We start from the raw sequence: 57,671 nt of genomic DNA, 5'->3' as shown, positions 1-57,671 counted from the left end.
CTGCATGACCTCTCGGTGCCAATTTATGTAAACGGTAAACATTGGGGCGGGTTTAGAATTGGGTTTAAAAGTACAACTCATTAATTAATATAAAAAGGGAGACACATGGTCTCCCTTTCTATATGTGATGTGTTTATTTTTTAGAAAACAGCATACGTTTAAAGGTGTTATCAGCCAAAATGTAATGATGAAATAATGCAGCCGCCGCATGTAAGCCTATTACGTAATAACCAACTTCGCCCGCTGTTTCGTGTATTTCTTTAATGGTTTTACCCAGCTCTTTGTTTTCACTTGCCAATGGAGGCAACTCTAAACCAAAAAATGGCACAGGTTTACCTGCCATACTTAATATTAACCAGCCAGCAATTGGCATAGCAAACATAAACACATACAGCGCAAGGTGTACAAATTTAGCTAACTTATCTTGCCACTTTGCAGGCTCAGGGTGTATAGCTGGTACCGAGCCGCCCACTACACGCGCAACTACCCTCACGCTGACTAAAGCTAAAACCGATAAACCCAACATAAAATGCCACATTTTAAAGGCATCACGCGTTTCAGTGCCTTTGTCAAATAATTCGCGAAGTTCAATACTGCCGTACACAGTCACAATTAAAATAAACATCAACCAATGTAAAGCAACAGAGAGTGTATTGTAATGAGTATCTGTATTTTTAAAATTCATAATACCTCCTTATAAACGGATTAAAGTTAAAAGCTCACTTATGCGTATAAGTACATGATTAAAGGTTAACCTTTAATCATTCTCTCTTTAATGATCTGAAACATAGAATGAGTTATTAACTCAGATGAATAGTTTAAAGGTTTTAATTACAATAACTGTGCAAACTTAAAATAAACTTAAATAGTAGGCAAAAAACGGCAACCTTTAGTTACCGTTTTAAACAATTAACGTGTTTTAAAAATAACAAACGGCAGCAAATGAAAGAGTACTGAGAACGACGAGTGATTTAGACTAGCCAAAGCTTGAAGAATTGGCTCTTATGATGTCTGAAGTCAAGATTTGACCCCTTTGGCTCCTTTGTATGCTAACCAATGCTTAGACAGCTCGCTCTTTTGATGTATGAAGTCAAGATTTTACCCCTTTGGTTCCTAATGGGCGCATAAATGCTTGGCTAAAATTTGCGACGAAGGAGCGCAAGCCAAGCGTTTTGCGTCCTTTTGAGTAACTTGTTAGAGCTACATTAGCCCAATTTAAAATCAAGTTGAATACTATGACAACTGCTAGCTGTAGGCTTGTAACGCCAACCTGAAAATGATTCGATAGCAGCAGAATTAAAAACTTCTGACGGGTAAGCTTCTATGACATTGATATTTATTGGCTGGCCATCAGATGAGATGTCAAACTCTAGTTTCGTATAGCCCTGTATTCTGTTGCGAGCTGCTTTTACTGGGTATTTAGGAGCCTTTGTTGAAAGCAGCATATTGTGGACGGAGTCTGCTAAATTTTGCTCTTTCGTGTACTTATGCTTCCCACAGCGAGATTCGTATTTAATTACACCATTATTTTCTGAAATTATTTTACTTTGAGTGCTTGCGCAACCACCTAAAATCGCTGTGGCGGTGATGGCCGTAACAAAAATTTTATATCCCTTCAATTTATACTCCATAGTCTGAATTTTCAGTAGCTCTAACGTCGCGCTCTGCGGCAAATTTGGAGCGTAGCGGAAAATTTGTCCGACAGCAGCGCCTTGTTATGCCATATAGCTAAGTAGAAAACTCTCTACATCTCTAATCATGTTTTCAACATCTGAATCTTGAAATTCTTCCGGCTTACCATGAGCTGCACTATTTCGAATATCGGCAATAGCAGTGATTCTCTTTTGTTGAAGCTTATTATAGACGCCTGATTTCGCTAACTGCGCATTCATTGTGTCAAGCTTTCCGTGAGAAATTGAATGACTTTCGCAAAGGTCTCGCAATGCAGTCTCAAGTACAACTCCTGAGATAACGGCTGCAGCAAGTTTATAACCATTATTAAGTAATTCTGTTGCCTGCTCTAATTCACTATCAAATACTTCAGCCTGAACCAAATATTTTAGTGAAGCCAGATATCCTCCATCAAAATCTTCCTTCGCAGCTAGAAAGATAGCACCAAGTCTTTTTTTAATGGAGTAGTCTGATTCCATTGCTCTTCGCTTTTCACCTGCTTCGAAAGCCACAAAGTGCTGCGATTCTTCTCCGCAGGCAGTAACCAATAGATTCTTAACTTTAACTTTCCAGCCAGTAAATAATTCGGTATCAATAGCCTCTGTCGTTCCATAGGCTCCATTGACGCTCCTCTTCGTAGCCTCAATATCATTGAGTTGACTCTCCAATTCGACAAACCTTTGAGTCAATTTCTTATTCATAATTAGTCCTTAATTGATTCCGAGCCTTCGACGGGCATAACGCCCTTGTTAATGGGCAAATGGCGTAGCCATTTGTCCTAGAGCCCCGCAGGGGCGATTGAACTATTTGTTAGGTGCCGTTGCGCAATGCTTTCTCGGCTTCCTTTATCTCGTTCGTAATATCGATGCTATTTGGTAGTTTGGAAGAGACTTTAAAGCTAACTTTATTGGTAGTTCGCAATATCTCTGGCCAAACTTCGCTATAAATCGCCATACAGGCATATCTCACACTGAAATCGACATCAAGAATCACATGGACCAATTTATCGAATTGGCCTTCTTTGCCAGTGAAACCGACCGCTCGCTCCTCTTTGTGGGTGCTGCCGTCTTTTTTGAGTTCCCATTTTCGAGTCTTGACCTCAATCCTTCCATGGTCCTGATGCATGATGTCGAATCCACGATTCACAGCATTCATACGATCTCCGCCCAAAGCCTTATGCGATAACAACTCACCATAGTCTCCAACGAGGTCTTTGATGCCATTCAATGCCAAAAATCTATTTATCTCCGCTTGGCAATCTATAGCCTGACTTAAACTTGAAATCTGCACTTGGTTCACTTTAGGCAACTAACGCTTGCCGTAAACGGCACAAAATAGCAGGCTAAAATTAGCGACGAAGGAGCACAGCCTGCTATTTTGTGTCCTTTGTTTAACGGCCTTGTTAGCTTTCGCTTACACCAACTTGTTGTGCCACTTGACCTGTTAGGGAAAAATGAACCTCAATATCAGTTGGTTCAATATTTTCAATTTTATACTCACCACCAAACAGCCAAGGTTTTGTTAAGCTATAAATTTGGTTGTGTGATAATGATTTACCTGATTTTATTAAATCACCTACCATTTGAACTGCAAAATATTCTATAACGAACTCTTTATCGGCTAACAACTCATTGAAGCCTTCAGGTGTCTCCGCTACTTGTGAGAACTCACCGCCTCCTGAGTCTAGCCACCAAACTTGGCCATTATTTATATTTTGAACAAATGCATCACCGGAAGCTGAAAGCAATATAGGTAAATATTCTCCATCCAATAACCACTCCCATTCAGATAACAGAGAGTCTCGTTCAAGGTGCGAGAAATTTACCGTTAAGTCATTTAATGTCATCTGAACTTCCTAGAAAGCTAACAGCTTATTGAACACCACTTTGGGGGGTTATAAAACTCCAAAACGGCGTATATTACATTGCACAATAATTCCACTAAACAACTTCAATGTAAACAAGTTATTACGCAAGTTCTAAATTATCGTTGTTAAAATACACCAAAACGACTTTTAATAATGTTATTAGATAAAACATCATCAACTGTCTATATACACAGTATCTTTTTAAGTTGAATATCGTTTATGAAATCTCTGTTTCTAATCATGATTAAATTATCAAGCTGCGATTTAAAACAAAAAAAGCACAACCCAAAAGGCTGTGCTTTTTAATCAACTAACACTCATACGTTTATAAATATTAGTTTACAAACGAATACCGCCGTCTATCTCTACTACACGGCCAGTAAAAAAGTCGTTTTCGATAATGTACTGTGCAGTATGGGCTATTTCAGCCGTTTCACCTAAGCGCCCTACGGGCGTTACAGCTAGCATGCGTTGTTTTGCTTCTGGCTTCATAACATCTGTCATGGCGGTGCTAATAACGCCTGGTGCAATGGCGCCAACGCGTATACCAAAACGGCCAAGTTCTTTAGCCCATGTAGTGGTTAATGCTACAACACCCGCTTTTGATGCGGCGTAATTTGTTTGGCCAATATTGCCCGCACGCGCTACGCTCGACATGTTTACAATTACGCCACCTTTGCCAGATTCAATCATGTGGCTAGCCGCTTCGCGCCCTGCTAAAAATACGCCTGTAAGGTTAACGTCAATCACTGATTGAAATTGATCAAGCGACATTTTTTTAACCACTTTGCCATCTTTGGCTTTTATAAACATGCCATCGCGTAAAATGCCGGCATTGTTAATTAATACCCCAATGTGACCAAAGTCACTGTTAATGGTATTAAATACGTCTTCAACTTCGCTCTCAACGGTTACATTAGCGCTGTAGCCTTTAATAGTGCCTGTTACGCCTACTAATGCAGATAGTTGATCGGTTGCTTCATTTAATTGGGCTTGCGCCATATCAATTAAGGCAATATTAGCGCCCATTAAGGCAAACTTTTGCGCCATTGCAAAACCTAAGCCTTGTGCGCCACCGGTAATAACTACGGTATTATTTTTTATTTCCACAATACTTTCCTACTTCGAAAACAATTTAAAAATGGCACTAAAATCATCACTGCCTGCACCTTGGTGCTGCATCATAGTGTATAAATTTTTAGCCATTGAGCCCATTGGCGTCAGTGAATTACTCTGCTGCGCTGCTTCCATAGCAAGGCCTAAGTCTTTAGCCATTAAATCGACCATAAAGCCAGGTTTATAGTCGTTACTAGCTGGTGCGGTTTCCATAACACCTGGGCAGGGGTTATAAAGTTCTAACGTCCAGTTACGACCCGAACTTGCGCTCATTATGTCACTGAGTACTTTTGCATCGAGACCGTTATTAATGCCCATTTGAATAGCTTCACTGGTACCCGCCATTAAAATACTCAACAGCATATTGTTACATATTTTGGCAACTTGCCCTGCACCAATATCACCGGCATGGAATATGTTTTTACCCATATCGACTAATACCGTATTGGCTTTATCGAATGCAGCTTGCTCACCACCCACAATAAAGGTCAGCGTACCCGCTGTTGCCCCTGCTACACCACCCGATACCGGTGCATCAACAAACGCAATACCTTGCTCACTTAGGGCATGGCCAACGTCACGTGCTGATTGTGCATCTATGGTTGAACAATCAATCACTAACGTGCTTTTACTTAGTACTTTAATTAAACCCGATTGCTCGTCTGTGCCTAAATAAAGTGATTTAACATGTTTGCTTGCCGGTAGCATGCTAATTAGCACATCAGCCTCGTGAGCACAGTCACTGGCGCTTTGCGCCGCACTAGCCCCATGATTCACAAGCTCTTTAACGGCCTCTGCACTTAAGTCAAACACGCGTACACTGTGGCCTGCTTTAACTAAGTTTGCTGCCATTGGGCCGCCCATGTTTCCTAAACCAATAAATCCTATATTAAGTTTACTCATCGCTTTACCCTTGTAAATTTAGTTGTGAAAAGTACGGCTCTAGCGGATGTTGCTCGCCAAAGCGGTTTGCAAAAAAGCTCTCTACTACTTCTTTTGGTACATCAGCTAACGATTTAAACTGCCACTGTGGCGCACCATCTTTATCGATTAGTAAGGCACGTACACCTTCTTGAAACTCGCCCACTTCACCGGCACGAACCGACATGCCCAATTCCATTTTAAAACACTCAGCTAAGTTTTTACCTTTGCTATGTTTGAGCTGCTCACTTACTAAGGCACAACTTAAAGGGCAACCATGCGCCAACGATTTTTGTGCGCGTTGTAGCCATTTGTCATCTGTGTTTAGATTTAAAATGTAATCTACCTGCTGCTGTAACGTGTCAAACTCGCCAAGCTTTTGAATCAAGCTTAAGTTTGCTTTTAAATTGCCTTTTGGCATACGGCTAGAGTTGTTATCTAACTCAATAAGCAAGGTACTTAGCTTGTCGTGATTTAAACTTGCTGTTTTACCCCATTTAGTATTGAGTAATGCTTCAACAAGCTCTGGGTACTTGTCGGCATTAACAAAGTGATCGGCAAGCGATACAAGCTTAGCGTCTTCACAATTAATCGAGGCCGAGGTCAGCCCTAAAAACAAACCAACATGGGCGGGCATTTTATGTAAAAAATAACTGCCGCCTACATCTGGGTATAAACCAATAGTTTGCTCAGGCATAGCAATGCGTGATGTTTCGGTAACCACACGGTGGCTAGCACCGGCCATTAAACCCAAACCGCCGCCCATTACAATCCCGTTACCCCACACTAAAATGGGTTTGTTGTAACAGTGAATTAGGTAATCTAGCTGATACTCTTGAGTAAAAAATTCTTCAACCAGTGAGCTCGGTTTTCCCTCACTCATTGCTTTGTGTAAGCTCACTACATCGCCACCGGCACAAAATGCTTTTTCACCAGTGCCTTTAAGAACCACTAATGCAATGTTATCGTCTTTGTCCCATTGCTGTAGTTGCGGCTCGAGTAAGCTGATCATTTCAAAATTAAGGGCATTTAACGATTTAGGCGCATTTAAGGTTGCAAAACCAATGAGTCGGCCATTGTCTGTGGTTGCTGTTTCAAATACCACGGCAGCATCAGCTGAATTTAAACGAGTAAGCTCTGTCATTAGCCATTCACCCAAATAGCTTTACGTTTTTCTAAAAAGGCGTTCACGCCCTCTTGCTGATCTTCGGTATCAAATAAACCAACAAACAGTTCACGCTCCAGTGGCAATGTATTCGCCATTGGTTGATGACGCCCTTTTTGAATCAAGGTTTTACATGCAGCAACCGACGATGGACTTTGCTCTGCTACTTGGTTTGCCAGTTTTAATGCTGCGGCAAAGCTTTCACCTTGTGCAACCACTTCTTCCACTAAGCCAATTTGTAGGGCTTTATCGGCTTTTAAGCGCTCACCGCATAAAATCATGCGTTTTGCCCAGCCCTCGCCAACAAGCCATGCTAAGTTTTGCGTTCCACCAGCACACGGTAATAAACCCACTTTTGCTTCAGGTAACGCCATTTGTGCTTGCTCTTCTGCAATACGAATATCACAAGCAAGCGCTACTTCAAGGCCGCCACCCATTGCATAGCCATTAATGGCTGCAACCGACACACCTCTAAAATTAGTTAGCGCTTCAAACGCTTCACCAAATACACGTGACATATCTGCAGCTACACCTTTATCGCCACTGGCAAATACATTGAGGTCGGCACCGGCGCTAAAAAACTTCTCGCCTTCACCAGTCAGTACTAACGCATAAATATTTTTATTGGTATTTAATTGGTTAACCGTGTCTTTAAGCGCCACTAAGGTGTCTTTCGTCCAGGTATTCGCTGGCGGATTCGACATGGTTAAAATAGCAACATGACCTTCAATAGTTAATTCAATGCTAGGATTTGACATACTAACCTCCTTATAAAACTTCGCTGGCTGATTCGGCTAAAATACGACGCGCAATAATCACACGCATAATTTCGTTAGTGCCCTCAAGAATTTGATGAACACGTACATCTCTAACATGGCGCTCAAGCGGGTATTCTTTTATGTAACCGTAGCCACCGTGAATTTGCAGCGCGTCATTACAAACAGTAAAACCTACATCGGTTGCAAAGCGTTTAGCCATAGCACAATAAGTGGTTTTTTCACTGTCGTTAGTATCAAGTTTAAACGCCGCTAAGCGCACCATTTGGCGTGCTGCTACAAGCTCGGTATTCATATCAGCAATTTTAAATTGTAGCGCTTGAAACGCAGCCAATGGCTTACCAAATTGGGTACGCTCTTTTAAATACTCACGTGCGGTATTAAGTGCCGCTTGTGCTGTACCAATAGAGCAAGTGGCAATATTAATACGGCCGCCGTCTAAACCTTGCATTGCAAATTTAAAGCCTTCACCTTCTTGGCCTAATAAGTTTGCGGCTGGAATACGCACATCTTCAAAGCTAATTAAACGTGTGGGCTGTGCATTCCACCCCATTTTTTCTTCTGCTTTACCGTATTCAACGCCTTGTGCATCTGCAGGTACAACAAAAGCCGAAATACCGCCAGGGCCGTCGGCTCCCGTACGCGCCATGACCACTAATATTTCGGTTTCACCAGCGCCTGAAATAAACATTTTTGAGCCGTTAATAACATACTCATCACCGTCACGCACTGCTTTAGTTTTTAATGAAGCAGCATCAGAACCCGAGCCTGGCTCAGTTAAACAGTACGATGCAAGTAATTCACCCATTACCAATTGCTCAACGTATTTGTCTTTTACTGCATCGGTACCAAAGCTGGCTATCATCCAGGTTGCCATATTATGAATAGTTAACATGGCCGTTGTTGCGGTACAGCCCATCGCCAGCTGTTCAAAAATAATGCTTGAATCTAAGCGAGATAAACCTAAGCCACCGGCTTCTTCTGGGGTGTATAAACCACAAAAACCTAGCTCACCAGCGGCTTTAATTGTGTCTTTAGGAAAAATATGTTCGCGATCCCACTTGGCAGCGTGTGGTGCTAGTTCAGACTCTGCAAATTGGCGAGCGGTTTGCGCAAAGGCTTGTTGATCTTCAGATAAGTTAAAGTCCATGGTAGACCTCTTTAAGTGTGTTTTGTTTGTTGTCAGAGCATCCCATAACGGGAGTAATTAGTGAGGAGCAACAACACTGTGTGTTGTGCCCCTCTTTTTTATTAATTATTCAGTGCAATATTATTTAAGATTAATACTCATGTTTGGACCTGAGGCAATGTCATCCTCAAACCAACGAGAGGTAATAGTTTTAGTTTCTGTATAAAAACGAATACCTTGCTTACCGTATGTATGCGTATCGCCATAAAATGAGCCTTTCCAGCCAGTAAACGAGAAAAATGGCAGTGGCACAGGAATAGGCACATTAATACCCACTTGACCCACTTCAATTTCGTGTTGGAACTTACGTGCAGCTGCACCACTTGATGTAAATAATGAGGTACCGTTACCGTAAGGGCTTTCGTTAATAAGGGCGATGGCTTCTTCAAGCGTATCTACAAACATACACGCCAGTACTGGGCCAAAAATCTCTTCTTTGTACAAGTTCATCTCTTTGGTTACATCAGTAAATAACGTTGGGCCTACCCAGTTACCTTGCTCAAACCCTTCAACAGTAAAATCAGAGCCATCAATTAAACAGGTTGCGCCTTGCGCTTTACCATCGGCAATCAATGATAAAATACGCGCTTTTGCAGCTGGTGATGTTTGCGGACCATATGCAGCGTCTGCATCATCCCATACACCTGGGCGTACACCTTCAAAGCCAGCTTTAATTTCATCAACCCAGTCTTTTGCTTGGCCAACAAATACCGCCACTGAGATACCCATACAACGCTGGCCTGCCGCACCAACTGATGCGCCTACTAAGTTATTAACTACGTGAGACTTGCTTGCATCAGGCATAATTACCATGTGGTTTTTAGCGCCCACACAGGCTTGCACACGTTTTAGGTGTTGTGTGCCTTTAGAATAAATGTATGCACCCACACCACACGAGCCAACAAACGAAATAGCGCGAACCGCTTTGTCTTCTAATAAACGGTCTACTTGTGCTTTAGTACCGTGCACGACTTGTAACACGCCTTTAGGTGCACCGGCTTCAATAAATAGCTCAGCTAAGCGCATAGGCGTAAGTGGGTCTTGCTCAGACGGTTTTAAAATAAAGGTATTACCACACACAATTGCCAGTGGGAACATCCAAAGTGGGATCATGGCCGGAAAATTAAATGGGGTAATACCTGCACATACACCTAGTGGCTGCATGTATGAATAGGTATCGATTTTACGCGCTACGTTTTCCATCGTCTCGCCCATCATTAATGATGGTGCATTAGCAGCTTGCTCAACTACCTCAATACCACGCCACACATCGCCTTTTGCATCTTCAAATGTTTTACCTAGCTCATGACAAATAATAGTGGCTAATTCATCATGGTTTTCTTTTAACAGCGCCGCGTATTTCATCATAATGCGCGCACGTTCTGTGATTGGTACGTCTTTCCACGTTTTAAACGTTTCGCTGGCAGAGGCAATAGCCGCGTCCATTTCAGCGTCTGTAGCACAAGGTACTTGCGCTAACACTTCTTGATTAGCAGGATTTACAACATCAATTAGTTCATTTGAAGTTGATTGAATAAATTCGCCGTTAATGAGTAAGGGTACTTGGTGCATAATTAAAATCCTATTGATTAAATTGGGTACCGCAGCGTTTTTGTTATAGTTGCTGCGGCTTTATTATTAGTTAAAGTGCTTCTACGGCCATGGCAACAGCTTCACCGCCACCAATACATAAAGAGGCTACGCCCTTTTTAAGACCCCGGTTTTTAAGTGCATGGATAAGTGTTACTAAAATACGCGCACCGCTAGCACCAATAGGATGACCCAATGCACAAGCGCCACCGTTAACATTAACTTTGTTCTCATCAAGCTTTAACTCATTAATAGCTAGCATGGTAACCATGGCAAACGCTTCGTTAATTTCCCATAGGTCAACATCTGCGGTTGTCCACCCTGCTTTTTCAAGCACACTGTTCATTGCACCAACAGGCGCTACGGTAAATTCACTGGGTTTTTGAGAATGCGTGCTGTGAGCAACAATTTTGCAAAGTGGTGTTAAACCCTCTGCTTTTGCTTTTGATTCGCTCATTAAAATCAGTGCTGCGCCACCATCTGAAATAGACGATGAGTTTGCCGCAGTAATGGTGCCGTCTTTTTTAAATGCTGCACGTAAACTTGGGATTTTTTCAGGGCGAGCATTACCAGGTTGTTCATCAATTGAAACTGTTACATCACCTTTGCGGGTTTTAATAGTATGAGGGGCGATTTCGTTGTCAAAGCTACCATTTTCTATGGCTGCGTTTGCTTTACTTAACGAACCCAGTGCAAACGCGTCCATTTGCTCACGGCCGATGCCATATTCATCAGCCGTGTCTTGAGCAAAACAACCCATTGCTTTATTGTCGTAAGCATCTTCAAGGCCATCGCTCATCATATGATCTTTTATTTCACCGTGGCCCATACGCATGCCGCCACGTGCTTTAGGAATAAAATAAGGCGCATTAGTCATACTTTCCATACCACCGGCAATGGCTGATTCAATAGAACCTGCTTTAATAAGGTCATTCGCTAACATGGCCGCTTTTAAACCCGAGCCACATACTTTATTAATTGTGGTAGCGCCGGTGCTTAGTGCTAGCCCTGCTTTAAGCATAGCCTGACGTGCAGGCGCTTGGCCTAAGCCAGCTGGTAATACACAGCCCATAATCACTTCATCAATTGCATCATTGCTTAAACCCGTTTGAGCAAGTGCACCTGCAATAGCTGTAGCACCTAGTTCGGTAGACTGCGCATCACTTAGTGCGCCCATAAATCCACCCATTGGGGTGCGCTTTGCTGCTACAATTACAACGCTTTCAAAAGACATAAAAAGGCTCCATTTTCAATTACCGCAAACATGTTTTATTATGTTTAGCTTAATGTTTAAACTAATCTGATAAATACGAGCATACATAAAATTTACGTTTACGCCAACGTAAATCTAAAATCAACTTTCTAATTAGTGTAAAAACTGAAAAGCAAGCTTGCTAAAAATGTATTACAACCTCCTGAAATGGCTTATAACGTTTATAAACACTCAACTTCTAGTGTAAATCCGCATTTATTTTGTACGTCTAAAGTATAACAACCAGATCGCACTTTACCTTTACGTAAACTTCACTTATATTGGTGATATTCGAATGAGGTAAACATTACAATGAAATCAGATAATCAAACAAACTTTGCAAATTCAGCCAATGAGCCGGCTAAGAACGAACAGACTTTTAGTATCAGCGAATTAGCGAAAGAATTTGATATTACCACGCGCTCTATTCGCTTTTACGAAGACCAAGGGCTTATATCACCAGAGCGCAACGGCCAAACTCGTATTTACTCAAAGCGCGATAAAGTACGCCTTAAGTTAATACTTCGTGGTAAACGTTTAGGGTTTACCTTGGCTGAAACCGGTCGTTTGTTTGAACTTTATGATGCAGACAAATCAAGCGCTAAACAGTTAGTTACTATGCTTGACCTCATCAGCGAAAAAAAGGCCGACCTATCTCAACAAATGGACGACATTAAAGTTGTACTAATGGAGTTGGTTACCGCAGAACGTCGTTGTCGCGACACGCTTAGCAAAATAGATGAATAAAATATAATAAACGTCATCAAACACACAGGAATGAATCATGAGCACTATTTCACTATATAAAGAAATGAATTTTGGTCTTGGCGAAACAGCGGACATGATCCGCAGTCATGTTAATAGCTTCGCAAGTCAAGAAATTGCCCCACTAGCTGAAAAAACAGACCTTGATAATGCGTTTCCCAATCAACTTTGGCCGCAAATGGGTGAAATGGGCGTTTTAGGCATGACCGTCGATGAAGAATTTGGTGGTGCGGGTTTAGGTTATTTAGAGCACGTTATTGCCATGGAAGAAATTAGCCGTGCAAGTGCCTCTATTGGCTTAAGCTATGGTGCGCATTCAAACCTGTGTGTTAATCAAATAAACCGTAATGGATCACAAGCACAAAAAGAAAAATACTTACCTAAACTAATTAGCGGTGAACACATTGGTGCCTTGGCCATGAGTGAGCCTAATGCAGGCTCTGATGTTGTATCAATGAAACTTAAAGCCGAGAAAAAAGGCGATAAGTACATTTTAAACGGCAATAAAATGTGGATCACCAATGGCCCTGACGCTGATACTCTGGTTATTTACGCAAAAACAGATTTAAATGCCGGTGCGAAAGGTATTACCGCCTTTATTGTTGAGAAAACATTCCCAGGGTTTTCTACCGCACAAAAACTCGACAAACTCGGTATGCGCGGATCAAACACCTGTGAACTGGTCTTTGATAACTGCGAAGTACCCGAAGAAAACATTTTAGGTAACTTAAACGAAGGCGTTAAGGTACTTATGAGCGGCCTTGATTACGAGCGAGTTGTTTTAGCTGCAGGCCCGTTAGGAATTATGCAAGCATGTATGGACATTGTGGTGCCTTACATTCATGAGCGTAAGCAGTTTGACAGCCCGATTGGTCAATTTCAGTTAATTCAAGGCAAAATTGCCGATATGTATACACAAATGAATGCAGCCCGCTCTTATGTGTACACAGTAGCAAAAGCTTGTGATCGCGGCGAAACCACCCGTAAAGACGCAGCTGGCGCAATTTTATACGCTGCAGAGCTTGCAACTAAAATGGCCCTTGATGCAATCCAAATTTTAGGCGGCAATGGCTACATAAACGAATACGCAACAGGTCGCTTACTGCGTGATGCGAAATTATACGAAATTGGCGCAGGCACTTCAGAAATACGCCGCATGTTGATTGGCCGTGAATTATTTACTGAAAGCCGTTAAGGATTAATTTATGACGATTTTAAAATCGAGCGTTAATCCCCACGATCCTAGTTTTGTGCAAAACCACAAAAATATGTCGGCGCTGGTGGATGATTTACGCGATAAAGTTGCCAATATTAGCTTAGGTGGTGGCGCTGCACTTAAAGAGCGCCATGAAAGCAGAGGAAAGCTGTTTGTTCGTGACCGTATCAGTACTTTATTAGATGAAGGCTCACCCTTTTTAGAAATATCGCAATTTGCTGCATTTGGTGTGTATGAACAAGAGATACCTTGTGCCGGTGTGGTTGCAGGTATTGGTCGCGTGAAAGGCGTTGAATGTATGGTGATTGCAAACGACGCGACAGTTAAAGGTGGCACCTATTTCCCGCTTACTGTTAAAAAGCATTTACGCGCACAAGATATTGCTGAGCGTTGCCACTTACCGTGTATTTACTTAGTTGATTCTGGCGGTGCCAACCTGCCAGAGCAAGACGATGTATTTCCAGACAAACTGCACTTTGGGCGTATTTTTTACAATCAAGCACGTATGTCGGGTAAAGGCATTCCTCAAATTGCAGTGGTTATGGGCTTATGTACCGCAGGCGGTGCTTATGTGCCCGCTATGGCCGATGAAAGTATTATTGTAAAAGAGCAAGGCACTATATTTTTAGCAGGCCCACCACTGGTAAAAGCGGCAACCGGTGAAGAAGTCACCGCAGAAGAGCTTGGCGGCGCCGATGTTCATTGTAAAACATCGGGTGTGGCCGATCATTACGCAGAAAATGATGCGCATGCATTATCAATTGCACGCCAATGTATAGAGCGAATTAATTACACACGCCCTACCGCCCCATTATTAGCTGACGTAAAAGCTCCACGATACGATATTAACGAGCTTTACGGCATTGTTGGTACTGATCTTAAAAAGCCATTTGATGTGCGTGAAGTAATAGCCCGCACTGTAGATGACTCGTCTTTTGATGAATTTAAACGTTACTTTGGCGAAACACTGGTGACAGGCTTTGCCAGCATTTATGGCAACCCTGTGGGCATAGTGGCTAACAACGGTATTTTATTTAGTGAGTCAGCGCAAAAAGGCGCGCACTTTATTCAGCTGTGTGCCCAGCGCAATATTCCATTGGTATTTTTACAAAACATTACTGGCTTTATGGTCGGTAAAAAATACGAAGCCGAAGGCATTGCTAAACATGGCGCTAAAATGGTGATGGCGGTGTCGTGTGCTGATGTTCCAAAATTCACCGTGCTTATTGGCGGCTCTTATGGCGCCGGCAATTATGGTATGTGTGGCCGTGCATTTGAACCGACCATGATGTGGATGTGGCCAAATGCCCGTATTTCAGTCATGGGTGGTGAGCAAGCTGCCGGTGTTATGGCACAAGTTAAACAAGATGGATTAGCCCGTAAAGGCGAAAGCATGAGCGAGCAAGAAGTTAGCGATTTTAAAAAGCCAATTATTAGTCAATACGAACAACAAGGTCATCCTTATTATGCCAGTGCCCGCTTATGGGACGATGGCATTATAGACCCTGTCGATACACGTAATGTGTTGGGGCTTGCATTAACTGCAGCTAAAAATGCACCACAGCGTGAGTCTAAGTTTGGCGTATTTAGAATGTAACCGGAGCGCACAATGTCAGTAACACTACAAATAACAAAATCTAATGTGGCTGTACTCGTTTTAAGCCGCCCAGAAAAACGTAATGCGTTTAATAGCGACGTTATCCATGAGCTTATTCAATGTATTGAACATGCTAATACGCTCGATATTCGTGCCTTAGTACTCAAAACCGAAGGTAAACATTTTTCAGCCGGTGCCGACTTAGCCTGGATGAAATCGATGGCAGATAATAACTATAACGATAACCTAGCTGATTCAATGCAACTGGCTAAACTTATGCAAGTATTAGCACAGAGCCCGCATCCTACAATTTGTGCGGTACAAGGTGCCGCCTTTGGTGGGGCATTAGGCTTAATTGCCTGCTGTGATATTGCGCTTAGTAAAGACGATGCACAATTTTGTTTAAGTGAAGTTAAACTTGGGCTAATACCTGCCGTGATCAGCCCTTATGTGATTAAGGCCATTGGTGAGCGTGCTGCACGCAGATATTTTTTAACTGCAGAAGTGTTTGATGCCCACACAGCAAAGCAACTGGGTTTAGTGCATCAAATTACTGGGAACTTAGAAACAGCCCTCGATAATTTGCTGCAAACCTTGATTGATAACGGCCCTATTGCCGTTAAAGCCGCAAAAGCACTTATTAACGATGTTGCCAATAAAGAGATAAACGAGGAGCTAATTGCACTGACTGCAGAGCGTATAGCTAAAATTCGTGTATCAACTGAAGGCCAAGAAGGACTGAGCGCCTTTTTTGATAAACGCCCTCCCCAATGGCAACTCTAGGACGCATTATGAACACAGTACAATTACAAAAAATTCTGATTGCTAACCGTGGCGAAATTGCCTGTCGTATTATGCGCACCGCAAAGCAAATGGGCTTAACCACGGTTGCGGTGTATTCAGATGCAGATAAAAACGCGCAACATGCAAAAATGGCCGACGAAGCCTACCATATTGGTGCCGCCCCAAGTAAAGATTCATACCTAGTCGCAGATAAAATTTTGCAGGTTGCTAAAACCAGTGGCGCTGATTGCATTCATCCAGGCTACGGCTTTTTATCAGAAAACAGTGAATTTGCTAAAGCCTGTGAAGCAAATAACATTGCTTTTATTGGCCCACCAGCAACGAGTATTGAAGCAATGGGTTCAAAAACCCGTGCTAAAGAAATAATGGCCGCGGCAAACGTTCCTTTAGTACCTGGTTACTATGGTGATAAACAAGACCCTGTTTTTTTGCAATCTGAGGCTGAAAAAATTGGTTACCCTGTTCTTATCAAAGCGGCCTTTGGCGGTGGCGGTAAAGGGATGCGAGTGGTAGAAAAGCCGAAAGACTTTATAGCTGCACTTGAAGGCGCTCAACGTGAAGCCATTGCCGGTTTTGGTAACGATTTAGTGCTATTAGAGCGCTACGTTAATCAACCTCGCCATGTTGAAGTACAAGTATTTGCAGATAATCACGGTAACTGTGTTTATTTGGGTGATCGTGACTGTTCGTTGCAACGCCGACACCAAAAGGTGATTGAAGAAGCCCCTGCTCCAGGTTTATCTGACGCGCTGCGTAAAGAAATGGGCGAAGCGGCTGTTCGCTGTGCATTAGCCATTAATTACCGTGGTGCGGGTACTGTTGAGTTTTTACTTTGCGGTAATGAATTTTTCTTTATGGAAATGAACACTCGCCTGCAAGTAGAGCACCCAGTGACCGAAATGGTAACCGGCGTTGATTTAGTGAACTGGCAAATTAATATAGCGGGCGGGCAAACACTGCCGTTAAAGCAATCTGATATTCAACTGCAAGGCCATAGCTTTGAAGCGCGTATTTACGCCGAAGACCCTGCAAATGACTTTATTCCGTGCTCAGGCACCATTGAAGCGCTACATGTCCCCGTTAATAGTGAATTTGTTCGCATAGATACCGGGATTGCCCAAGGTGATGAAATAAGCCCCTACTACGACCCAATGATTGCAAAGTTAATTGTTCATGATGATAATCGCGAACAAGCGCTTTCTCGTTTGCAACAGGCGCTTGAGCAATTTCATTTAGCAGGCTTTAGTACAAATATTGGCTTTTTACATAACTTAGCTTGCCACGCAAGTTTTAAACAAGGCGCGCCAAGTACACACTTTATTGCTGAGCAAGGTGATTCACTCGCTGCAGTTGATGAGTCATTATTGCTATCAAGCCAGCTTATTGCCGCTTTTGCCTATTTAGAGTCGTTAAACACGCGCCAAGCACAAAACAATAGTGCCAGCCCTTGGCAACAACTGAGTGGGTTTACTTTAAATGCACCGCAGGCAATTAAAATCCCATTTGTAGATTTACCGCTAAGCGCTATCAAAACTGCGCAGGGTTACAATGTGACACACAGTACGGGCGTATACAGTGTTCAAGGGACGTTAAATTATGGTGAGTGCTGCGTATTTATTAACGGTGAAAAGCACAGTGCGCATGTCAACATAACTGATAATGAAATTACTGTAATGAATAAAGCACTGCAAACTAAGTTTGAATGTGTTGATAAACATTATATTAGTTCACACGAAAATGACGCGCTGCCGCTCGCTGCGCCACTCAATGGCACGGTAGTAAAACATTTAATTGAATTAGGTAGCACTATCACCAAAGGTGATGCCGTTGTTATTATTGAAGCCATGAAAATGGAATATACACTTAATGCACCGCATGACGGCATATTACAGAGTTACTGCTTTGGTGAAGGTGAACTAGTTTCACACGGCGCACTGTTAGCCATTGTTGAAGATACGACTGTACAGGAAGGTGCTTAATGAGTGCCTTTGCAAACAAAGTTCGTATTGTTGAAGTGGGTGCACGTGATGGTTTACAAAATGAAAAAACCGTCAGCACTGAAGATAAAGTAACACTTATTAATGCCCTCGCCGCCGCGGGATTAAAAGACATAGAAGCTGGTGCGTTCGTATCCCCAAAATGGGTGCCACAAATGGCAGACTCAAGCGAAGTGATCAGTGCCCTTGATCTTCCAGAGATTAATTTAAGTGCCTTAACGCCAAATTTAAAAGGCGCACAAGCTGCGCATGCTGTTGGTATTAAAGAATTTGCTATATTTACGGCGGCCAGCGAAGCGTTTTGTCAAAAAAATATAAATTGTTCAATAGCGCAAAGTATTGATCGTTTTAGCGAGGTAATGACTTTTGCTAAAGCGAATAATATACGCGTTCGAGGCTATGTAAGCTGTGTTTTAGGCTGCCCTTATGAGGGAGACGTTGACCCTCAGGTTGTTTTAAACGTGGCACAAAAGTTATTAGCACTTGGCTGCTATGAAGTGAGCCTTGGCGATACTATTGGTGTCGGCACCGCAGGTAAAGTGACTGAGCTGCTTACATTGCTGCTCAAGCATATTGATAAAAGTAAGCTTGCAGTACATTTTCATGATACCTATGGACAGGCGCTCACAAATATTTACGCTGCCTTAAGCCTAGGTATTTCAACGGTTGACGCTGCCGTTGCTGGCCTTGGTGGCTGCCCTTACGCTAAGGGTGCGTCAGGAAATGTTGCCACCGAAGATGTTGTTTACTTACTGCAAGGGCTTGGCATTGAACATGGAATTGATTTAAAAAGGCTTGCACAAGCAGGTTGGCAAATTACTAATGCGCTTAATAAACAGCCTGTTAGTAAAGTTTCAGTGGCATTACACACACAATAATTGCAATAGCATAGAATGAGGAGTCACTCATGGCCGGTTTTGATAAAGTAGTTTCGAGTTACGAAGCTGCAATGGAAGGTTTAAAAGACGGCGATACTATCATCGCTGGTGGTTTTGGTTTATGCGGTATTCCCGAGGGATTAATAGCCCAAATTAAAAAAATGCAAACCAAAGAGTTAACGGTCGTATCGAACAATTGCGGCGTTGATGACTTTGGTTTAGGACTTTTATTACAAGACAAACAAATTAAAAAAGTGGTTGCCTCTTATGTGGGCGAAAATGCTCTTTTTGAGCAACAACTACTGAATGGCGAAATTGATGTAGAGCTAACACCGCAAGGGACTCTAGCAGAAAAAATGCGTGCTGGTGGTGCCGGTATTCCTGCTTTTTATACCGCCACGGGTTACGGTACGCCAGTAGCTGAGGGTAAAGAAGTAAAAGAATTTAATGGTCGCCCTTATATTTTAGAAGAGTCAATCACGGGTGAATTTGCCATTGTAAAAGCATGGAAAGCAGACCGTTACGGTAATTTAGTATTTCGCCATACCGCAATGAACTTTAACCCAATGGCCGCAACCGCAGGTAAAATTACCGTTGCCGAAGTGGAAGAGATTGTTGAACCCGGTGAGCTAGAGCCAAGTCAAATTCATACCCCTGGCATTTTTGTAAATCGCGTGATCAAGGGCAACTTTGAAAAACGCATTGAACGTGTTACCACACGAGATTAAGCAGGAGCACTTAAAATGGCATTATCACGTGAACAAGTCGCAATGCGCGTCGCTCAAGAGCTACAAGATGGGTACTATGTTAATTTAGGCATAGGTATTCCGACACTCGTCGCAAACTATGTACCCGATGGCATAGAAGTTATGCTACAGTCCGAAAATGGCCTATTAGGTATGGGTGAATACCCAACCAAAGACACTGTAGATGCAGATATGATCAACGCGGGTAAAGAAACCGTGACGGCAGCTACCGGTGCAGCTATATTTAATAGTGCAGATAGTTTTGCCATGATACGGGGTGGTCATGTAGACTTAACGGTTCTGGGCGCATTTGAGGTAGACCAAAACGGGTCTATAGCCTCATGGATGATCCCTAAAAAATTAATAAAAGGCATGGGCGGAGCAATGGATTTAGTTGCTGGTGCAAAAAACATTATTGTTACTATGACCCATGCCAGTAAACACGGCGATTCTAAATTATTAGAAAGCTGTACGTTACCGCTGACGGGCGTTAACTGTGTTAAAAAAATAGTAACCGATTTAGCCGTATTAGAAGTTAAAGACGGCGCATTTCATTTGCTAGAACGCGCACCAGGCGTATCAGTTGATGAAATTATTAGTAAAACGGCAGGTAAATTGCTTGTTGACGGTGATATTCCTGAGATGGTGTTTTAAACTACTCACAATTTCACCCTGTACCGACCTCATTCCCAGTGCCAATGGCGCTGAGTTACCCAAAATCCCTCGCAAGAGGGATTTTTTTTGCCTTTATTTTAGTTTTTGCACTATAGTGAGAATTTAACGCACCACTTAGGTGAATTCGCCCTAATAAAAAAATTAAATAACTGATATAGTTAACTTTTATTTTTGGTTTAATAATTGCCTGTAATAAGGTGATTGAAATAACTTTATATTGGATACCATGCAAACACCTATTCGCGGCCTTCGCTCTTTTTGTTTTGCCGCAAAAAGCTTAAGTTTTAAACATGCCGCCAAAGAGCTGTATTTAACGCCATCGGCTGTCAGCCATCAAATAAAGCAGCTAGAAGAGCAGCTGGGCATTGATTTATTTCAAAGGCAAACCCGTTCCATAAGCTTAACGCCAGCTGGAAAAAACTTTTTTGAAGCGATTTACCCCATTATAAATATGCTGGAAAGCACCATTACCGAATTTAGTCAGTTACAACAAAATGTAAATTTAACCATTACCCTGCCCGAGTTTTTTGCCAGTGAATTGCTAATGCCAAAACTGAGTGAGTGGACGAGTGAGCATCCTAATATTAATTTACACATGGACACCCTTAAAACGCGCAAAGAGCTGACTCGCCAAAGTGATTTATCAATCATTTTATCTTCAAGTAAACCGCTTGATGGGCTGGCTACTGAGTTATTTAATTTAGAATATATTCCAGCGTGTAATAAAAAGCTGCTCGATCAGTGGCAAAACGATCATTGCCAGGCGCTCAATCAAGTGCCGCTTATTGTTCATAAAGCACGGCCTTGGGCATGGCATCAATGGGCTGAAAAAGTCGGTATTGATGACTTTTCCCCTGCACAAATTATTCAAATAGATAGTATGTTTGGCGTTGCACGCGCTGCACAGCAAGGTATGGGCATCGCACTTATTCCTTTACCAATAAGTCAAAGCTGGCTGGATGAGCAATGGCTTTACAAACTGTTTGAGCAACCACTAACAACAAAAGACAAATATTATTTAGTTCAGCATGGCTCAAGTACCGCTAATCACCCTCTCGATTTGTTTGCAAAATGGGTGATTAACACCTTTAGGCAAACTAAATAGCACATTCAATTAAGCGCTCCTTGTTGAGCGCTTTTTAGCTAATTTTAAAGTGTGCAACTTTTATTTTTAAAATCCCCCTACCGAAAAACAAAAAAGCGCTTATTTATCAGCGCTTTATTTATTGAAAAAATCTAAAACCCCATAAGTTAGTTTTTTTCACTTATTAGTTTTGTTTTTATCGCTTGTCGAAATTGAGTAAAAGCTCTAAAGTTAACTCAACCAAACGGCAACACGCTAAAAAATATAAAACGTGTTACCAAAATCAGATTTCATTAGTTTGTAACAACGAGCTAGTAAAAAAGAATCTTTATTGTGTGTGAAGATGTTGTCAGTGTAAAAAACAGCTCAAGTTCGGTGGTGACTTAGCTTGAGTTGTTTTTATTTTTACCCTTACACCCGCCAATAAACTTAAGAATCTTTATTGTGTGTGAAGATGTTGTCAGTGTAAAAAACAACTCAAGTCCGGTGGTGACTGAGCTTGGGTTGTTTTTATTTTCATTCTCATCAACAACAATAAGCCAGAGTTAGTTTTGTACTAATACAACCCCCCGAATCTTTATTGTGTGTGTGAAGATGTTGTCAATTGAAATGCAGCGACCGTTAAGTATCTACTTAATCATCGCTGCTTTTTTTTTGCTTAAAATTTACTGTTTTCTGGCTACAAATTCTAAAACAGTCGCATTAATACAATATCTATCTTGCCCTCTAGGCCCCTCACCCGGAAATAAATGCCCTAAGTGAATACCGGTACTTTTAGACTTAAGCTCAATGCGCTGCATTCCCCAGCTATTATCTTCATGTTGGGTTACACTGTCTTTTATTGGGTGGGTAAATGAAAGCCAACCGGTGCCTGAGTTAAATCTATCGCGGGTATCAAATAATGGCTCACCGCTTAGTTTATCAATAAAGATGCCATCGGGTGTGTTTTTAAAAATATCATATTCTTTGCAGTAAGGGCTGTCGGTTTTAGCATTAAAAGCCACCTTATAAGCTTCACTGTTGCCAAGCTTAAACGCACCTAATGCTTTATAAAATTGCTCTGGGTTCATGTAGCCTTGGCGAGAATAGACCTCAACCCCATTTTCTAAAAATAATATGGTAGGTGTAGCCCATGTCGCCGATTTAATCGTTAACCCATCAAGCTGATCAGCATGGCGGAAAGTCATTGGAATTGTGCCTTTATAATCATTGGCAACGGCCGCTTTAAACTTTTCGCAGTAAGGGCAATAACTTTGCGAGTCTAAAATAACAATCTGTTTGCCATTTAATAATGCAGTATTATCTAACTTCGGTTTATCACTTTGAGTAAATACAACGCCGGTTGAATGATCAGGGCAATAGCCGTTTGGATTTTTTTCAAGGTAATTTTGATGATACTCTTCAGCCGAATAAAAGCGCTCAAGTGGCTTTATTTGCGTCACTATTTTTCCATAATCGGCTTTACTTAATAATTGCTGATACTCACTCGTGACCGCTTTTGCGATGCTCGCTTGCTGATCGGTAGTGGTTAAAATAATAGAGCGATATTGCGTGCCTACATCATTACCTTGACGATTCTTTTGCGTTGGATCGTGGCTCTCATAGTAATTTTGCAACAACTCTCTTGCTGAAATAATATTACTATTAAAGGTAACCTGCACCACTTCGGCGTAATTATCTTCATCAAAGCGACGGGATAACTTAGTGATATTTCTATAGGTTGCCTTAAACCCCCGGCCATCGGCGTAACCCGATTCAGCGTCTAACACACCATTAAGTGCTTCGTAGCGTTTTTCTGCCCCCCAAAAACAGCCTGAACCCAGCACTATTTTTTCAACATGCATGGTTGCATCTAAATCAGTTGGTTTGATTATTTCATCTGACGATATAGCACTCATTGCACTTAGTAAGCCCACAATGGCAAACGCCGATAGTATTACCCGCTTAAACATACGATGACCTCTTAGTTTTAGTTACCTTTGAGCAGACCTGTAAACTCAACAATAAATTTCACACGCAATAAAACTTTACGAAGACGGGAATTTAATCGATCCGAGTTTGTCTATTAATATCGTAATAGCACAACGACTGTGATAGCTTAAATACAAACAATATTAATAAGTTATCTGTATGAGCACTTTGCCAAGTATAAAAATATTAACAAATTCTAGTCTGCTTTTTGATGTTTCTCACTACAGCGAACAACACATACTTGCGACGCAAAAAAAACTCTGGGCGCTGTCACAGTATTGTAAAAACACCAATGAGTTTATAGATTTAGTCCCCGGAATGAACTCATTAACCTTGTATTTAAAATCAGCCAGTAATTTACATCAATGGCAAAACACCTTAACCAAACTATGGGATGAGGTTGATGATTACGCCTTTGAAAGTCAGCATCATAAAATAGACACCTATTACCAAGGTGAGGATTTAAACTATGTGGCTAATTATCACAAGCTAACAATAGATGAGGTAATTAATTTACACAGTAAAGAAATTTACCATGTGTTGTTTTTAGGTTTTATGCCCGGTTTTCCTTATTTACATGGGCTCAATTCTCAACTGTTTACCCCAAGGCGTGATAACCCACGAGTCAGTGTTCCTAAAGGCGCGATTGCGATTGGGGCAGACCAAACAGGCATTTATCCTGAAAACTCACCTGGTGGCTGGCATATTATTGCTCATACTGATGCCTGTTTATTTGATGCAACCGCCTCAAACCCTTGTTTATTTAAACCCGGTGACACCCTTGAATTTGTGCCTGTTAAAAGGAGTAAACAATGATTAAAGTAATCAAACCCGGTATACAGCTTACAATCCAAGATTTAGGCCGTGTGGGTTTTCGTCATTTAGGGGTTAGCCGCTCGGGTAGCTTAGACGCCTATGCGCACATTATTGCCAATCGCTTAGTAAATAATCACGATAACGATGCCGTACTTGAACTCACCGTTGGGTTATGTGAATTGCAATTTGAGTGCGATACCGTCATTGCTCTGCATGGAGCCGACTTAAACGCTAAACTTGACGCTCAAGCCGTTTACCCCGGGTGGAGTTATCCGGTAAAAGCAAAACAAACACTTAAATTTGATACAGGACGCGGTGGCTCCAGAGCTTACATTGCCGTAAAAGGTGGAATTGAATGCCCTGAAGTTATGGGTTCTAAATCAACCGACTTAGGGGCAGCCATTGGTGGTTTTAATGGCCGAGCATTACAAAGCGACGATATTATAAAAATAACCCCATATACTCAGCCTTGGCTATGCAATAAAGGTGCATTAACACCGCCTAAACGAAAAGTTATTCGGCTATATCAAGGCCCACATCATGAACTACTTACACCTGAGTGTATAAACGCTTACTGTACCACCTCATTTACTATTAACCCGAATAGTAATCGAATGGGAGTACGCTTAGATCATAATAATAGCCAAATAATGCAACACTCGCTCTCACTGCACTCACTCGCGGTAGCACCGGGAAGCGTGCAACTCCCACCTGATGGCAACCCAATTGTGCTGTTAAATGATGCACAAACAACGGGGGGCTACCCATTGATAGGCCATGTAATAGAGGCGGATTTACATCAGTTTGCTCAGTTTAGAACCGCCGATTCTATTACTTTTGAGTTTGTAACGCTTGAACAAGCAACCGCGGCAAAAAGTAAACTCGATGCGCATCTATCTCAGCTTAAACTGAGTTTAAATCGCTATTGGGCTAATTAACATAGTACGATAACGCTGTTTTCTTAATGATTATATTTGCACCCACTTGGTGCAAATATAAATTTACATCAGCATGAAACGCTAAACCCTGCCGGTTTTAAATCAAAAATTGTACAATCCGTTGCTATCATACTATTAACCTCACCATATTGGTGCACCAGCAACATGTTTGGTGCATAAATTATTCTTATTAATTTAAAAAAGCCGTGTGACTTAGTTATTTATTTCTGATAAAACAAGGTTAGTCTTTAGCAAACTCGCTATCGTAGGCACTTAATAGGAATGAGGAAAAATTATGTGTTCAATTTTTGGTGTACTCGATATTAAATCGGATCCCAGCCAGTTACGCACTCAGGCAATCGAAATGTCTAAACTGTTACGTCATCGTGGGCCAGATTGGTCTGGTGTGTATTCATCTGATAAAGCAATTTTAGTGCATGAGCGCTTAGCCATTGTTGGCGTATCAAGCGGTGCTCAACCCCTTTACAACCCAGAAAAAACCCATATTTTAGCGGTTAATGGCGAAATTTATAACCACAAAGAGCTGGCCGCTAACTTAGAGATCGACTTTGATTTTCAAACCCAGTCAGATTGTGAAGTGATTTTAGCCCTGTATAAACAAAAAGGGCCGGCATTTTTAGATGACTTAAATGGTATTTTTGCTTTTTGTTTATATGATGAAGAGCAAGACGCATACTTAATTGGTCGCGATCACATTGGTATTATTCCACTGTACACAGGTCACGATGAGCACGGTAACTTTTATGTAGCGTCAGAGCTCAAAGCGCTCTCACCTATTTGTAAGCACATTGAAGAGTTTCCGCCGGGGCATTACCTTTACAGCAAAGACGGCAAATTAACCCCTTACTATCAACGTGATTGGCAACGCTTCGACGCTGTTAAAAACAACGATGCCAAAGCAGAAGATGTAAAAGATGCATTGGAAGCGGCGGTTAAGCGCCAGCTTATGTGTGACGTACCCTATGGCGTATTGCTATCGGGTGGCTTAGATTCATCGGTTATTTCCGCTATTACCCAGCGCTTTGCTGCAAAACGTATTGAAGATAACGATGAAAGTGATGCTTGGTGGCCTAAACTGCATTCCTTTTCGGTGGGTTTAGAAGGCTCCCCCGATTTAGCCGCAGCGCAAAAAGTAGCTGATATGATTGGAACAATTCACCACCCTATTATCTTTACTATTCAACAAGGTATTGATGCACTCAAAGAAGTGATTTACCACATTGAAACTTACGATGTAACCACCATTCGTGCATCAACCCCAATGTACTTAATGGCCCGTCAAATTAAAGCCATGGGTATAAAAATGGTGCTCTCAGGTGAAGGTGCAGATGAATTATTTGGCGGTTATTTATATTTTCATAAAGCACCAAATGCACAAGAGTTTCATGAAGAGCTGAACCGTAAAGTTTCAAAGCTCCATATGTTTGACTGTTTACGTGCCAATAAATCAATGGCGGCTTGGGGTGTGGAAGCACGCGTACCATTTTTAGATAAAGAGTTTGTTGATGTGGCAATGCGCATTAACCCTGAAGCTAAAATGTGTAAAGACGGCAAAATTGAAAAACACATTTTACGTGCAGGCTTTGACGGCTACCTCCCAGATGAAGTGTTATGGCGTCAAAAAGAGCAATTCTCTGATGGCGTTGGCTACAGCTGGATAGATACCTTAAAAGAATTTGTTAATGAGCAAGTAACGGATCAAGAATTGGCGAATGCCAAATTTAAATACCCAATTAACACGCCAGACTCTAAAGAAGCGTATTTTTACCGCAGTATTTTTGAGTCGCACTTCCCAGGCGATGCCTCGGCTAAGTGTGTACCACATGGAAAATCAGTTGCGTGTTCAACCCCAGAAGCACTTGCATGGGATGCATCATTTCAAAATAATGCCGATCCATCAGGGCGCGCTGCGGGCGTTCATAACGAAGCGTACAAATAAAAATTTAACCATCCTAAGTTGCAGTGTTAAAGCTGCAGCTTTTTTTGGTGTCTTTGTGCGTAATTTTCTTAAAATGCTTATTGCACTGAGAGAAGTGAATGAGAAGAAAATGAGAAAGTAAAAGCCATTCTGCCTCATCATTTTTGTTTAATTATGTGGCTTTGTTACTTCTCTAAAAGCGCAGCGTCTCTTTACCCTCTTTGTGAGTTAAGCTGTTAAGACTCAAAATAAATGAGAAAGCAAATTAGTTTAAACTGCAAAATAAGTATGCCACCTTTTTATAAAAACTACTTTAACATCGCTATTTTCATTGCTGATTCTATTAACCTCCCCTTGGCTAAAAATCCAAAGCTATAAAAATGTAATTAAAAAGTCATAAAAAAGCCCATTTAACAAATTACTCTTAGTTTTAAAAATCAGAGTACGCTTTTAGCGTATCCAATTAAGTGATTTATCTGTTTATACGCCCTATTAATATGAATATTCATTAACTTAGCTTTTGCATTCATTGCTATTTACGACTATAAAATAAAGTGCTAACGCGTTAGTTTTCATTTTCTTAGCGACCAGACATGTACAATAAAAAGACAAAGTCAGCTCAAAATTTTAGCAAAGTGTTAATTCTTTCGTATTTAATATTTAACTCCCCTAGCAGTAAAGGTATGATGGGCAATTAAATTAGTTAGTCTTCTAATTATTCGTGTTGTTAGCTTTGGCAAAGAATCTAATAAGACGAATACAGTGAACTATAAAAAACTGGCATTAAGCCAGCCTGTTTCATTAACCAATGAGGTATTGCATGAGCGAGAATCATGACAAGTACAGTATTGACAATACGGACTACACCGTAGGTCAAGACAACGTGCAAAAATGGGGGTTTGATATACATAACCCTGTATTCGGAATAAGTGCAGGGTTAATAGCGCTGTTTTTAATTGCCGTATTAGTATCTGATGCCGAAGTAGCTAAAACGACGCTAGATGGTATTAAAACCGATATTATTAATAATTTTGACGGCCTGTTTATGTGGGCTGCTAACTTCTTTGTTATTTTTTGTTTAGTTTTAATTTTTTCGCCTTACGGCAATATCCGTTTAGGCGGCGACGATGCTAAACCATCTCACTCTCGTATTTCTTGGCTGGCAATGTTATTTGCAGCAGGTATGGGTATTGGCTTAATGTTTTGGGGAGTTGCTGAACCGGTGGCTTATTACACCGGCTGGTATGAAACACCGCTTAATGTGGCTGCCAACACCCCAGAAGCAGCAAAGCTTGCAATGGGCGCAACTATGTTCCACTGGGGTCTTCATCCTTGGGCCATTTATGCGGTTGTCGCGCTTTCTTTAGCGTTTTTCACATACAATAAAGGCTTACCGCTTTCTATACGCTCAATTTTTTACCCTATTTTAGGTGATAAAGCATGGGGCTGGCCGGGGCATATAATCGATATTTTAGCTGTGCTTGCGACCTTATTTGGTTTGGCAACGTCTTTAGGATTAGGTGCTCAACAAGCTTCAGCGGGTATTAACCACGTATTTGGCCTTGAAGGTGGCGTAGGTTCACAAATTCTGGTTATTACAGGGGTGACGTTATTAGCCATTGTCTCAGTTATTCGAGGCATTGATGGTGGCGTTAAGCTACTAAGTAACGTCAATATGCTTATTGCTTTAGTGCTACTGGTATTTGTATGTTTAGTTGGTTTTGCTGTATCTATGGGTAATATACCAAACACGGTAATGGGCTATGTAGAAAACATTATTCCGTTAAGTAACCCACATGGTCGTGAAGATGAAACATGGATGCATGGTTGGACAGTATTTTATTGGGCTTGGTGGATTTCGTGGTCACCGTTTGTAGGTATGTTTATTGCCCGTGTTTCACGTGGTCGTACAATTCGTGAGTTTTTAACCGCTGTACTACTTATTCCTACAGCAGTCACTATCTTATGGATGTCTATTTATGGCGGCATCGCAATTGACCAAGTAGTTAATGGAATTGGTGCCCTAGGAACTGACGGTTTAACAAGTGTGCCTATGGCGATGTTCCAAATGCTTGATGAAATGCCAATGGCGAACGTTTTATCTTTCATTGCTATTGTTTTAGTACTGGTATTCTTTATTACTTCTTCTGATTCAGGGTCACTTGTAATCGATTCAATCACAGCAGGTGGTAAGATTGATGCGCCGGTACCACAGCGTATTTTTTGGGCGTCTGTTGAGGGTGCTATCGCTGCTGCATTACTTTGGATTGGTGGCACTCAAGCGATTGAAGCACTGCAAGCGGGGGCTATATCAACCGGTCTGCCATTTACCATTGTATTGTTATTGATGTGTGTAAGCTTAATTTTAGGTTTACGAACTGAGCCTCGCCCAGTTAAATAACACAACACATTCCATAATAAAAAAGCCGCAAATTGCGGCTTTTTTTGTGCTCTATTTTTAACAGTAATGCTTCAATAGCTAAAGCCAAATTTCACTCACTGGCGTGTCTGATCTATAGTGGTAACTCAGCTGCGCTTGCAGCAGCTCGGCAGTGGCTAGTGCATCAGTAAGCGCATTATGGTTTTGATACAGTGGCAATGAATAACGCTCCCGTGTATCACTTAACCTAAGTGATCCTAGCTTTGAATTAAACAGCCTGCCTAATAACCCCTGCCGCGCTTTAAGCGCCCGCCTTTCTATTTCCATCGTATCAACTAGTGCAAACTCAATGCCCTCTTTTATACGCATAAGTAGCGCGTTATAAAAAAAATGACGTTCTATTGCAGCATAATGTACCACCACCACTTTGCCTTTAAGGGCATCAAGCAGTGGCGCTAAAATTCGATTAAGATCAGGGGCTTCATCCACTTCTGAATGAGTAATTCCATGAATAACTATTGACTCTTCACTTAAATCTCGTCGTGGTTGCACCACCCAGTGACGGCTCTCTTTACAATAAATACGATTTACATTAAAAGGCACCAGCCCCACACTAACAATATCATCGCTATTGGCATCAAGGCCGGTTGTTTCAAAGTCGAGCGCCACAAAAGGGACATCTTTAAGTGGAGCAGCCTGATTGGTAAACGCTTGTTGATAAAAGTCTTTAAGTAACGGGTTTTGCGCAGTTTGCAATAACTGCTCGTAGCGCTGTGACCAATCTAACGGTGATTTAGCCATAACTTATTTCACACCCGGGTGCGCAGAATAGCTAAATTTTAAAAAGCTTTGCGCTTTTTCTAAAATAGCAAAGGCTTCTTTTAAATTACTTTGCTCAAAGGGTGAAAGTAAATGGGGGTCTAGATCGTTATCTGGGGCTTCACCCTGCTCTATTTGCCACGCCTGATGACGAATACGTACTGTGGCAATATACTCAAACGCATCACGTAAATCTTGTGCTTTACCTTTAGGCAGTAAATTTGCCTCTATAATATCTTCTAAGCGCTCAAAGGAGTTTTGTTTACGTGAGCCAACCGCTAAGGCGTGCACGCGCACTACATCAGATAGCGGCGCCGTACCACGGCGTTTTAAGTTCATTGACCGCTTATGCTGGCCATTATGCTCAAGCACAAAACCGTTAAAGAATCCTAGTGGCGGCGTTCTATTGCGGGCATTGGCAGCAAGGTTCGCTAAAAAGCGTTTGTTTACTTTGCTTTCTTTGGCCACCAGCGTTTTAAGCTCATCGGCCCATTTTAGCTTGCCCCACACACCATCTAAGTCAAAAAATATCGAACTATTAAGCAGTGCTTGCGGTTTCGGCTCGGCCATCCAACTAGCAAATTTTTCTTTCCATTGTGTACGGGTCATACGCCATTTTTTAAACGACGCCATAATTTCACCGTCACAATAGGTATAGCCACATTTAGCTAAACCATCACACACAAAATCTGATAGGTTTTGAAAATACTCATCGTGCAGTGCCTCATCAAAACTATTATCCAGAATGAGAGCATTATCTTGATCAGTCACAATTAGCTGCTCGTCGCGGGCCATTGAGCCTAAGGCTATAAAACAATAAGGAATAGGCGGCTCGCCAAATTTTTCTTCGGCCAGTGCTAACAAACGCTGTTTAAAGGTACGGCCTATGACCGCCATAGCGGTTCCTATCATATGCGAATTTGCATCTTCATTAACCATACGTACAAATACATTAGGTAATTGGCGCGCGTAATGAACTAAGTCATCAACTGATTGCTGCGCTAAAATACCGCGAACCAGAAGTAAGCTACTTTGTGATTCATAACGTAAAATGTCAGACAGCGATATTACCCCAATAGGCCGTTTTTTATGTACCACAGGTAAATGATGTAAGTTATCTCTTAGCATGGCTAATACGGCTTCAAACACATAGGCGTTGCTATCAAGTAGTACTAAGCTTGATGTCATTACTTCTTTGGCGGGTGTATCATATGTTAACCCTTGGGCAACCACCTTAGTGCGAATATCTCTATCGGTTATGATCCCAACAACTTGACCGTCGTCTTCTTCTGGGTCGTCGCTTATTTGTTTTTCTATGTCGGTAACTAACACTGAAGAGACCGATTCTTGCGTCATTAAAAATGCGACGTCTTGAATAGCAGTTTGCATTGTTACTGTGACCACATCACGGTGTAATAATGACTTCACTTTCGCGGTGGTTAAATCATTGCTGTCGGCTTGCTCTACAATGGCTTGGTGCAAACGTACGTTACCATCCACTTCAAAAAAATCGGCAAAGGTTTCGTATTTATCACAATATTCGTTGAAGGTATTAACGTTAATACAATAGGTTAAGGTGTCTTCTAGGGCTCGAGCCGGAAAGCGCACTTTGCGGTTCATCAATAGGCCCATTTGGCCAAAAATGCCGCCTGTGGCTAAACGATTATAGAGCTCGCCATTACGACGTGAAATTTCAACCGAGCCACTACGAATAATATATAAGTCACTAATATCTTGGCCTAAATGTAAAATATCAGTTTGCGCACGAAAATAAGCAACTTCAATTTGCATTGCTAGTTCGTTTAGTGCCTCGCTCTCAAGCGTATCAAAAGGGGGGTGTTCAACTAAAAATTGGGCTATTTCAACTTGCTCGGCCTGCATGGGTGATCCTTGTGGCTTTAATCTAGTTGAATTGTGGGCTTAATTGGCTATTTTTTCAAAGAAAAATAGCCAATTAGCGTAATTAGTTAGTCAAGTTGCTCCAGCTCTTGGGCTAATTGCTTTGACTCATCGCCACGAGGACTGGTAAAGCGGGCTAATCCTAAATAAATCACCGGTGTTAAGTAAAGCGTAAACAATACCGCTAACGCAAGTCCACCAAATACCACCCAGCCAATGGCATTACGTGCTTCTGCTCCGGCACCTGTTGACATAATGAGGGGTAACGCACCGAGTAAGGTCGATATTAAGGTCATGGTGATTGGTCTTAAACGTACCAATGCAGCTTGTTCAACCGCTTTTCGAACACTCAGCCCCTGATCTCTTAATTGATCAGCAAACTCGACTAATAAAATCGCATTTTTAGCGATTAACCCAATTAACATCACTAGGCCTATTTGCGAGTAAATATTCAGTGAGGTACCGGTTAAATACAGCGCTAGAATGGCCGATGTAATCCCAAATGGTACAGTGATCATTACCACGATTGCACTGTTAACATTTTCAAATTGCGCCGCAAGTACTAAAAACACAATTAAAAATGCCAATACGTAGGTCATTAATACTTCGTTGGAGGTTTCTTCAAATGTCAGTGCTTCCCCTTTAAATGCAAGAGTAATACCTGCTGGTAATGATTGCTCAGACACTTGCTTTATTTGTTCCACTAAGGTGGCAATTGTTAAGCCCTCAGGCAGCTCCATACTGAGCTCTATGGCACGGCGCTGAGCATGACGCTCAAGTTCGGCAGCAACCCCTTCCTCTGAAATGTTAGCGACACTACTGAGCGGCACCAATTGATTATTACGAGCTCTAATAAACAAGTTTGCTAAATCACTCGGGTCGTTAATAGTTTGATTTTGTGCCTGTAACATAATAGGAATAGATTGATCGCCAATGTTTAAATCAGCGATATCGTCACCATTAATAGCGGCTCTTAACGTAATTGCGATATCACTTAAAGACACGCCAAGTTCTTCTGCGCGTCGTCTGTCAATATTAACACGCAATTGCGGCTGCGATGGCTGATACGATACTCTTACCGGCGCAACTTCTGGCACGGCTTTTTCAAGATCAGCTGAGAACTGCTGTGCAGCCTTAAATATTTCAAGGTAATCTTGTCCCAGTAAAGCGATTTCTATGCCGCCACCTTGGCCACGTAAATTTAAGCTATTTGCGCCACCAGGGTAAGCAGGTGCACCAGGGATGTTGCCTAAAGGCTCGCGAATTTTATTAATAATTTCTTGTTGGCTAAAGTTACGTTCATCCCAATGCTTTAATGGCACAGTAATAAACACAATATTGGGATCCCATTGCCCAACCACAGTGTAAATAGACTCAATTTCACCACTTTCAACGAAAGGCAATAAGGTATCTTCCATTTTAATGGCTTGTCTATCCATAAAATTTAAGCCTACGCCATCGGGGCCGCGGGCAAATATTCTAATTTTACCGCGGTCTTCAGTAGGGAGCAGTTCGTTATCTAAACTCATATACAAAGCACCCGAACCGCCTGCAACTAATAAACAAACAATAAAGGTAACCCACGCATGATCCAGTACTTTATGAATTGTTTTGGTATAAATATTGGCAAGCACGTTACCAAATTTCGCAAAGGGGTGAAAACCACCTTGCTTAAGCTTTAGTTTTGAGGTGAGCGCCGGTACTAACGATAAAGCAACAAAGCTAGATATAATTACCGCACCAGCTAGTACGCCACCAAACTCCCTAAATAAACGCCCTGCTGTAGAGGGTAAAAATGCGATGGGTACAAACACAGCCGCTAATACTGCAGTGGTGGCAATAACGGCAAAAAATACTTCACGGGTACCAACAACCGCTGCGGCACGCCTTCCAAGGCCTAACCCTCGCTGGCGTTGAATATTTTCACTCACTACAATTGCATCATCAACAATTAATCCTGTCGCTAATACCAGTGCTAATAAGGTTAAAATATTAATTGAAAACCCAAGTGCCCATATCAGAGCTAATGAACCTATAAGCGCAACAGGAATGGCAAATGCTGGGACTAATGTTGCACGCCATGAACCAATAAACACCCATAAGGTGATGATCACTAGCAGTACCGTTAGAACCAATGAGTTAATCACTTCATCTACTGAGCTTCTAATAAACTGCGCGTCATCTGATGTTAGCGTAAACTCCATCTCAGGAAAGCGCTCACGCATTCCCTCTATAAGGTTGAGTACTTCATCAGAAATTTCGATGGTGTTGGACTGTGCTTGGCGAATAATTTCCATACCAATAACAGGTTTACCATTAAGCCTTACCATAGAGCGCGGATCGGCCGGACCAAAGTACACGGCAGCAATATCGCTAATACGAGTATCGCCCTGAATTATAATGTCGCCCACCTGTGCGGGGGTAACAGACGTTGCATCAGCGCGCACTATTATTTGCTGATCGTTTGATTTTAAACTCCCTGCAGGCACATCAAAGGGGGCTTGCCTGAGTACATCGGCGACATCTGGAATCGTTAAATTAAAACTGCTGAGCTTTAATGGATCAATGCGAACCCTGAGCACACGTTCTCTATCGCCGTTTAATCGTACGTCGGCAACGCCAGGAATAGTTAAAAACTGCGGCGCTAAGTCAACATCAACCCGCTCTGTTAATGCCTCTAACGATAAACTTTCGCTTGATACTGTTAATGAAACCACCGCTTCAGCGTCGTTATCAGCCTTAATGATAGAAACGCGCTCTACCTCTTCAGGGAGCTCTCTTTGCACTCGAGCAACGGACTCACGCGTTTCATTCGCAGCGTCGTCAAGGTTAACACCCGGTCTAAATTCAACCACAATACGTGAATTACCTTCTTCACTTTGCGCACGAATCGATTTAACACCGCTCACACGGGCCACGGCACCTTCAAGTTTACTGGTAACTTCGGTATCAACGGTTTCAGGTGAACCACCAGGGAACGAGGCTGATACGGTAATACGGGGTCTGTCTACATCTGGAAGCTCTCGAACTTCTACGCCTGCTATGGCGGCAATTCCGGCAATAATAATCAGTAAATTCAGAACCACAATAAGCACTGGACGGCGAATAGCCATTGATGGCAAGTCTTGCATCATAGGTTGCTGTTTCATGGCTACTCCTGCGTATTAGCGATTGGCGCTGAGAAGCTTAGCTCTTGGTTCGCACGTAAGCGTTGTACGCCCTCTACCACTAAGTTATCTTGTTCTTTTAAAGCCCCCGAAACTAATAAACGACCAGCAAGTCGTTGTTCAATTTTCACATCAATTCGAGTGGCTTTTTTATCAACACTTGTCCAAACGTAAGGGCCTGTGGCTCCCCACAGTAATGCCGCTTCAGGTACAGCAGCAAAACGTTGCCCTTCTACTTCAATATGAACACGAAAACTCATGCCAGGTAAGAACTTTTGCTGCCGGTTTTCAAGCTGCGCTTTTACACGTAAGGTGCGGGTTTGTGGGTCTATTCGTGAATCTAGATAAGCAATTTTTGCGTTTACAGCATTTTGTGACTGCCAAGGGAATACTTTTACATTGCCTTTATTGCGCAGCATATAAACGGCCGATTCTGGGGCGTTAAAATTTATATATAAAGCACGCGTATCATCAATACTTGCAATCGCCGTTTGGGGAGTAATTCTGTCACCCACTTCAACGTCGGTAAGTCCCATAGTGCCGTTAAAAGGCGCACGAACTTGGCGGTCTTCAAATTCTGTTTCTGCTTGGGTAAGGGTCACTTTTGCTAATTCAACAACTGTTTTTGCATCATCCACATCACTTTGTGGCACAGCCCCTTTTGCTTGGCTTTGCTTTAAACGTGCGAGGGTTCTTTGGGTGTCAGCAAGTTTTATTTTTGCCTCTTCAAGTGCTGCTTTTTGTCTGCGTGAATCAAGTTCAAGTAACACATCACCGGCCTTTACGCTATCACCCGGTTTAAAATGCACCGCCGTTACTTTATCGCCCACAGCCGGATATAAAATAACCGAATGAATTGCTTCGGCATTACCGACAGCCTGAACTTGCTCTTTAGCACGTTCCATCGCTACCTGCTCCACCACGACATTGGCACTCTTTACAGATAAACTTAACGACATTAAAGAAAAAAACACGCTGGTAAAAAGAATTCGCGATTTCAAAGGATCACCCTAATTAATTATTATTTGCATTATGTTACGCAGTTTAACAGCTCTATGATCAATAAATAGCTAAGTACGATAAATTAGCAAAACAATAAGCTGAAATTAAGCATGCTAGCCACTCTACATATTTTTACAGCTGCATACAAAATCCACACATATTTAAATTACATTTATGACTATGATTTAGCTCATCAATATTTTTAATAAAGGCACATTTATGAAAAAGAGTTTAATTATGGTGATCTTGCTATCAGGCTGTGCATCACCAGGGATTGATCGGGCAGATCAAAATCAAGTTGTTAAACGTTATTATGCGTCTGTTGAATCAATACAAAAAGTAACACTCTCCTCAGAAGTGGGAACTGGAATAGCTGCTGGTGCGGGGTTTGGCTTTGTAGATAGCTTAGATGGCAATAAAGAAGAAATGATTGGCGGCGCCATTGTTGGTGGATTAGTCGGTGGATTATTTACTGCTTTATTTGAAGGGGGCAACACCGCGTATCAGTATAATCTATATGCTGCTGATGAAGGTAAATTTACCGTTATTCAAAAGAAAAAGCTCGATAAAAACACAAAATGTGTGCTCGTCAATGCTGCCAACAAGGTCACGCTCTCTACTACAGATACAAGCAATTGTGAAAAGAGTTTAAAATAAAAAACCTCAGTTGAAACTGAGGTTTTTATTAATAACGTACAAACAAAAAGTACCGCTTATTTATTTCGCTGTGCGTCTTTTTGCGCTTTTTTAGCTTCTTTACGTTGTTGTAAAACAGCTTGTGCTTCGTTACCAATGTGGCCTTCACCGCGCGCTTGAGCAAGCTCTATTTGCTTTTGGCGCTCTGCAAAGCGAGCGCGTTGTTCATCGGTTACATTGTCAATACAGTGGTGACACGACACCCCTTCCATGTATTCTGGCTTTTGCTTTTCTTCTTCTGTGATAGGCATGCGACATGCATGACATTGATCGTATGAGCCTTTTTGTAAGTCATGATTTACCGCTACACGGTTATCAAATACAAAACACTCGCCTTCCCACATGGTTTCTTCTTTTGGCACTTCTTCTAGGTATTTTAATATGCCGCCTTCAAGGTGATATACCTCATCAAAACCTTGCTCTTTCATATAGGCTGTTGATTTTTCACAGCGAATACCACCAGTACAAAACATGGCTACTTTTTTATGTTTTGATGGGTCTAGGTTTTCTTTGGCCCACTGAGGAAATTCACGGAACGTTTTAGTGTTTGGGTCTACTGCGTTTTGAAACGTACCAATTTCAATTTCGTAATCATTACGGGTATCAACAAGGATCACCTCTGGATCAGAAATAAGGGCATTCCATTCATGTGGCTTAACATAACTGCCCACTACTTTTAATGGGTCTACGCCTTCAACACCCATAGTCACAATTTCTTTTTTCAGCTTAACTTTTGTGCGGTAAAACGGGCATTCGTCATCAAATGATTCTTTGGTAACAATGTTGTCTAAATTTGGTTGGGTGTCTAACCACGCAAGTAAGTTATCTATGCCTTCACGTTTTGCAGAGACAGTACCGTTAATTCCCTCTGCGGCAATTAATAAAGTGCCTCGTACTTCGTTTTGCTCCATTACATTAAGTAAAGGTTGGCGAAGTGCTTCAAAATCAGGTAGAGATACAAATTTATACAGAGCGCATACAACAAAGTGTTCGCTGGTTACATTATCTTTATGGACAGCAGTCATGGTATTCCTATTTTGCTTTTAAAACCCGCAAGGGGCGTTTACCGAATCGTAAATCCGGCGCATATGGGGCGCGTATTTTACGCTTTTTTTATTTAAATGCAAAAAAATGGATGATAATGCGCTTTTTACTGTTAGCGCAGTAGCTCAGTGGGCTATAATGCGCGGATAAATTTATACAGACTTGCTCATATTGGAGAAACATACATTGCACTTTACTGATCTTGGGATTGATACTCGCCTAGAAACACAATTAGCGCACCAAGGGATCACCCAGCCTACCGATATTCAAGCTCATGCTGTGCCAACGGCACTGGCGGGACATGACATTTTCGCTCAGTCAAAAACTGGGTCAGGCAAAACTTTAGCGTTTTTATTACCGGCTGTGCAGCGTGTAATGAAACAAAAAGCACTCAGTAAACGTGATCCTCGTGTACTTATTGTTGCTCCAACTCGTGAGCTTGCGACCCAAGTTTTTACTCAACTTCGATTACTTATTGCCGGTACCAACATAAAGGCCGTTAAAATCCTCGGTGGCGAAAATTTTAACGACCAAATTAAAGCACTGCGTAACGACCCTCACTTTGTGGTCGCCACACCTGGGCGTTTAGCCGATCATTTAAAGCAACGTTCATTACAATTAAGTGGCCTAGAGTTACTTATATTTGATGAAGCTGACCGTATTTTAGATTTAGGTTTTACCGATCAACTTAAATTAATTAATGAACTGGCCGATCATCGTCTTCGTCAAACTTTGTTGTTTTCGGCGACATTAGATCATGCTCAAGTTGATGCGTTATCGCGTAATTTATTAAAAAAACCAAAACAAATTATGCTCAGTGCAGCCAATGAGCAACACAGTGATATTAAACAAACATTGTACTTAGCTGACCACCTTGATCATAAAGAAGCTCTACTTGAGCACTTTTTAAATCAAGATAACGTTGGCCAGTGCATTATATTTACTGCTACACGAGCTGATACCAGCCGTTTAAGTGAATCATTAAATAGTAAAGGCTTTAAATCTGTCGCATTAGCTGGGGATTTAACTCAAAGTAAGCGCCTTGATATTATGGATGCGTTTAGCCGTGAAAACTTTAAAATATTAATTACTACAGATGTTGCTTCGCGCGGTTTAGATTTACTCAGTGTTACCCATGTTATTAACTTTGATTTACCAAAACACGCAGAAGAATATGTTCATCGTATTGGTCGTACTGGTCGTGCTGGTTTTAAAGGTAACGCATTATCACTTGTGGGCCCTAAAGATTGGGCAAGTTACTTGGCAATAAAATCATTTTTAAATGATGAATTATCGTTTGCTGCTGTTGAGGGTTTAAAAGCGAAATTTAAAGGTATTAAAGAAAAAAAGGTAACGCCAATTAAACCAACTAAAAAAGCAGTGACCACGAATAAGCCACAGCCAAAACGAAAAGCAAAACCGAAAAAGCCAGCAGCCCCAATTAAAGCACCTCTTAATATTGATGGTGATACCCCGATGCGTCGTAAAAAAAAGCCTGAGCAGGAATAATTATGAGTTACCTAGGAACCACCCAAACCCTTTTTGTTAAAGAAGTCAGCAACGAAGGTGCCTATTTAGATGGGCATGACTTAGGTGAAGTTTTTTTACCTAAACATGAAATAAAACATGAGCTTGAAGCCGGCGATAGCATCAGTGTATTCACATTTTTAGATAATGCAAACCTGCCAACAGCCACAACTAAAAAGCCGCATGCTCAAGTGGGTGAATATGCCCTACTGCGTGTAAAAGAAATAAACAGCATAGGCGCGTTTTTAGATTGGGGCTTAGAAAAAGACGTACTTGCACCGTTTAATGAACAAAAACCACGTATGCAAGAAGGCTATTCATATTTAGTGCGTTTATATCTTGATAACGCCAGTCAGCGTATTTGTGCCTCAACTAACTTTAACCGTTTTTTATCAAAAGATGAGCCTCAGTATAGTCACTTACAAGAAGTTGACTTAATTGTAGCAGGCAAAACTGATATTGGTTACAAGGTGCTTATTGAAGAATCTCATTTTGGCGTCGTGTTTTACAACATGGTGTTTAAAAACCTGTTTGTTGGTCAAAAGCTAAAAGGATTTATTCAAAAAGTACGTGAAGACGGAAAAATTGACGTCATACTTGAAAAACCAGGCATGGGTAAAGTAAGCGAGCTTGGTGAAAAAATAATGGAAAAACTAAAAGATGAAGGTGGCATATTAGCCATAGGCGATAAGTCTGAACCTGAATTAATTAAAAAAGTGTTTTCGACCAGCAAAGCAAATTACAAAAAAGCCATTGGCGGTTTATTTAAACAAGGCTTAATTGATATTGAAGCTAAGTCTATTCGTTTAAAATAATTAAATAAAAAGCCACTTAAGTTTTAAACCTAAGTGGCTTTTTAGTATCTGAAATTTATAACCTAATATTTTTATAAGGTAAGGTACAGCGAGAATATTCATTTGAGTATTCAATTAATTCTTTTTTAGAATCTAGATTTAACGGCGCTAGCCTAAAAACTTTTTCTGTACACTCATTTTGCATTTCATCATGTGTCGCAACACAGTCTCTGCTGCTAACATCTATTCCTGCTAACACACCTTCATTGGTGTAACACAGATGCTGGGCATAATTTTGAGCAATTTTTTTAAACTTGAATAAATCAACGGGGTAACCAGATACCAAGTCAGTAACGTTTGAAACATCATCATACATTTTAGTTGAAAAAACATATTTATTAACAGCAAAGCCACTAATGATAATTACAACTAAAAATATTATTATACGCAAAGCAAATCCCTCACTGCACACCCATAATTTAAATGTAGCACAAAGAAAAGCAGTTGTAAGGAACTGCTCTCAATTATGCTAATTTTTAATTTAAGCTATTGATTCATTTACATCATTTAGTACTTTTACAGGATTTTGTGCCTGAGTGATCGGACGCCCAATCACTAAATAGTCACTACCCGCTTCAATCGCTTCTTTAGGTGTCATAATACGTTTTTGATCGCCTGCATCACTGCCCGCTGGGCGAATACCTGGCGTAACTAATTTAAACTCTTTCCCTAAAGCAGCCTTTAAACTTTGCGCTTCTTGCGCGGAACAAACAACACCGTCTAGTCCTGCTTGCTTTGTTAATTTAGCTAAATGCATAACTTGCTCTTGTGGTGATTTAGTTATACCTAAACGCTCAAGTTCAGCTTCGTCCATGCTGGTTAATACAGTTACCGCAATCAGTAATGGCGCTTTGTCGCCAAACTGCTCAAGTGCTTGTTTAGCTTTATGCATCATTTCATAACCGCCCGATGCATGTACATTGACCATCCATACACCCATTTTAGCCGCAGCAGTCACCGCTTTAGCAACGGTGTTTGGAATATCGTGAAACTTTAAATCTAAAAATACATCAAAACCTAAATCGACCAATTCTTTAACAAATGCAGGACCAAAATAAGTAAACATTTCTTTGCCCACTTTTAATCGACAGGTATCTGGTGATAACTGTTTTACAAATGCTAAAGCAGTTTGCTGATCATCATAATCAAGCGCGATAAGAATTTTTTTTGATTTTTCGAAAGACATAACTATCCTACTAGTGAGCGAAAAGTATAAAAATTAAAATCCGTCTAAGCCTCTGCTAGGCACAATGGTTTCCCAGTGTTTACATGAAGGGCAATTCCAATAAATGGTGTAGCTAGTAAAGCCACAATGCTGACATTGAAAGTCAGGTTTAGTGGCAATGTACGAAGTAACAAGTTTATCGATTTGATTAAGCACATCTTTTGTATTTTTATTTTCTGTACTCATTAACTGTAATAAAAAACTAAAGCCACGAATAGTGGGTTGACGTTTTAAATTATCAGTTAAAAATTCAAAGGCTTGTTCAGTGTGTCCTTGCTCAAGCAAGGCTTGGCAATGCTGTATTTTTATCATCACTCCACCCTTTTCTAGTAACTCAGTAATGAGTTCATGAAATTGGTGAGTTAATTTTAATTGCTTATAGCTGTGAGCTAACTTTTCAATAAACAATGGCGCAAAAAAAGTAAATTGGCAGATTAATTCTCGCCAATAGTAAATTGCTTTGACGTAATCTTCTTTGGTATAAGCTGACAGTCCAAGCTCATATAAAGGCCTAATTGTTTTAAAGTTTAAGCTAATGGCTTTACGCATAAGTTGTGGGTTATTACTGGCAATGGCATGCTCACAGTAAAAATTAGCGATGGCTTTAAAGTGTTGTTCTTTTGAAAAAAGCTCAGTATGCGCTTCAAACATATTAATGCCTTTTTCCCATTCACGGGTTTGTGAATATAAAGAAATGATAGGATCGAGTGCATCTGCATGGCTATTTTTTACCAGCCATATTAAATGTTCTTCTGCGCTGTCTAATAAGCCAGCCATAATATAATCTTCGGCTAGTTCTAAACGGCTATTTGCGGCTTGTTTTTCGTTAAGACTTGGGTGTTTTAGCAGTAGTTCGTGAATTTTTATTGCGCGGTCGAGCTCACCACGACGGCGAAACATGGTGGCCAGTGTTGAATAATGTTCAACAGAGTCAGCAGCTACTTCGAGCAAATTAATTAAATGCTCAAGCCCCTGATCTTCTTCTCTATCCAGTAAAAACTTTAAGCCTTTACTGTACTCAGAAGTAATTTGACGATTAAACTGATGAGCCTGATTTTTTGCACTGTTTTTCCCCATGATCCAACCATAACCGGCAGCAACGGGAAGCAGTAAAAACAACAGCTCAATCATAATTAGGTGTCTTTGTTGGCAATACGCTTTTTATTATCTTTTTCAGGCGTTAATTGCTTTTTTAAACGGTAATTTTGCCACTTTAATTGCGTGAACAATTTAAAACTCACAAAACAACCCACTACAACACCTAGCAAAAAGCAGATACTTATTATAACGGCTAAAGGTAATGTATTACTGGCTATTATGTAGTTAATTTGTGTTAATTGTGGATTTTGAGAACCCAATACAAACGCACCAATTAAAAAAAGTGCCGCCAGAATAATTTTTAATACCTTGAACAAGTAACTACTCCAATAAGTTTACTAAGCAATGCTCTCGTTTACACGGTCACGTAGTTCTTTGCCTGGTTTAAAATGAGGTACATGCTTACCATCTAACTCTACAGTTTCACCTGTTTTAGGGTTACGGCCTGTACGAGGCGCACGGTAATGCAAAGAGAAACTTCCAAAACCTCGGATCTCAATACGATCTGAAGAAGATAATGAGCCGGCCATTTGTTCAAGAATTTCTTTAACAGCGTTCTCAACATCTTTCACAGGAATATGTGAATGTTGTTCAGCAAGTGTTTCTATCAGTTCTGACTTAGTCATAGCGTTTCCTTAAAAAGAAATAGTGGAAGGGCATAAACTGCCCTTCCAATTAAAAGACTATAATTAATTAGTCTTTTTGTGCATTTGCGAAAGCAGCTGCCATTGCGTTTTCAAACACTGGCTCTTCTTTCTTAAGCTTCTCTAGTACTTCTTTCTCTTCTGCTTCGAAAAGAGCTTTAACAGATAAGCTTAAAGTGCGGTTCTTACGATCAACACCAACGTATTTAACTTCAATCTCGTCGCCTACAGAAACAACAGTAGTTGCATCTTCAACGCGCTCTTGAGCGATATCAGCTACACGGATGTAACCTTCAACGCCTTCGATAAGTTCAACAGTTGCGCCTTTCGCATCAACTTCAGTCACTTTACCTTTAACAATAGCACCTTTTTTGTTTGCATCAAGGTAGTTATTGAATGGGTCAGCTTCGATTTGCTTAACACCTAGAGAGATACGTTCACGCTCTGGGTCAACTTGCAATACGATAGCAGTGATTTCGTCGCCTTTCTTGAATTCACGTACAGCTTCTTCGCCAGGTGTATTCCAAGAAATGTCTGAAAGGTGTACAAGACCATCAATACCACCGTCAAGACCGATAAAGATACCGAAGTCAGTGATTGATTTGATCTTACCAGTAACTTGGTCGCCTTTGTTTTGTAGACGAGCAAATTCCTGCCAAGGATTAGCAATACATTGCTTAAGACCAAGAGAAATACGACGACGTTCTTCGTCGATTTCAAGAACCATAACTTCAACAGTGTCACCTAGTGATACAACTTTTGAAGGGTGGATGTTCTTGTTAGTCCAATCCATTTCAGAAACGTGTACTAGACCTTCAACGCCTTCTTCGATTTCTACGAAGCAACCGTAATCAGTAAGGTTAGTTACACGACCAGAAAGTTTAGAACCTTCTGGGTAACGACCAGCGATAGCTGCCCATGGATCTTCGCCAAGCTGTTTAAGGCCTAGAGATACACGAGTTTTATCTTTGTCGAATTTAAGAACTTTAACTGCGATTTCGTCGCCAACATTAACGATTTCTGAAGGGTGTTTAACACGCTTCCACGCCATATCAGTAATGTGTAGTAGACCATCAACACCACCAAGGTCAACGAATGCACCGTAGTCAGTAAGGTTCTTAACGATACCTTTAACTTCTTGACCTTCAACAAGGTTAGCAAGAAGCTCTTCACGTTCTTGTGAGTTTTCTGATTCGATAACTGCACGACGTGAAACAACAACGTTGTTACGTTTTTGATCAAGCTTGATTACTTTAAATTCAAGCTCTTTGCCTTCAAGGTGAGTTGTGTCACGTACTGGACGAACATCAACAAGTGAACCAGGTAGGAAAGCACGGATTGAATCAACTTCAACAGTGAAACCGCCTTTAACTTTACCGTTGATAACACCAGTAACAGTCTCTTGCTCTTCACATGCTTTCTCAAGACGGATCCACGCTTCGTGACGCTTCGCTTTCTCACGAGAAAGGATAGTTTCACCAAAACCGTCTTCGATTGCATCTAGTGCAACATCTACTTCGTCGCCAACAGCAACTTCTAGTTCACCAGCAGCATTTTTGAACTGCTCTGCAGGGATAGCACTTTCTGATTTAAGACCAGCATCTACAAGTACAATGTTGTTCTCGATTGAGATTACTGTACCTTTAACGATAGAGCCTTGCTCTGCTTCAAAACCCTTTAAGCTTTCTTCAAATAACTGCGCAAAATTTTCTGACATACGAATATACGTCTCATATATTAATACCAATAAGCAACCATGCTGCATGGGGTTGTTAAAATAGCACTGGCATCCTGCTGGTGCATAAAATGTATTTAGCTTCGTTTAGGAAGCTTACCTTCTGAGATGCTCGCATCTAATAAAGTTATAACTTTATCAAAGACTTGCTGTGCGTTGAGTTCGCTAGTATCAAGCTCAATCGCATCCTCTGCAGGCACAAGCGGCGCAACGGCGCGATTCATATCGCGATCATCACGTGCTTGAATGTCCTGTAATAGACCACTTAGTGTAACATCAAGCCCGCGCTCATTCAACTCAACAAAACGTCTTCGAGCACGTTCTTCTGCACTTGCGGTTAGAAATATCTTTAATGGCGCATCTGGAAATACCACAGTGCCCATATCGCGGCCATCGGCAATTAAACCGTTTTCTGTTCTAAACGCACGCTGGCGACGAAGCAACGCTTCTCGAACACGCGGTAATGCGGCCACTTTAGACGCTGCAGCACCCACTTCTTCATTTCGAATAGTGGTTGTAACATCTTCGCCTTCTAAAATAATCTTTCCTGCATTAGTGTCACTGTCTATCAAAAACTGCACATCAAGATTTGCAGCTAGTGGGACAAGTGCTTCTTCGTTATCTAACGCAATTTGGTGATGAAGTGCTGCAAGTGATAGTACGCGATAAATTGCTCCGCTATCTAACACATCCCAGCCTAATTTTTCAGCCAATAGGCGACAAACAGTTCCTTTACCAGAACCACTTGGGCCATCTACGGTGATTACGGGCATTAATAACGCCGGCATTTAAAACCTCCTTCAATGCACACCAAAATAAACCGCCACATTATACGCCAATTAATAAAGATTATCCGCTTTTAGTATGTAACTTTTTATAAATACTTATAAATAGCCTATTTACTGACAGATGCTAACACTTTGAAAAATGTTGGGAATGTCTTATAAGTACAGGCCGGATCGTTAATCGTTATGGGCTTGCCCCCTACTGCCACCATTGCAAAGCACATGGCAATACGGTGATCGTCGTAGGTATCTACAGCCACATTATTAAATTGCTTTGGCGGTGTGATCTCAATAAAGTCGTGCCCTTCAACCACTTCAGCCCCTACTTTTCTAAGCTCGGTGGCCATTGCATGTAAACGGTCAGTTTCTTTTACCCGCCAGTTATAAATATTACGAATAGCGGTTGGCCCTTTAGCAAACAAGGCAACAGTCGCCAAGGTCATTGCAGCATCAGGTATCGCATTAGCATCTATATCTATACCGTTAAGCTCGCCTTTACGAACAACTAAACGCTCGTCATACCAATCAATTTTGGCACCAACCTGCTCCATCACTTTAGCAAAGCCAATATCACCTTGAACTGATTTAGCGCCAACGCCTTTAATTTCTATTTCGCCACCGGCAATTGCTGCAGCAGCAATAAAATAAGAAGCCGATGAAGCATCACCTTCAACCATTATGCGCTCAACCGCTTGGTATTGCTGAGCACCTTTAACGAAGAACGTGGTGTAATTATCATGCTCAACAGTTACACCAAAGCGCGCCATCACATCCAGCGTAATATCAATATAAGGCTTAGAGACTAAGGTACCTTTAATTTTAATGTGTGTATCGCCTTTAAATAACGGCGCAGCCATAAGCAGCGCCGTTAAAAATTGACTTGAAATACTGCCGTCAATTTCGACTTCACCACCGGCTATTTGCCCACCGATAATTTTAAGTGGTGGGTAATCTTTATTTTTTAAATAACTTACATTACCACCCAAGGCTTGTAAGGCATCAACTAAATGACCAATTGGTCGCTCTTCCATGCGCGGCTCACCAATTAACTCATACTCTCCAGCAATCGCACTCAGTACTGCCGTTAATGGTCGATACGCTGTACCTGCATTACCTAAAAACAACGGCTCAGTTGGCGTATTAAACACGCCACTCACGCCCTCTACGGTTGCTACGGTGCGTTCAGTATTAAGCGTTACATTAACGCCCAAGTGCTTTAACGCACCCAGCATATGGCGAATATCGTCGCTGTCGAGTAAGTTTTCAACAACCGTGGTGCCGTTAGATAATGCTGCTAATAATAAAATTCGGTTTGATAAACTCTTTGAGCCCGGTAATGTCACACTGCCATTCACTTGTGAAATAGGGGCTAAGAAAAGTTGCTCCATTAACTATTCTCCTTGGCGAAATTAGCCATAAAGTCAACTAGGGCTTGTACGCCTTCCAATGGCATCGCGTTATAAATACTGGCGCGCATCCCGCCAACAATACGATGACCTTCAAGCGCTAACAAGCCCGCTTCTTTTGACTCTTTAACAAACTTATCATTTAAGCTTTCATCAACCAGCCAAAAAGGCACATTCATACGTGAACGGCAATGCTTCGCTACTTTATTGGTATAAAAATCTGAACCATCAATAAAATCATAAAGCAGCTGCGCTTTGGCAATATTATGAGCTTCCATGGCTTTTACACCCCCGGTTTGCTCAAGCCATGCAAATACTTCTGCCGCTAAATACCAAGCAAAAGTCGGTGGGGTGTTAAACATGCTGCCTTGTTTTGCCTCAAGGGCGTAATCTAAAATACCCGGCTTGGCGAGCCCTTCACGCTCAAGTAGCGTTTTGCGAACAATCACAATAGCAATGCCCGATGGACCGATATTTTTTTGTGCACCCGCGTAGATTAAATCAAATTTATTAACGTCAATTTCGCGCGATAAAATAGTCGATGACATATCGGCCACAATCGGCGCCGTTGGATGACTGGGTACGTCAAATATTTCAAGGCCGTCTACGGTTTCATTCGGGCAATAGTGAATGTAAGACGCATCAGCAGGTAAAACCCAATCGGCTACCTGCTTAATAGAAAACAGGCCGTTATCATCATTGCGCACATCAACAGCGTGTGTATTTGTAAACTTATCTGCTTCGCTGGTTGCACTTTTTGACCAAACGCCATTTTCACAATAAACTGCTTTTTTACCGTTAACATGAAGGTTTAAAGGTACGGCACTGAATTGACCTCGACCACCACCGTGCATAAATAGCACTTCAAACTCGTCACTTATATTCATTAAACGACGCAGGCTGGCTTCACATTTAGCGGTTAATGCTAAAAATTCATGACTACGATGACTTATTTCCATCACCGATACACCAAGACCTTGCCAGTTTAAAAACTCTTTTTGTGCCTTTTGCATGACTGCCGGTGGTAACATTGCAGGGCCTGCACAAAAATTATATATACTCATTACCTTTTCCTCATTCCAGTAATTTAACTTGAATTAAACTAATTTAATTTTTTTCAACTACATAAAAAAAGCGGCCAAGGCCGCTTTTTTCAATCTAATTATTCTGAAGGAGGATTGTCATCCGCCACTTCATCAATAACTGTATCTACTGTTTCAACGTCTTCGATATCAACCAAGTCACTTTCAGTCACTTCAATTTCTTCTATACGTTGTAAACCAACTACTTGCTCTTCGTCAATAGTTCTGATCAAAATAACACCTTGGGTGTTACGTCCAACCGTAGAAACTTCATTAACACGAGTACGTACTAAGGTACCACGATTCGAAATAATCATTATTTCGTCGTTGTCATCAACCTGTACAGCACCAACAACAGCACCGTTACGCTCACTCACTTTGATTGATACAACACCTTGAGTTGCACGACTCTTAGATGGGTAATCTTCAAGTTGGGTACGCTTGCCGTAGCCATTTTCTGTCACTGTTAATATTGCACCATCATTCTTTGGTACAATAAGTGATACAACACGCTGATCGTCTGGCATCTTAATACCACGAACACCCGTTGCAGTACGGCCCATAGGACGTACACCTTTGAAACGGATTTCAGGCTTACCTTCTTCATCAAGAACAGGGTTACCATTTTCATCAACAACAGCCGTTTCTTCAGCCTCTTTAAAGCGAACAACTTTACCCGCATCAGTGAACAACATAATTTCGTTGCTGCCATCGGTAATATCAACACCGATTAAGCTATCACCTTCGTTTAAGTTAACCGCAATGATTCCGCTTGCACGTTGACGACTGTATGCCGTTAATGGCGTCTTCTTAACCGTACCGAACGCCGTCGCCATAAAGATGTATTTATCATCTTCATAATCGCGTACTGGCAGGATTGCAGTAATACGTTCATCTGCTTCAAGTGGTAATAAGTTAACAATTGGCTTACCGCGCGCTGCACGACTGGCAAGTGGCAACTGGTATACTTTAAGCCAATATAAACGACCCGCTGTAGAGAAACAAAGAATAGTATCGTGCGTATTGGCAACCAATAAACGTTCAATGAAATCTTCATCTTTCATCTTAGTTGCTGATTTACCTTTACCACCACGACGCTGCGCTTCGTAATCAGTTAATGCTTGATACTTAACGTACCCTTCATGTGAAAGCGTAACAACTACGTTTTCTTCGTTGATTAAATCTTCAAGGCTTATATCGTGTGCTGCAGCATTTATTTCAGTGCGGCGCTCATCACCATATTGCTCTTTAATTTCAACGAGCTCATCACGAATAACTTCCATTAAACGCTCTGGATTTGCCAAAATGAATAATAACTCGGCAATCAACTCAAGTAATGATTGATATTCGGTAAGAATTTTTTCGTGTTCAAGACCAGTAAGTTTGTGTAAACGTAAGTCTAATATTGCTTGAGCTTGTTGCTCAGAAATATAGTACTGACCATCACGAATACCAAGCTCGCTTGCTAACCAATCTGGGCGTGCCACGTTGTCTTCGCCTGCTTTATCAAGCATGGCTTTAACATTACCTAATTCCCATGGACGCGCTGTTAATGCAACTTTTGCTTCAGCAGGTGTTGGCGACTTACGAATAAGTTCGATAATTGGGTCAATGTTAGCCAGTGCAATCGCTAAACCTTCTAGCGTATGCGCACGGTCGCGGGCTTTGCGTAAATCAAATACCGTACGACGGGTAACAACTTCACGACGGTGAATAATAAATTCTTCAAGCATTTCTTTTAAGTTGAAACACTTAGGTTGGTTATTAATTAACGCAACCATATTCATACCAAACACAGTTTGTAACTGAGTTTGTGAATAAAGATTGTTTAGAATAACTTCACCTACGTCACCACGTTTGATCTCGATAACGATACGCATACCGTCTTTATCTGATTCATCACGTAATGCGCTGATCCCTTCAATTTTTTTATCTTTAACTAGCTCGGCGATTTTTTCAATCAAACGTGCTTTGTTAACTTGGTAAGGGATTTCATGAACAATAATGGTTTCGCGACCCGTCTTTTCATCGGTTTCGATGTCAGCACGCGCACGCATGTACACTTTACCACGACCGGTTTGATAAGCTTGTTCAATGCCTTTTTTACCGTTAATAATCGCCGCAGTTGGGAAATCAGGCCCAGGAATGTAATCCATTAACTCAGTAATGGTCAATTCAGGGTTTTGAATAAGCGCTAAACAGCCATTCACGACTTCTGTTAAGTTATGTGGCGGAATATTTGTTGCCATACCAACCGCAATACCTGATGAACCATTAACTAATAGGTTAGGTATTTTAGTGGGTAACACATCAGGAATTTGCTCTGTGCCATCGTAGTTAGGCACAAAATCAACCGTTTCTTTTTCAAGATCGGCTAATAATTCGTGCGACATTTTTGCCATACGTACTTCTGTATAACGCATTGCCGCTGCTGAATCACCATCAACCGAACCAAAGTTACCCTGACCATCTACTAGCATGTAACGCAGTGAGAATGGCTGAGCCATACGTACGATGGTGTCATAAACTGCACTGTCGCCGTGTGGGTGGTATTTACCGATTACGTCACCGACCACACGGGCCGATTTTTTGTAAGGCTTGTTCCAGTCATTACTAAGCTCGTTCATTGCAAACAAAACGCGGCGGTGAACAGGTTTTAAACCGTCACGTACGTCTGGTAATGCACGTCCTACAATTACACTCATGGCGTAATCTAAGTAGGAGTTTTTTAACTCGTCTTCAATATTGACTGGCAGAATTTCATTGGCGAGATCAGTCATTTGATATCACATTCCTTCAGTATCAGCTCTTAACAACCCAGTATTAGGTATTAAGAGTGTTTGTTATTATTTCTAAGTAACCATGCTATCACAATTAATTTTAATTTACAGGCGCAAAACTTTGCGATTTATCAATTTAGGCCTATATAATGGCCTCAGATTGACGAGGAAGTATTTTATGACCGAACATCAAAATGTAGATAACGCAGAAATAGCAAAGTTTGAAGCCATCGCAGAACGTTGGTGGGATTTAGAAGGCGAATTTAAGCCGCTTCACGAAATTAATCCATTACGATTAGATTTCATCGCAGACAAAACCAAAGGATTATTTGATAAAGAAACCCTAGATGTAGGATGTGGTGGTGGCATTTTAAGTCACAGCATGGCGCGAATGGGCGCAAACGTAACAGGTATCGATATGGGGCAAGAGCCTTTAACTGTCGCCAAGTTACACAGCTTAGAAACAAGTGTCCCCGTTGAGTATATAAAAGTACCTGCAGAGCAGTTTGCAGATGAGCACCCTGAGCGCTTTGATGTGATCACTTGTATGGAAATGTTAGAGCACGTCCCCGACCCTGCATCTATTATTCATGCGGTGGCTAAATTGGCAAAACCAGGCGCTGATGTTTTTTTCTCTACTCTTAATAAAACCCCAAAAGCTTATTTATACGCTATTGTCGGGGCAGAAAAACTACTAAAAATGGTCCCAGAGGGTACCCATGACCATAAAAAGTTTATTAAACCTGCACAATTAATTGCATGGGCAGAGCAAGCTGGCTTAAAAGTACGTGCCAGTGCTGGGTTAAGTTACAATCCACTTTCAAAGCAATATACAATTAGTGATGATGTGAGCGTAAATTATATGCTGCATTTTGAGAAGTTAGCGTAATGGCAAGCTCTCAAACCCCCATTGCCCCAATGGAATATCAAGCATTGCTGTTTGACTTAGATGGCACTTTACTCGATACCGCTGATGATTTAGGCGCCGCACTAAACACCGTGCTGCAAAATCATCAACAACCCCAAGTGGGCAGTGATATATATCGCCCCGCGGCTTCAAACGGTGCTGCCGCTTTATTGGCTGCTGGTTTTAAAGAAAGCTGGGCACAACAGCCGCAAGAGCAACTTTTACATGAGCTAGTTACGCAATACGCTGCCAACATTGCCACCCATACCCAATGTTTTGTAGGAATAGAGCAATTACTAATCGCACTTGATAACAAAGCAATCCCTTGGGGAATTATGACCAATAAGCCCGGATTTTTAACTGATCCTTTAGTCAAAGCGATTCCTGCATTAAAAAATGCACGTATTGTGGTTAGCGGTGATACCTTAGCTGAATCTAAGCCCTCACCCCTTCCTTTACTGTATTGCGCTGAGCAAATGAGTGTAGATCCTTCGCGTTGCTTATATATAGGTGATGCGCAGCGTGACATTCAGGCAGGTAAAGCAGCCAATATGCACACCGCAACCGCACTATGGGGATATGTACCGAGTGTTGACGAGGCATTGGCTTGGAATGCGGATTTTAATTGGCACAGTCCTATAGATGCATTTAACCACATATAGTGCCATGTTAATTAATAAACACTACATATTGTGATTGTGTTAGTTTTTACGCAAAGCTTGATGATAAAAAAAGCAGACAAAATTTATTTTAAAAAAGCGTAAATTTAATCTTTCCTTAGTTGATTTTTACAAATTTCAACTTAACCGAATGATCAAAGGTTAATGCCTACTAACACAATTGCGTTATCCCAACGTTATCCACAATGAGAGCGGTTTCTGTCCCTTGCAAAAGATCCCAGACCACACTATCTTGTGATCTCTAATTTGAACAACACCAGATATTGTGGCTAAATGTTATTCAATTAAATTCACCAAACCGGTGAAAATAACAATAAACGAATAGGCACTGCGCTTTTTTAGGTGCACGCATTGGTCAAAAATATTTAATTCCCAAGGAATACAGGCAAAGCTATGAACCAACAGTTATCTGTAAGCAAACGTGACGGTCGTAAAGAGCCACTCGATCTTGATAAGATCCATCGCGTTATTGAATGGGCCGCCGAAGGTTTAAATAACGTTTCGGTTTCACAAGTTGAACTAAAATCGCATATTCAATTTTATGACGGTATTCGTACTAAAGACATCCACGAAACGATTATTAAAGCTGCTGCGGATCAGATCTCAAAAGAATCGCCTGATTATCAGTACCTTGCTGCTCGTTTAGCTGTATTCCATTTACGTAAAAAAGCCTATGGCCAGTTTGAACCACCGCGTCTTTTTGACCATGTTACTAACATGGTTGAACAAAAACGCTACGATGCACATTTACTCGTTGATTACACAGAGCAAGAATTAGATGAGCTAGATGCGTACTTAGACCATTCTCGCGATCTTAACTTTAGCTACGCAGCAGTAAAACAGCTTGAAGGTAAATACCTAGTTCAAAACCGTGTAACGGGTGAAATTTACGAAAGCGCGCAGTTTTTATATATCTTAGTGGCTGCAAGCTTATTCTCTGATTACCCTCGTGATACACGTATTGATTACATCAAACGTTTTTATGATGCGGTTTCATTATTTAAAATTTCTTTACCTACGCCAATTATGTCGGGCGTACGTACACCAACACGCCAGTTTAGCTCATGTGTACTTATTGAGTGTGGCGATAGCCTAGACTCAATTAATGCTACATCATCAGCAATTGTTAAATACGTTTCTCAACGTGCTGGTATTGGTATTAATGCAGGTCGTATTCGTGCACTAGGTAGCCCTATTCGTAACGGTGAAGCGTACCACACAGGTTGTATTCCGTTTTATAAGCACTTTCAAACAGCGGTTAAAAGCTGTTCGCAAGGCGGTGTACGTGGTGGCGCAGCAACCCTTTTCTACCCGCTTTGGCATTTAGAAGTTGAAAACTTATTAGTACTTAAAAACAACCGTGGCGTTGATGATAACCGCGTACGTCACTTAGATTACGGCGTACAGTTTAATAAACTCATGTACTCACGTTTAATTAAAGATGATTACATTACGTTATTCAGCCCCTCTGATGTGCCTGGCCTTTACGATGCATTTTTTGAAGATCAAGACGAGTTTGACGCGCTATATGTAAAATATGAGCAAGACGAGTCAATTCGTAAAAAACGAATTAAAGCAATTGAGCTGTTCTCTATGTTTGCTCAAGAACGTGCTAGCACGGGTCGTATTTACTTACAAAACGTTGACCACTGTAATACACACAGTCCGTTTATCTCAAAAGTGGCGCCTATTCGTCAATCTAACTTATGTTTAGAAATTGCGTTACCAACTAAGCCTCTTAGCAACGTGAATGATGAAGAAGGTGAAATTGCACTTTGTACATTATCTGCGTTTAACTTAGGTGCCATTGAGTCTTTAGATGAACTAGAAGAGTTAGCTGAGCTTGCGGTACGCGCACTTGATAACCTACTTGATTTCCAAGACTACCCAGTACCTGCAGCTAAAAATGCAACTATGGGACGTCGTACGCTAGGCATAGGCGTTATTAACTACGCATACTACCTAGCTAAAAACGGTAAGCGTTATTCAGATGGCAGCGCAAATGCGCTTACGCACAGAACATTTGAAGCGATTCAGTACTACCTAATGAAAGCATCTAATGAGCTGGCAAAAGAGCGTGGTGCCTGTCCTAAATTTAACGAAACAACGTACTCACAAGGTATTATGCCAACGGATACGTACAAACGTGATTTAGATAAAATTTGTGATGAACCACTTCATCTTGATTGGGACGCGTTACGTTCCAGCATTAAAGAGCACGGTATGCGTAACTCAACACTGAGCGCATTAATGCCATCAGAAACATCATCGCAAATATCTAATGCAACCAATGGCATTGAGCCACCGCGTGGCCATATTAGTGTTAAAGCAAGTAAAGACGGTATTTTAAAACAAGTTGTCCCTGAGTACGAACGCCTTAAAGATAGCTATGAGTTACTGTGGGATATCCCATCTAACGATGGTTACTTACAATTAGTAGGCATAATGCAGAAATTTATCGACCAAACGATTTCAGCAAATACTAATTATGATCCAAATAAATACGAAGGCGGTAGAGTACCTATGAAAGTCTTATTAAAAGACTTACTTGGTGCCTACAAGCTAGGTGTTAAAACGCTGTACTACCATAACACCCGTGATGGCGCATCAGACGCACAAGAAGACGCTCCAGAAGTGGAAGATGATGATTGTGCAGGCGGCGCGTGTAAAATTTAATAGTTAAACTTAAAGCGGGCGCCTTGCCCGCTTTGTCCTGATAGTTTTAGTGATAGTTTTTTGAGTGATAAACATGTCTTATACTACTTTTAGCAGAAATCATAATAACCAAATGCAAGAGCCAATGTTTTTTGGTCAAACCGTTAACGTGTCACGTTACGATCAACAAAAATACCCTATTTTTGAAAAGCTGATTGAAAAACAATTGTCTTTCTTTTGGCGTCCTGAAGAAGTTGACGTAAGTAAAGACCGTTTAGACTTTCAAGCGCTTCCTGATCACGAAAAACATATCTTTTTAAGTAACTTAAAATACCAAACTTTACTTGATAGTGTTCAAGGCCGTTCGCCTAACGTTGCACTATTGCCAATTGTGTCAATTCCTGAGCTTGAAACATGGATTGAAACATGGGCGTTTAGTGAAACCATTCACAGCCGTTCATACACACATATTATTCGTAATGTAACTCAAGCCCCTGAACTCATTTTTGACGACATTGTTAGCAATGACAAAATTAGTGAACGTGCCGATGCCGTAACCACTTATTACGACGATTTAATTAACTCGGTGTCGCTTTACAACCTGTACGGTGAAGGCAAACATGACATTAATGGTGAAACCGTTGTGGTTAATTTATTTGAGCTGAAAAAGAAATTGTATCTGGCGATGATGTCAGTGAACATTCTTGAAGCTATTCGCTTTTATGTCAGCTTTGCGTGTTCATTTGCGTTTGCAGAGCGTGAGCTAATGGAAGGCAATGCTAAAATTATTAAGCTTATTGCCCGTGATGAAGCGCTTCACCTTTCAGGCACTCAGCATATTTTAAATATTATGCAAGATGGCAAAGACGACCCTGAAATGGCAATTGTTGCTGCACAGTGCCGTGAAGAAGCAATCAAGATGTTTGTTGACGCTGCAGAGCAAGAAAAAGAATGGGCCGAGTACCTGTTTAAAGATGGTTCAATGATTGGCTTAAATAAACATATTTTATGTCAGTATGTTGAATACATTACCAATGCACGCATGACTGCTATTGGTTTACCAGCACAGTTTGATAATAACAGTAACCCTATTCCATGGATCAACTCATGGCTTGTTTCTGATAACGTGCAAGTTGCTCCACAAGAAGCGGAAATTAGCTCATACCTTGTAGGTCAAATTGATTCACAGGTTGATGCAGCTGAATTTGGTGACTTTGATTTATAATGACTGATAGAACCACTGCAAGTGTCACGCTTGCAGATAACAGCCAGTGCTTAGATTTTACCGCTGGCTGCCCTTCTCTTTTACACTGCTTAGAATCGAATAAAATTGATGTTGCTTACCAGTGCCGTGAGGGATATTGTGGTGCGTGTCGTGCTACGCTTGTCTCTGGTGAAGTCAATTACAATGAAGAACCGTTAGCCTTTGTGCGTGATGGTGAAATACTATTGTGTTGCTGCAAGCCCAATGGTGATATCAGTATTAATTTAAAGTAACTAGCAAACCACACAGTATAATGCCTAACAGCTCGCTTTATTCACTTACCTGTTTCTGCAATTATTACTCAAGTAATCGCGATTATAGCCGTGTTATTTACTCTGAATAAGTAGCAGGTACAAATCGGTAATGACCCGTAATTGTATAAGCAAAAAGCATATCGCTCATTTCAGGTCCGCGACCAATATTGTGCACAATAAGCGGTTGACCACTGTCCTGCGCTATTTGATTAACGACCATACCTATGTGCGGTAAATTGCCTGGCAGCATCCAAGTGACTATGTCACCGGTTTTATAATCAGCTGCATTATGCGATTTAGATAACACTTGAGCATGGCGCTCAAAGTAAACCTGTAAGTTAGGTACACGTCGATGATCAATGTTTTTATCTGGCTTGGTTAATCCCCAAATACGCTTAGAAGGATATTCGCGAAAATTGGCCTGCATGTCTTCATGTACTAACTTTTGTAAATCAATACCAAGCTGTCGATACGACCTAATTATAACATCAGTACATACACCAATATTAGCGGGTACATCGCCACCAGGGTATTCAAGCCTATGATAGGCGCTATCGTAAGTTACTTGTTGCGTTGTTCTGTGGATCAATGCGTTGACAATATCATGATTAAAATCGGCTGCCTTTACATCAAGGGCAGATAAAGCTAGTAAATAGAGCACAAAGCGCAACATATAAATTCCTTTTATAATATTTATTAACTAAAGCTGTTGAGTAATATAGTCAGGAATATTAAATTTATTTCCATTGCTGGTAAAGTGCGCATCAAGTGCATAGGCCATTTTTTCAAGCGGAG

Annotated in this window: 52 protein-coding genes (2 of these 52 cut by a window edge); 22 read left to right on the top strand and 30 right to left on the bottom strand. The window is 41.3% G+C overall.

What is annotated here, in order from left to right; genetic code table 11:
• A protein-coding gene (locus KK487_RS07735) for a methyl-accepting chemotaxis protein (RefSeq protein ID WP_215521659.1) crosses the window boundary here: on the top strand, positions 1 to 84 show its 3' portion. Its footprint begins 1,464 nt before the window's first position; 84 of the gene's 1,548 nt are visible here — the last part of the coding sequence; the start codon falls outside the window, past its left edge; the stop codon is at positions 82 to 84.
• Positions 85 to 133: 49 nt separating this feature from the next.
• On the opposite strand, the gene KK487_RS07730 is transcribed toward KK487_RS07735, so the two are convergent.
• The 12 genes from KK487_RS07730 to KK487_RS07675 all read right to left on the bottom strand — a co-directional run bounded on the left by KK487_RS07730 (position 134) and on the right by KK487_RS07675 (position 11,529).
• Positions 134 to 685, bottom strand: a complete 552-nt coding sequence (locus KK487_RS07730) for a cytochrome b (protein WP_010389965.1) — start codon at positions 683 to 685, stop codon at positions 134 to 136.
• Between the two features lie 520 nt (positions 686 to 1,205).
• Positions 1,206 to 1,619, bottom strand: coding sequence for an energy transducer TonB (locus tag KK487_RS07725; RefSeq protein ID WP_215521658.1), 414 nt, complete (start codon positions 1,617 to 1,619; stop codon positions 1,206 to 1,208).
• Between the two features lie 96 nt (positions 1,620 to 1,715).
• A complete protein-coding gene (locus KK487_RS07720) occupies positions 1,716 to 2,372 on the bottom strand; it encodes a DUF4145 domain-containing protein (protein ID WP_215521657.1) in 657 nt (218 codons plus the stop codon).
• Positions 2,373 to 2,481: 109 nt separating this feature from the next.
• Complete coding sequence (locus KK487_RS07715; RefSeq protein WP_215521656.1) at positions 2,482 to 2,970, bottom strand: hypothetical protein; 489 nt, start codon at positions 2,968 to 2,970, stop codon at positions 2,482 to 2,484.
• 103 nt (positions 2,971 to 3,073) lie between these two features.
• Entirely contained in the window at positions 3,074 to 3,517 is a 444-nt protein-coding gene (locus KK487_RS07710) for a T6SS immunity protein Tdi1 domain-containing protein (RefSeq protein WP_215521655.1), read from the bottom strand.
• Positions 3,518 to 3,877: 360 nt separating this feature from the next.
• Positions 3,878 to 4,648 carry an SDR family oxidoreductase gene (locus KK487_RS07705; RefSeq protein ID WP_215521654.1) on the bottom strand — a complete coding sequence of 257 codons (771 nt, stop codon included), beginning with the start codon at positions 4,646 to 4,648 and terminating at the stop codon, positions 3,878 to 3,880.
• Between the two features lie 9 nt (positions 4,649 to 4,657).
• Positions 4,658 to 5,557 (bottom strand): 3-hydroxyisobutyrate dehydrogenase, encoded by a 900-nt coding sequence (mmsB, locus tag KK487_RS07700; RefSeq protein WP_013464907.1) that lies wholly within the window; start codon positions 5,555 to 5,557, stop codon positions 4,658 to 4,660.
• A gap of 4 nt (positions 5,558 to 5,561) precedes the next feature.
• Positions 5,562 to 6,719 carry an enoyl-CoA hydratase/isomerase family protein gene (locus KK487_RS07695; protein ID WP_138764571.1) on the bottom strand — a complete coding sequence of 386 codons (1,158 nt, stop codon included), beginning with the start codon at positions 6,717 to 6,719 and terminating at the stop codon, positions 5,562 to 5,564.
• On the bottom strand, positions 6,719 to 7,498 hold the full coding sequence (locus tag KK487_RS07690; RefSeq protein ID WP_013464905.1) for an enoyl-CoA hydratase: 780 nt from the start codon (positions 7,496 to 7,498) through the stop codon (positions 6,719 to 6,721). Before KK487_RS07690 ends, KK487_RS07695 begins: the two co-directional genes overlap by 1 nt.
• Before the next feature lie 10 nt (positions 7,499 to 7,508).
• Positions 7,509 to 8,666 carry an acyl-CoA dehydrogenase family protein gene (locus tag KK487_RS07685; protein ID WP_033103468.1) on the bottom strand — a complete coding sequence of 386 codons (1,158 nt, stop codon included), beginning with the start codon at positions 8,664 to 8,666 and terminating at the stop codon, positions 7,509 to 7,511.
• Between the two features lie 120 nt (positions 8,667 to 8,786).
• Positions 8,787 to 10,277, bottom strand: a complete 1,491-nt coding sequence (locus KK487_RS07680; protein ID WP_215522120.1) for a CoA-acylating methylmalonate-semialdehyde dehydrogenase — start codon at positions 10,275 to 10,277, stop codon at positions 8,787 to 8,789.
• Between the two features lie 70 nt (positions 10,278 to 10,347).
• A complete protein-coding gene (locus tag KK487_RS07675) occupies positions 10,348 to 11,529 on the bottom strand; it encodes a thiolase family protein (protein ID WP_215522119.1) in 1,182 nt (393 codons plus the stop codon).
• 330 nt (positions 11,530 to 11,859) lie between these two features.
• Between KK487_RS07675 and KK487_RS07670 the strand changes: the two genes are divergently transcribed.
• The 9 genes from KK487_RS07670 (at position 11,860) to KK487_RS07630 (ending at position 21,330) form a co-directional block, all read left to right on the top strand.
• A complete protein-coding gene (locus KK487_RS07670) occupies positions 11,860 to 12,294 on the top strand; it encodes a MerR family transcriptional regulator (RefSeq protein WP_008114692.1) in 435 nt (144 codons plus the stop codon).
• Positions 12,295 to 12,331: 37 nt separating this feature from the next.
• A complete protein-coding gene (locus KK487_RS07665; protein ID WP_013464901.1) occupies positions 12,332 to 13,507 on the top strand; it encodes an isovaleryl-CoA dehydrogenase in 1,176 nt (391 codons plus the stop codon).
• A 10-nt stretch (positions 13,508 to 13,517) separates the two neighbouring features.
• Positions 13,518 to 15,125: a carboxyl transferase domain-containing protein gene (locus KK487_RS07660; RefSeq protein ID WP_033103471.1), complete on the top strand. Its 1,608-nt coding sequence runs from the start codon at positions 13,518 to 13,520 to the stop codon at positions 15,123 to 15,125.
• 12 nt (positions 15,126 to 15,137) lie between these two features.
• Positions 15,138 to 15,908, top strand: coding sequence for an enoyl-CoA hydratase/isomerase family protein (locus KK487_RS07655; RefSeq protein ID WP_016899945.1), 771 nt, complete (start codon positions 15,138 to 15,140; stop codon positions 15,906 to 15,908).
• An 8-nt stretch (positions 15,909 to 15,916) separates the two neighbouring features.
• Complete coding sequence (locus KK487_RS07650; RefSeq protein WP_215522118.1) at positions 15,917 to 17,908, top strand: acetyl/propionyl/methylcrotonyl-CoA carboxylase subunit alpha; 1,992 nt, start codon at positions 15,917 to 15,919, stop codon at positions 17,906 to 17,908.
• Positions 17,908 to 18,804 carry a hydroxymethylglutaryl-CoA lyase gene (locus KK487_RS07645; protein WP_013464897.1) on the top strand — a complete coding sequence of 299 codons (897 nt, stop codon included), beginning with the start codon at positions 17,908 to 17,910 and terminating at the stop codon, positions 18,802 to 18,804. Before KK487_RS07650 ends, KK487_RS07645 begins: the two co-directional genes overlap by 1 nt.
• A 29-nt stretch (positions 18,805 to 18,833) precedes the next feature.
• Positions 18,834 to 19,532, top strand: coding sequence for a CoA transferase subunit A (locus tag KK487_RS07640; protein ID WP_013464896.1), 699 nt, complete (start codon positions 18,834 to 18,836; stop codon positions 19,530 to 19,532).
• Positions 19,533 to 19,547: 15 nt separating this feature from the next.
• Complete coding sequence (locus KK487_RS07635) at positions 19,548 to 20,204, top strand: 3-oxoacid CoA-transferase subunit B (RefSeq protein ID WP_013464895.1); 657 nt, start codon at positions 19,548 to 19,550, stop codon at positions 20,202 to 20,204.
• A gap of 247 nt (positions 20,205 to 20,451) precedes the next feature.
• Positions 20,452 to 21,330 carry a LysR family transcriptional regulator gene (locus tag KK487_RS07630; protein WP_013464894.1) on the top strand — a complete coding sequence of 293 codons (879 nt, stop codon included), beginning with the start codon at positions 20,452 to 20,454 and terminating at the stop codon, positions 21,328 to 21,330.
• Between the two features lie 644 nt (positions 21,331 to 21,974).
• On the opposite strand, the gene msrA is transcribed toward KK487_RS07630, so the two are convergent.
• The gene (gene msrA, locus KK487_RS07625) at positions 21,975 to 23,261 is read right to left on the bottom strand and encodes a peptide-methionine (S)-S-oxide reductase MsrA (protein ID WP_215522117.1); all 1,287 of its coding nucleotides are present in this window, start codon (positions 23,259 to 23,261) and stop codon (positions 21,975 to 21,977) included.
• Between the two features lie 178 nt (positions 23,262 to 23,439).
• Here msrA and pxpB point away from each other — a divergent pair, with 178 nt between their 5' ends.
• From pxpB to KK487_RS07605, 4 genes are all read left to right on the top strand, one after another.
• Positions 23,440 to 24,096, top strand: coding sequence for a 5-oxoprolinase subunit PxpB (gene pxpB, locus KK487_RS07620; RefSeq protein WP_215522116.1), 657 nt, complete (start codon positions 23,440 to 23,442; stop codon positions 24,094 to 24,096).
• Positions 24,093 to 25,034, top strand: a complete 942-nt coding sequence (locus KK487_RS07615) for a 5-oxoprolinase subunit C family protein (protein ID WP_036956462.1) — start codon at positions 24,093 to 24,095, stop codon at positions 25,032 to 25,034. Before pxpB ends, KK487_RS07615 begins: the two co-directional genes overlap by 4 nt.
• Before the next feature lie 295 nt (positions 25,035 to 25,329).
• Entirely contained in the window at positions 25,330 to 26,994 is a 1,665-nt protein-coding gene (gene asnB / locus KK487_RS07610) for an asparagine synthase B (RefSeq protein ID WP_036956461.1), read from the top strand.
• 799 nt (positions 26,995 to 27,793) lie between these two features.
• The gene (locus tag KK487_RS07605) at positions 27,794 to 29,374 is read left to right on the top strand and encodes a BCCT family transporter (protein WP_013464887.1); all 1,581 of its coding nucleotides are present in this window, start codon (positions 27,794 to 27,796) and stop codon (positions 29,372 to 29,374) included.
• A gap of 78 nt (positions 29,375 to 29,452) precedes the next feature.
• Here KK487_RS07605 and KK487_RS07600 read toward each other — a convergent pair whose 3' ends face one another.
• The 4 genes from KK487_RS07600 to KK487_RS07585 form a co-directional block, all read right to left on the bottom strand.
• Positions 29,453 to 30,154 carry a 3'-5' exonuclease gene (locus tag KK487_RS07600; protein WP_013464886.1) on the bottom strand — a complete coding sequence of 234 codons (702 nt, stop codon included), beginning with the start codon at positions 30,152 to 30,154 and terminating at the stop codon, positions 29,453 to 29,455.
• A gap of 3 nt (positions 30,155 to 30,157) precedes the next feature.
• On the bottom strand, positions 30,158 to 32,053 hold the full coding sequence (locus KK487_RS07595; RefSeq protein WP_016899937.1) for a putative nucleotidyltransferase substrate binding domain-containing protein: 1,896 nt from the start codon (positions 32,051 to 32,053) through the stop codon (positions 30,158 to 30,160).
• A gap of 86 nt (positions 32,054 to 32,139) precedes the next feature.
• Positions 32,140 to 35,220: an efflux RND transporter permease subunit gene (locus tag KK487_RS07590; protein ID WP_215522115.1), complete on the bottom strand. Its 3,081-nt coding sequence runs from the start codon at positions 35,218 to 35,220 to the stop codon at positions 32,140 to 32,142.
• Positions 35,221 to 35,222: 2 nt separating this feature from the next.
• Positions 35,223 to 36,239 carry an efflux RND transporter periplasmic adaptor subunit gene (locus KK487_RS07585; RefSeq protein WP_215522114.1) on the bottom strand — a complete coding sequence of 339 codons (1,017 nt, stop codon included), beginning with the start codon at positions 36,237 to 36,239 and terminating at the stop codon, positions 35,223 to 35,225.
• A gap of 220 nt (positions 36,240 to 36,459) precedes the next feature.
• Between KK487_RS07585 and KK487_RS07580 the strand changes: the two genes are divergently transcribed.
• Positions 36,460 to 36,897: a hypothetical protein gene (locus KK487_RS07580; protein WP_028835274.1), complete on the top strand. Its 438-nt coding sequence runs from the start codon at positions 36,460 to 36,462 to the stop codon at positions 36,895 to 36,897.
• A 56-nt stretch (positions 36,898 to 36,953) separates the two neighbouring features.
• Here KK487_RS07580 and trhO read toward each other — a convergent pair whose 3' ends face one another.
• Complete coding sequence (gene trhO, locus KK487_RS07575) at positions 36,954 to 37,961, bottom strand: oxygen-dependent tRNA uridine(34) hydroxylase TrhO (protein WP_028835275.1); 1,008 nt, start codon at positions 37,959 to 37,961, stop codon at positions 36,954 to 36,956.
• A gap of 205 nt (positions 37,962 to 38,166) precedes the next feature.
• Between trhO and KK487_RS07570 the strand changes: the two genes are divergently transcribed.
• Positions 38,167 to 39,489 (top strand): DEAD/DEAH box helicase, encoded by a 1,323-nt coding sequence (locus KK487_RS07570; protein WP_036956458.1) that lies wholly within the window; start codon positions 38,167 to 38,169, stop codon positions 39,487 to 39,489.
• 2 nt (positions 39,490 to 39,491) lie between these two features.
• Positions 39,492 to 40,322, top strand: coding sequence for a CvfB family protein (locus tag KK487_RS07565; protein ID WP_010389931.1), 831 nt, complete (start codon positions 39,492 to 39,494; stop codon positions 40,320 to 40,322).
• Positions 40,323 to 40,377: 55 nt separating this feature from the next.
• Here KK487_RS07565 and KK487_RS07560 read toward each other — a convergent pair whose 3' ends face one another.
• The 10 genes from KK487_RS07560 to gyrA all read right to left on the bottom strand — a co-directional run bounded on the left by KK487_RS07560 (position 40,378) and on the right by gyrA (position 51,116).
• Positions 40,378 to 40,752: a hypothetical protein gene (locus tag KK487_RS07560; RefSeq protein WP_016899933.1), complete on the bottom strand. Its 375-nt coding sequence runs from the start codon at positions 40,750 to 40,752 to the stop codon at positions 40,378 to 40,380.
• A 90-nt stretch (positions 40,753 to 40,842) separates the two neighbouring features.
• Entirely contained in the window at positions 40,843 to 41,547 is a 705-nt protein-coding gene (gene pyrF, locus KK487_RS07555; RefSeq protein WP_016899932.1) for an orotidine-5'-phosphate decarboxylase, read from the bottom strand.
• Between the two features lie 33 nt (positions 41,548 to 41,580).
• Complete coding sequence (lapB, locus tag KK487_RS07550; protein WP_024600986.1) at positions 41,581 to 42,717, bottom strand: lipopolysaccharide assembly protein LapB; 1,137 nt, start codon at positions 42,715 to 42,717, stop codon at positions 41,581 to 41,583.
• A 2-nt stretch (positions 42,718 to 42,719) separates the two neighbouring features.
• Positions 42,720 to 43,001, bottom strand: coding sequence for a lipopolysaccharide assembly protein LapA domain-containing protein (locus tag KK487_RS07545; protein ID WP_008114742.1), 282 nt, complete (start codon positions 42,999 to 43,001; stop codon positions 42,720 to 42,722).
• A 21-nt stretch (positions 43,002 to 43,022) separates the two neighbouring features.
• Positions 43,023 to 43,310 carry an integration host factor subunit beta gene (gene ihfB / locus KK487_RS07540; protein WP_008114744.1) on the bottom strand — a complete coding sequence of 96 codons (288 nt, stop codon included), beginning with the start codon at positions 43,308 to 43,310 and terminating at the stop codon, positions 43,023 to 43,025.
• 67 nt (positions 43,311 to 43,377) lie between these two features.
• Complete coding sequence (gene rpsA / locus KK487_RS07535) at positions 43,378 to 45,045, bottom strand: 30S ribosomal protein S1 (protein ID WP_002961176.1); 1,668 nt, start codon at positions 45,043 to 45,045, stop codon at positions 43,378 to 43,380.
• 95 nt (positions 45,046 to 45,140) lie between these two features.
• Positions 45,141 to 45,851: a (d)CMP kinase gene (gene cmk, locus KK487_RS07530; RefSeq protein WP_016899929.1), complete on the bottom strand. Its 711-nt coding sequence runs from the start codon at positions 45,849 to 45,851 to the stop codon at positions 45,141 to 45,143.
• A 107-nt stretch (positions 45,852 to 45,958) separates the two neighbouring features.
• Positions 45,959 to 47,236: a 3-phosphoshikimate 1-carboxyvinyltransferase gene (aroA, locus tag KK487_RS07525; protein WP_036956456.1), complete on the bottom strand. Its 1,278-nt coding sequence runs from the start codon at positions 47,234 to 47,236 to the stop codon at positions 45,959 to 45,961.
• Positions 47,236 to 48,318 carry a 3-phosphoserine/phosphohydroxythreonine transaminase gene (gene serC, locus KK487_RS07520; protein ID WP_016899927.1) on the bottom strand — a complete coding sequence of 361 codons (1,083 nt, stop codon included), beginning with the start codon at positions 48,316 to 48,318 and terminating at the stop codon, positions 47,236 to 47,238. Before serC ends, aroA begins: the two co-directional genes overlap by 1 nt.
• Before the next feature lie 98 nt (positions 48,319 to 48,416).
• On the bottom strand, positions 48,417 to 51,116 hold the full coding sequence (gene gyrA / locus KK487_RS07515; RefSeq protein WP_008465686.1) for a DNA topoisomerase (ATP-hydrolyzing) subunit A: 2,700 nt from the start codon (positions 51,114 to 51,116) through the stop codon (positions 48,417 to 48,419).
• A gap of 178 nt (positions 51,117 to 51,294) precedes the next feature.
• Here gyrA and ubiG point away from each other — a divergent pair, with 178 nt between their 5' ends.
• The 5 genes from ubiG (at position 51,295) to yfaE (ending at position 56,855) form a co-directional block, all read left to right on the top strand.
• Positions 51,295 to 52,005: a bifunctional 2-polyprenyl-6-hydroxyphenol methylase/3-demethylubiquinol 3-O-methyltransferase UbiG gene (gene ubiG / locus KK487_RS07510; protein ID WP_016899926.1), complete on the top strand. Its 711-nt coding sequence runs from the start codon at positions 51,295 to 51,297 to the stop codon at positions 52,003 to 52,005.
• Entirely contained in the window at positions 52,005 to 52,685 is a 681-nt protein-coding gene (locus tag KK487_RS07505) for an HAD family hydrolase (RefSeq protein WP_024600989.1), read from the top strand. The genes ubiG and KK487_RS07505 overlap by 1 nt, the downstream gene beginning before the upstream one ends.
• A gap of 411 nt (positions 52,686 to 53,096) precedes the next feature.
• Entirely contained in the window at positions 53,097 to 55,379 is a 2,283-nt protein-coding gene (nrdA, locus tag KK487_RS07500) for a class 1a ribonucleoside-diphosphate reductase subunit alpha (protein WP_016899924.1), read from the top strand.
• A gap of 73 nt (positions 55,380 to 55,452) precedes the next feature.
• Entirely contained in the window at positions 55,453 to 56,583 is a 1,131-nt protein-coding gene (gene nrdB, locus KK487_RS07495; RefSeq protein ID WP_013464873.1) for a class Ia ribonucleoside-diphosphate reductase subunit beta, read from the top strand.
• Entirely contained in the window at positions 56,583 to 56,855 is a 273-nt protein-coding gene (gene yfaE, locus KK487_RS07490; RefSeq protein ID WP_008112475.1) for a class I ribonucleotide reductase maintenance protein YfaE, read from the top strand. Before nrdB ends, yfaE begins: the two co-directional genes overlap by 1 nt.
• A 97-nt stretch (positions 56,856 to 56,952) precedes the next feature.
• Here yfaE and KK487_RS07485 read toward each other — a convergent pair whose 3' ends face one another.
• Positions 56,953 to 57,549 carry a DUF1287 domain-containing protein gene (locus KK487_RS07485; protein ID WP_036956453.1) on the bottom strand — a complete coding sequence of 199 codons (597 nt, stop codon included), beginning with the start codon at positions 57,547 to 57,549 and terminating at the stop codon, positions 56,953 to 56,955.
• Positions 57,550 to 57,576: 27 nt separating this feature from the next.
• Positions 57,577 to 57,671 carry the final stretch of a hypothetical protein gene (locus KK487_RS07480; protein ID WP_036956452.1) on the bottom strand. It continues 379 nt past the right edge of the window, so 95 of the gene's 474 nt are visible here — the last part of the coding sequence; the start codon falls outside the window, past its right edge; its stop codon occupies positions 57,577 to 57,579.

This window comes from Pseudoalteromonas sp. SiA1 (assembly GCF_018732205.1).
Classification (GTDB): domain Bacteria; phylum Pseudomonadota; class Gammaproteobacteria; order Enterobacterales; family Alteromonadaceae; genus Pseudoalteromonas; species Pseudoalteromonas tetraodonis.
The sequence above is the reverse complement of the archived record's forward strand: the minus strand, read 5'-3'. Positions and strand labels throughout refer to the sequence as shown.

Bases quoted from the DNA above. Each gene is read 5' to 3' on its own strand.
- ubiG (WP_016899926.1), top strand. From the start codon at position 51,295: ATGACCGAACATCAAAATGTAGATAACGCAGAAATAGCAAAGTTTGAA.
- KK487_RS07505 (WP_024600989.1), top strand. From the start codon at position 52,005: ATGGCAAGCTCTCAAACCCCCATTGCCCCAATGGAATATCAAGCATTG.
- KK487_RS07730 (WP_010389965.1), bottom strand. From the start codon at position 685: ATGAATTTTAAAAATACAGATACTCATTACAATACACTCTCTGTTGCT.
- KK487_RS07600 (WP_013464886.1), bottom strand. From the start codon at position 30,154: ATGGCTAAATCACCGTTAGATTGGTCACAGCGCTACGAGCAGTTATTG.
- mmsB (WP_013464907.1), bottom strand. From the start codon at position 5,557: ATGAGTAAACTTAATATAGGATTTATTGGTTTAGGAAACATGGGCGGC.
- KK487_RS07605 (WP_013464887.1), top strand. From the start codon at position 27,794: ATGAGCGAGAATCATGACAAGTACAGTATTGACAATACGGACTACACC.
- KK487_RS07685 (WP_033103468.1), bottom strand. From the start codon at position 8,666: ATGGACTTTAACTTATCTGAAGATCAACAAGCCTTTGCGCAAACCGCT.
- KK487_RS07655 (WP_016899945.1), top strand. From the start codon at position 15,138: ATGTCAGTAACACTACAAATAACAAAATCTAATGTGGCTGTACTCGTT.
- yfaE (WP_008112475.1), top strand. From the start codon at position 56,583: ATGACTGATAGAACCACTGCAAGTGTCACGCTTGCAGATAACAGCCAG.
- KK487_RS07640 (WP_013464896.1), top strand. From the start codon at position 18,834: ATGGCCGGTTTTGATAAAGTAGTTTCGAGTTACGAAGCTGCAATGGAA.
- KK487_RS07635 (WP_013464895.1), top strand. From the start codon at position 19,548: ATGGCATTATCACGTGAACAAGTCGCAATGCGCGTCGCTCAAGAGCTA.
- trhO (WP_028835275.1), bottom strand. From the start codon at position 37,961: ATGACTGCTGTCCATAAAGATAATGTAACCAGCGAACACTTTGTTGTA.
- KK487_RS07595 (WP_016899937.1), bottom strand. From the start codon at position 32,053: ATGCAGGCCGAGCAAGTTGAAATAGCCCAATTTTTAGTTGAACACCCC.
- nrdA (WP_016899924.1), top strand. From the start codon at position 53,097: ATGAACCAACAGTTATCTGTAAGCAAACGTGACGGTCGTAAAGAGCCA.
- KK487_RS07690 (WP_013464905.1), bottom strand. From the start codon at position 7,498: ATGTCAAATCCTAGCATTGAATTAACTATTGAAGGTCATGTTGCTATT.
- asnB (WP_036956461.1), top strand. From the start codon at position 25,330: ATGTGTTCAATTTTTGGTGTACTCGATATTAAATCGGATCCCAGCCAG.
- KK487_RS07645 (WP_013464897.1), top strand. From the start codon at position 17,908: ATGAGTGCCTTTGCAAACAAAGTTCGTATTGTTGAAGTGGGTGCACGT.
- KK487_RS07695 (WP_138764571.1), bottom strand. From the start codon at position 6,719: ATGACAGAGCTTACTCGTTTAAATTCAGCTGATGCTGCCGTGGTATTT.
- KK487_RS07565 (WP_010389931.1), top strand. From the start codon at position 39,492: ATGAGTTACCTAGGAACCACCCAAACCCTTTTTGTTAAAGAAGTCAGC.
- KK487_RS07670 (WP_008114692.1), top strand. From the start codon at position 11,860: ATGAAATCAGATAATCAAACAAACTTTGCAAATTCAGCCAATGAGCCG.
- KK487_RS07675 (WP_215522119.1), bottom strand. From the start codon at position 11,529: ATGTCTTTTGAAAGCGTTGTAATTGTAGCAGCAAAGCGCACCCCAATG.
- KK487_RS07485 (WP_036956453.1), bottom strand. From the start codon at position 57,549: ATGTTGCGCTTTGTGCTCTATTTACTAGCTTTATCTGCCCTTGATGTA.
- ihfB (WP_008114744.1), bottom strand. From the start codon at position 43,310: ATGACTAAGTCAGAACTGATAGAAACACTTGCTGAACAACATTCACAT.
- msrA (WP_215522117.1), bottom strand. From the start codon at position 23,261: ATGTTTAAGCGGGTAATACTATCGGCGTTTGCCATTGTGGGCTTACTA.
- gyrA (WP_008465686.1), bottom strand. From the start codon at position 51,116: ATGACTGATCTCGCCAATGAAATTCTGCCAGTCAATATTGAAGACGAG.
- KK487_RS07630 (WP_013464894.1), top strand. From the start codon at position 20,452: ATGCAAACACCTATTCGCGGCCTTCGCTCTTTTTGTTTTGCCGCAAAA.
- KK487_RS07580 (WP_028835274.1), top strand. From the start codon at position 36,460: ATGAAAAAGAGTTTAATTATGGTGATCTTGCTATCAGGCTGTGCATCA.
- nrdB (WP_013464873.1), top strand. From the start codon at position 55,453: ATGTCTTATACTACTTTTAGCAGAAATCATAATAACCAAATGCAAGAG.
- serC (WP_016899927.1), bottom strand. From the start codon at position 48,318: ATGAGTATATATAATTTTTGTGCAGGCCCTGCAATGTTACCACCGGCA.
- KK487_RS07615 (WP_036956462.1), top strand. From the start codon at position 24,093: ATGATTAAAGTAATCAAACCCGGTATACAGCTTACAATCCAAGATTTA.
- KK487_RS07710 (WP_215521655.1), bottom strand. From the start codon at position 3,517: ATGACATTAAATGACTTAACGGTAAATTTCTCGCACCTTGAACGAGAC.
- rpsA (WP_002961176.1), bottom strand. From the start codon at position 45,045: ATGTCAGAAAATTTTGCGCAGTTATTTGAAGAAAGCTTAAAGGGTTTT.
- KK487_RS07665 (WP_013464901.1), top strand. From the start codon at position 12,332: ATGAGCACTATTTCACTATATAAAGAAATGAATTTTGGTCTTGGCGAA.
- KK487_RS07650 (WP_215522118.1), top strand. From the start codon at position 15,917: ATGAACACAGTACAATTACAAAAAATTCTGATTGCTAACCGTGGCGAA.
- KK487_RS07590 (WP_215522115.1), bottom strand. From the start codon at position 35,220: ATGAAACAGCAACCTATGATGCAAGACTTGCCATCAATGGCTATTCGC.
- pyrF (WP_016899932.1), bottom strand. From the start codon at position 41,547: ATGTCTTTCGAAAAATCAAAAAAAATTCTTATCGCGCTTGATTATGAT.
- lapB (WP_024600986.1), bottom strand. From the start codon at position 42,717: ATGATTGAGCTGTTGTTTTTACTGCTTCCCGTTGCTGCCGGTTATGGT.
- KK487_RS07680 (WP_215522120.1), bottom strand. From the start codon at position 10,277: ATGCACCAAGTACCCTTACTCATTAACGGCGAATTTATTCAATCAACT.
- cmk (WP_016899929.1), bottom strand. From the start codon at position 45,851: ATGCCGGCGTTATTAATGCCCGTAATCACCGTAGATGGCCCAAGTGGT.
- pxpB (WP_215522116.1), top strand. From the start codon at position 23,440: ATGAGCACTTTGCCAAGTATAAAAATATTAACAAATTCTAGTCTGCTT.
- KK487_RS07720 (WP_215521657.1), bottom strand. From the start codon at position 2,372: ATGAATAAGAAATTGACTCAAAGGTTTGTCGAATTGGAGAGTCAACTC.
- KK487_RS07660 (WP_033103471.1), top strand. From the start codon at position 13,518: ATGACGATTTTAAAATCGAGCGTTAATCCCCACGATCCTAGTTTTGTG.
- aroA (WP_036956456.1), bottom strand. From the start codon at position 47,236: ATGGAGCAACTTTTCTTAGCCCCTATTTCACAAGTGAATGGCAGTGTG.